Genomic DNA, 57671 nt, shown 5'->3' on the forward strand with positions numbered 1-57671 from the left:
AAACATTAACAGAAGACTTAAAAGAATCAGCATAAAAGCTTAATTTAATTATATGAAATAGCCATGCACGAACCGTTCACAAACGCTAATGAATATAACATGGCTATCCCGATAAATCGGGATGACATTTAAAAAACAAATTATCTACATATGAATAAGAATAGTAATATATACACATTTGGTTTTTCTGCTGCATTGGTTATTGTTGTAGGATTACTTCTTGCCTCTGCTGCAATTGGTTTAAAACCATTCCAGTCTGCGAATGTAAGGATTGAGAAAATGCAGGATATTATTGGCTCTGTTGGAATTTCAGCTACCCCTGCACAGGCGGAAGAAAAATTTAACTCAATTATTAAGGAGCAACTGGTATTAACAAGTGAGGGTAAAGTGGTGGATGGTGCAGAGTATACAGCCTTTGATATAGATTTATCAAAAGAAATTAAAAAGCCACATGAAAAAAGACAATATCCCTTATTTATAGCAAATTTGGATGATAAGAAGTTTTTCATTGTTCCAATGCGTGGAAAAGGATTGTGGGGACCTATTTGGGGTTATATTGCTCTTGATGCATCTATGAATGTTTTCAATGTATATGGAGCAAAATTCGACCATAAATCAGAAACACCTGGACTTGGTGCTGAAATAAACACTACTGAATTTCAAAAACAGTTTGTTGATAAACTGATATTTGATGAAGGTGGAAATTATAAGCCAATTAAAGCAATTAAAGGTGGTGTTGCTGCTGGAGATATGCATGCTGTTGATGCAATTTCCGGAGGAACAATTACCAGCAATGGAGTGAATGAAATGATAAAAAGAACCCTTGAAATTTATGTTCCCTTTTTTAAAGAATACACAACCACTGGATTAGAAACAATCCCTGCTGAACAAGTGGAGGATGCAGAAACCATATCTCCAGATGCTGCAGGAGGGGTTTCTGCAGAGGAGGGTGCTGAGAGTGAAACAGAAGAATTAAAAAAAGATTCAAAATAGTAAATCGTATTTATATGAGTACTGAAACAACAACTGTAGTAAAAGTGGAGAAAAAAAGCGAACCTTTATTTTCTCCTAAAAACAAAAAATTAATGTCAGATCCATTAAACGATAGTAATCCAATTACTGTCCAGGTTTTAGGAATTTGTTCTGCCCTTGCAATTACTGTACAGGTAAAACAAGCCCTGGTAATGGCTGTATCTGTTCTTGTTGTACTTATTTGTGCAAACGTTATTATCTCTGTAATGAGAAATATTATTCCTGATAGGGTTCGTATTATTGTTCAACTTGTTGTTGTGGCATCCCTTGTTATATTGGTAGATCAGGTATTAAAGGCTTTTGTTTATGATGTAAGTAAAGCGCTTTCTGTTTTTGTTGGGTTGATAATCACTAACTGTATTATTATGGGAAGATTAGAAGCATTTGCTCTTGCTAACAAACCCTGGCCCTCATTATTAGATGGAATAGGAAATGGCGTAGGTTATGGAGCAATATTAATTATTGTTGCTTTTTTCAGAGAGTTATTAGGTTCAGGTGATATTTTTGGTTATCAAATTATACCCTCTTCATTTTATGAAGCAGGTTACTTCAATAATGGATTTATGATTCTGCCGCCTATGGCTCTTATAACTGTTGGTATTATAATTTGGGTGCAAAGGAGTAAAAACACTAAACTGATTGAGTCTCATTAATTCGTAATTATTTTTTTTATGGAACATATAAATATTTTCGTCAAGTCCATTTTTATTGACAATATGATCTTCGCATACTTCTTGGGTATGTGTTCTTATCTCGCTGTTTCAAAAACTGTTAAAACAGGTGTAGGCCTTGGTGTTGCTGTGATTTTTGTTCTAGGTGTTACCGTTCCGGTTAATTACCTGCTTGAAAATTATATACTTCGTGAAGGAGCTCTTGCCTGGATGGGTCCTGAGTTTGCCGCTATTGATTTGAGTTTTTTGAGTTTTATTATGTTTATTGCAGTAATTGCCTCAATAGTACAGCTTGTTGAGATGGCAGTAGAGAAATTTGCACCTGCTCTTTATGGTGCACTTGGAATCTTTCTTCCCCTTATTGCTGTAAATTGTTCGATTTTAGGTGGAGCATTATTTATGCAGGAAAGAGATTATGCAGGCCTTTCACAGGCTACTGTTTTTGGATTGGGCTCTGGAGTTGGTTGGTTTTTGGCTATTGTAGCTATTGCTGCAATTAGAGAAAAAATACGTTATTCCAATGTGCCTCCTGCTTTAAGGGGATTGGGCATTACCTTTATCATTACAGGTTTGATGGGTATTGCATTTATGAGTTTTATGGGTATTGAATTATAATAATAAATTGCTATGATGATTTTAGCTGTTGAAACAATAACATTGATTGCCAGTGTTTCGGTATTTTTAATATTCGTATTACTATTGGTCTCTGTAATCCTTTTTGCAAAGTCTAAACTTTCGCCTTCAGGGCCAGTACGACTTACAATAAATGGACAGGAACCCATAGTTGTGGATGGAGGATCAACCATATTGACCACTTTGGGAAATCATAAAATTTTTCTTCCATCAGCCTGTGGTGGCGGTGGTACTTGTGCTATGTGTAAATGCCAGGTTTTAGAAGGTGGAGGAGAAATTCTCCCTACAGAGGAGCCTTATTTCTCACGAAAAGAAATAGCAAACAACTGGAGACTTGGTTGCCAGGTAAAGGTAAAGCAAGACATGATAATTAAAATTCCAGAGGAAATATTTGGGATAAAAAAGTGGGAATGCGAAGTTGTTTCCAATGATAACGTTGCAACGTATATAAAAGAATTTGTTGTTAAATTACCTGAAGGAGAATTCCTTGAATTTGAATCTGGTGGTTACATTCAGCTTGATGTTCCAGCTTTGGTTGTTGATTTCAAAACAGAGTTATATAATATTCCGGATAAATTCCGTGACGATTACGATAAATTCAATATTTGGGGGCTTACCATGAAAAATCCTGAACCTATTTTTAGGGCTTATTCAATGGCAAACCACCCTGCTGAAGGAAATATTGTAATGCTTAATATTAGACTTGCTACTCCTCCCTGGGATAGAAAAGCAAATAAATTTATGGACGTAAATCCTGGTATTTGTTCTTCTTATGTTTTCTCCAGAAAACCTGGTGACAAAGTTGTGGTTTCTGGTCCTTATGGTGAATTCCATATCAAGCATACTAAAAAGGAGATGATATATATTGGAGGTGGTGCAGGTATGGCTCCTTTAAGATCTCATTTGTTTCATCTTTTCCATACAGAAAAATGTACCGACAGAAAAATTTCATACTGGTATGGTGGTCGGTCATTGAGAGAGGTTTTTTATACTGAACATTTTAGGTCAATTGAAAAAGATTTTTCAAATTTCACTTATAACATTGCACTTTCAGAACCACTACCTGAAGATAATTGGACAGGGTATGTTGGATTTATTCATATGGTTCTTTTGGAAAATTACCTTAAAGAGCATCCTGAACCTGAAGAAATTGAATATTATCTTTGTGGTCCTCCAATGATGAACGCGGCTGTTTTTAAAATGCTGGATGATCTTGGTGTTCCCCCTGAAAATATCGCATTTGATGATTTTGGTGGTTAACAGAATACTCCAAGAGTAATTAACTTGTTTTTTTCATACTAAATCCTGAATTCTTGTAGTTAGAATTCAGGATTTAGCTTTTTATTTATCCGCTATTATATAAAAATGATATCAATTGTAAATTATTCAAATTCAATATTTAGATCCATAGGTTTTCTCATCCTGCTTGTTGGCTTCTTATTTAATTCATGTAATAATGCCGCTGAGAGTAAAAAAATCATTCAGGGCCATGCACAAGGCACTACGTATAGCATTTCTTATTATTCTAAAGATAAAGTGATTTTAAAGGCTGAAATTGATTCTTTGCTTGACAACTTTGATCTTTCCCTTTCAACATATGTACCCCATTCTATTGTATCTCGGATAAATAACAACGATTCCACAGTAATTGTTGATAATTACTTTACAATTGTTTTTGAAAAATCTATGGAGTTGGCAGAACTTAGTCACGGTTATTTTGATGTAACTATAGCTCCTGTTGTAAATGCCTGGGGCTTTGGATTTAATTCTAAGTCAGAGGTGGATAGTTCAACAATAGCTCAACTCCTTAATATTGTTGGTTATAAGAAGGTGAAACTTGAAGATAAGCATGTAATTAAAGAGAATATAAATACAATGTTGGATTTTAATGCCATAGCCCAGGGATATTCTGTAGATGTGCTTGCCCAATATTTTCAACTAAAAGGCATTAAAGATTTTTTAATTGAAATAGGAGGTGAAACAAGAGCTTCTGGTTATAAACCGAATACCGAATCCTGGAAAGTTGGAATTGACAAACCCTTAGAAAATCCAGAACAAAGGCAATTAACTGCTCGTGTAAAGCTCAATGATAAAGCTTTGGCTACATCAGGAAATTACCGTAAATTTTATGAAGAAAATGGAAATAAGTTTTCACATACAATTAACCCTCATACGGGGTTTCCGGCCAGGAATAACCTCTTAAGTGCAACAGTTATTGCTGCTGATTGTATGAGTGCAGATGCATTCGCCACTCTTTTTATGGTAATTGGGATGGAAAGAAGTCTCGAGTTTATTAAAAACCATGAGGAATTATACCTTGAAGTATACTTTATATATGATGACAATGGTAAGATGAAAAGTTATTTTTCAGAAGGACTTTTGGAATCCCTTGAGGAATTTAATTGATCAGGGGCTTTACATTGTTCCTCTGGCCTTGCTCCACATATTCCACAACTGGCACCCTCTTTTTGAACCAATGGATTATTGCTGCTGCATGTTCCTGCAAATTTCCCATCTTTTTTCACCAGGATTTTTATTGCTATACCTGCAAATGCAAGTGCCAAAAGGGCTATGGCTATTAGGATTAATTGCATAATTATTGTTAAAAAAAGGAATTTATAAACTTGTTAAAAGCTCTATGTTATTGTATAATATTTAAACGTAAATGTAGGCATTAGTAATGCTTACTCCATTTATTATTTACCAAAGAAGCTCAATAAAAGGAAATTAATTGAGGTTTTTAAGTGTTCCCTTTCCAGTTATATTCAACTTTGTAATGTCTGGTTTTCCTAGGTAATAAACATCTCCTGAACCGATTATATTTACACCCAATTCTTTTTCCACATTAACATAAATATTACCAGTTGTATTACTATGCAAATAGGTATAACCTGTAACTAAGTTTTCGCACTGCATAAAGCAGTTTCCTGTACTGTATATCTCACTAACTGCCGCTTTTCCAGATAAATTAATTCCTCCAGAACCATATATTTGGGTATATAAATATCCTGCATCGATTTCAAGATTAATATCTCCAATTCCTGAATTAACCATTCTTACTCTTTCTAATACCAAGGTGTTTAAACTGAAAATATCCCCAGAGCCGGCTAAATTTAAATGCTTTAAATCAGAAATAGAAACAATTACATTTACAGGAGGTTTATAGCTTCTCATGAAATTACACCTGTTGTTGTTGCGAATAATCAGTTTGTTGTTTTCAATTGACGTTTCAACAAGTGGGACAAGGTTTTTACCTGCTTCAACAACAATCGAGCTTACTGAATCATATTTAAGGTAAAGTGTAATATTGTTGTGGACTAAAATAGAATCAAAATCATTTACAGCTCTATGTTCTGTAATAATTTCTCCGGTACTTTTAACACAGTCATTCATGTTCTCCTTTTTGCAGGAAAAAAGAATTAAACTAAATGAGAAAAGAATATAATAAAAAGTTTTCATCGTTTTAAGGTATAACCTATTCCGTATTCAAAGTGGTCTGCAATTCCAAAATGAGTTTTAAGTGTAATATTGGCAATTAATCGATTATTAAATTTATACTTAAAACCCAGTCGGTGGTAAATTATACCTGAACGTACATCCACGTTATTCAAGTATAATCCTTGATTAATAAATAGTGATAACTTGTTAATGTTTAAGGTATAAGATAAATTAATGCCTGGTTGAAGAATAGCTGATTTCTTTTGAATAAAAATACTATCATATACGAGTTTGTCAAATAGCGAAGTGTTGTAAACCAAATCAAAACCTGTTCCCAGTGCAGATTTTCTACTTATGGCCTTGTCGAAAAGAATACGCATTGAATAAACTGAATATTTTTCGCCCTCCGCTTCAAGTGCTTTTATGCCCATTGTCCCGATTACTGAAATGTCCAAAGTCTTACTGTGTGGCAACAAGGGGCTTTTGACAGCTGTTTTTTTATCATCACCAATAAGCATTGATAATCCTGTGTTAAGAGTGACTATGTTAACCCCCAGATTGGGCATTTTATAGGCTCCATTAGAAAAATGAGTAAAGGCAAGGCCATTTTCTATGCTTATTTTCCTTGTTAATCGGATCCTGTTAAGTAATACAAAATTTACAGCCCCATTTAAATGGGAACTTACAGCTAAGTTTTTATGGTTTGTTAATACATCGAATGTAGTGGGAAAATAACCTAGTCCTGCCCCAATTCTAAGCCACATGGTACAGGCTTCGCTTTTGTTTAATTTAAAGTTAAGGTTAGGAATAATAGAATATACATTGCCTAATTGCTTTTTATTGGCAAGGTTTGCATACACGAATGCAATTCCCATTTCAGGAAAATTGTATAGTTGTTGCCATGGTTTTTCTCCAAATGTTGCTTTGCTTAAAGAGAACTCCAACATATAAGGATGGCCCTTTACCAAATGGCTCATGTTTTCCCTGTGAACCATAATAAAACCATAATGGCCTCTGAAATCAGCACGAAATACCGAACTGTTTTCCTGGGCAATTATGTTTTGAGACATAATTATTAGTGAAAAGAATAAAAGAGTAGTAAACCTTTGTATCATTTGTTTGGCAGACTTTTTAGCAAAATTATTAAAAAAGACAATATATAGCCCAACTTATCAGGCTATTACCGGAATAAAAATCTAATTTTGAAAAAAAATCATTTTTGAGCGCTTATTCAGAAAAAACTACGAAAAACATTAACCACCAAAGAACACTTTTAATTGTTCTTTCTGGATGGTTCTTGTTAAACCTTTTACAGGCCTATTTCACTGGCCTTATCCATGATGAGGCATATTACTGGGTGTATACAAAGCATTTGAATTGGGGTTATTTTGACCACCCACCGGGGGTTGCCTTATTCATTAAGGCCGGATACGCCTTATTGGGAGGTGAATTAGGCTTAAGATTAATGGTTGTAATTTCCAATACACTGGCCATTTGGATTATGTGGGAGCTGATTAAAAATTACACGAACAATATTAAATTATTCTTTCTTGTTGTTTTCTCAATTATTCTTGTTCATGTTGGAGGTTTTATTGCTGTTCCGGATACTGCTTTAATATTTTTCACAGCCGTGTTTTTTTATTTCTATCGTAAATATTTAAATGAAGATAATTTAAAATACACACTGATTTTAGCTGTAATAGTTGCTTGTATGCTTTACAGCAAATACCATGGAATTTTGGTTGTTTTTTTTACCCTTATTTCAAATCTTCAGCTTTTAAAAAGGAAAAGTTTCTGGGCAATTTCAATACTTGCCTTACTCTTGTTTTTTCCACATATTTATTGGCAATATCTAAATGGATTCCCTTCCTTAAAATATCATTTAGCGGGAAGATCCAAAGAAGCATATAACATTGAATTCACTCTTGCCTACCTTGGCGGACAACTATTAATTGCAGGGCCTTTGGCTGGAGTGTTTCTTTTTTATGCCTGTTGGAAGCAAAAGCCGGAAGATTTACTATTAAAAGGCCTTAAATATACATTCTGGGGAATTGTGTTGTTTTTTTTATTTTCAAGTTTTAAAGGTAGAGTAGAAGCAAACTGGACAGCAGCGGCTTTTATTCCCATGATTGTTCTTTCCACTGTTTACGCCTCAGAGAATTCAAGGTTAAGGAATATTTTAAAAAAAATAGCTATTCCGGGAATTTTACTGATTTTTCTGTTTAGGATTTCTTTTGCTTTTAATTTTGTTCCTGATTTGTTTTTCATTCAAACAGAAGTTCATCACTGGGATACTTGGGCCAGACAAATTAAGAAAAAAGCCAAAGGAGCACCTGTTGTTTTTATGAATTCTTACCAAAAAGCTTCTAAATATAGTTTTTATACTGGTGATGAATCCTATTCATTGAATAATGTATACTACAGAAAAAATCAATATAATTTATGGAATGAAAAGGAAAGGTATTTTCAAGGAAAAAAGGTAATGTTCCTGCCAAGTTACCCCACTTCATATTCAAAAGAATTGGAAACAGTTTTGGGTACATATTATTATACTTTTATTGATAATTACCATTCCTTCGATTATATACATTGTGAGGTTGAAGAAAAGAAAATTCAAATGAATGCAGGAGATACTGTTATTTTAAAAGTAAGAATTACTAACACATCTGATTTCGTTGCTGATTTTAAGCCCCAGGATGATTTTTATGTTTTTTTAAGCCATACTATTGAACAAGGAAATAAAGTGTTGTACACCCAAACAGGTGATGTATTAAAGGAAAACCAACTCAAACCAGGAGATAGCTTTTATCAGCAAATTATATTCATAGCCCCTTTAGAAGTGGGTAAATATGATTTGATGATTTCCTTAAATTATCAAAATATTCTACCTACGCTAAATGGTGATTATATTAAATTAGAAGTGAAATAAAGACATCTTTAAACAATAAACAGAAAGTAAAAAATTGCTTTTAATGATTACAAAAGACATGAAAGAAAAACTGGAAGCATTCGCAAGATTGCTCAATATAATGGATGAATTAAGGGAAAAATGCCCTTGGGATAAAAAGCAAACAATGGAAAGCCTGCGCCATTTAACTATTGAGGAAACTTATGAACTGGCTGATGCGATTTTGAAAAATGAAAAACAAGAGGTTAAAAAAGAACTTGGCGATATTTTGCTTCATATAGTTTTTTATGCACGCATAGCTTCAGAAACAAAGGAATTTGATATTGCTGATGTAATAAACTCTTTGTGTGAAAAACTAATAGTAAGGCATCCACATATTTATGGTAATGTTGAAGCATTAACAGAGGAACAGGTAAAGGAAAACTGGGAAAAGATCAAACTAAAAGAGGGTGCTAAGTCAGTACTAGCGGGAGTTCCCGTGTCTTTACCTGCACTGATAAAGGCATCAAGGATCCAGGATAAAGCAAAAGCAGTTGGGTTTGAATGGGAAAATAAAGACCAGGTATGGCAAAAAGTGGAAGAAGAAATTCAAGAATTTAAAGCTGAATTAAATTCAGGAGATAAGGCAAAAGCGGAGGAGGAATTTGGTGATCTTTTGTTTTCACTTGTCAATTACGCTCGCTTTATTGATATTAATGCTGAGGATGCCCTTGAAAGAACAAATTTGAAATTTATAAAACGATTTAATTATATTGAAGAGCAGGCCAAAAATACAAACCAGAAATTAGAGGAGATGACACTTGAAGAAATGGATAACTTATGGAATGAAGCAAAATTGATTTAAAACGGAAGAAGGAGTTGTTTTTTTGTATTGATGTAAATTTAATAAAGCTGTTTTTAGAATACATAATTAAAACGCTCAATTAAAATTTAATTAAAAACTACTTGTAATTTTGTATGTTCAACTTTAAACTTTAACAAAAATGGCAGTAACCACAGTAACCGACAAAGAATTTACTGAAATTCTTGAGCAAAACTCAAAAGTAATTGTTAAATATTTTGCAGACTGGTGTGGATCCTGCAAATTATTTTCTCCGAAATTTAAGCGGCTGTCCGAAGATGAGCGTTTTAAAGGAATTACTTTTGTAAACGTAAATGCAGAAGAAAATGAACAAGCACGTAAATTTTCTAATGTAGATAGTTTGCCTTTTTTTGCCATTGTAAAAGATGGGAAATTAGTTGAAGGATCAGCAACTTCTAAAGAAGAAAATGTGATTGAAATGTTGGAGAAGCTTTTATGAGAATAGACTTTTAATACCATTTACTTTGTAAACAATCAGCCAGGTACCTAATCAAAAACAAAAAAAAAATGAAACCAGCAGTTATTAAAAAATTAACAGAGGAACAAAGTTTAGATACTCTAATCAAGGCTGAAGAAGATATGCTGGAAGAGAAATTGCCCCTGATTGAAATAGAAGGTGATGACGAGGGTGAAAGATTAACCCATGTTATGGCTGCGATATGGATTTTAAAGGATATGGAAAAAAACAAAACCGATTATAGAACTTCCCTTAGAAATTATATGGGTAAGGTGAGAAAATCCATTAGTTAAGTTAATACTGACTCAAATTCAATGCATAAAAAAGGCTGAATCATAGTGGATTCAGCCTTTTTATTTAATATATTCTAAAACAAAATGACCGGTAATTAGCCCAATCTTCTTGTTACCTTGTTTGATAACTATTGTAACACCAATTTATGGATAGTTAATTCATCCCCGGTATTCAATTTCAAAAAGTAAACACCTCTTGCCAAATTATTCAAATTGATTTGTTTAATATAATGGTTAGGGGTGTTTTTATCTATTGCATTGTATACTTGCTTTCCATTTAAATCAACAATACTAATTAACAATTGTTCAAAGGTGGCGTTGCTTATTGCAATGTTGAACATGCCAATTGTTGGATTTGGATAAATTACAAATGCAGCTTTGGTACTTTCCTTTATATCTGTGCAGATATCAACTATAATTTGTTCAGTAACTGAGTTTGAACAAAGATTGGAGCCTGTAACTGTATAAGTAATGCCATATGTTCCGCCTCCTACTGCTGTTGGATCAAACATTCCCCCTGAAACACCAGGGCCAGAATAAACACCACCGGAAGGAGAACCACCGGTTAAAGCAAAGGAAGTTCCATTATCACACACAGGTGAAGTAAAGGCATCAAAACTAACAGTAGGCAGATCATCAATAGTCACCTCAATAGAAGCATTGCTAGCACAACCTGTATTAGGTTCAGTTACCATTACTGAATAAGTTCCATTGGTGGTTACCAGCAGTGTTTGATCTGTTGTAAGATCATTCCAAACATAACCCATTCCAGGATTTTCGGCATCCAATAAAACAGTTCCACCGCATTGAGTGATATCTGAACCAAGATTGATAACCGGATTTGGGTTTATCATTACTTCTACAGTATCTGCATTACTGCATTCTGTAGCAGGATCAGTTACTGTAACTGAATAAGATCCACTTAAAGATACAGTTAACGTTTGATTTGTTGTTAAATCATTCCATTCATAATCCATTCCTGGGTTTTCTGCATCAATTAAAATTGTGCCACCACATTGAATAATATCAGCACCAAGGTAAACAACAGGGATAGGGTTTACAATTACATCAATAGTATCTGAACTACTGCATCCAGTATTAGGGTTTGTAACTGTAACAGAATAAATCCCACTGGTGGATGCTGTGAGGGTTTGATTTGTTGTTAAATCATTCCATTCAAAATCCATTGATGTGTTCCCTGCATCTAATATTTCAGTTCCACAGGCAATAACATCAGCACCCAAATTTACAACAGGAGAGGTATTTACATCAATAGAAACATTATTTGTTGCAGTACAGCCATTACCATCCGTAATAATTAAAGAATACATTTCAGAAACTGCAGGATAAGCTATAGGATTTGCAATTGTTGAACTAGATAATGTATTTGTTGGTGTCCAGGCATATTGAATTGTACTTGAAACACCTCCAGTTATAGATAAATTATAATCTTCAAATTCACCGTAGCCAGTATTACTACATGATGCAGTAACACCTACAGCGGAGCTATATTGGCAAGCAACTCTCATACGAGTTATTCCATTAAGTGCAGTGGTTGGGATTGTTATACTACCTGTTGCACTATTTGGTGCTGTGAATGTTGTAGTTGTATTAAAAACACTTTCCGCGGCTTCAAAAACACCATTTTGATTAAAATCAATCCAGACCCTGAATTGTTGTCCAAATGCGCCGCCTGGGCTAATTGAAATTGGATATTGGGTTGTTCCATTAGCTATTGCATTGGCTGTTAAAGAACTATAGTACGTATAGCTATTAGCTGCATCTCCACTAAAGTTATTTGTAATACCTGCAAATGAAACATTATCAATATAATCACCAGTAGCTCCTGTAAAAGCCACTGTTGGAAAGCAATAAGTAGCTGAAGGCAATATTGCTACAATTTGAGCACTATCTCCTTCACAAATAATAGCGGGAGTTGAGGTAATTGAAGTAATTACAGGTGAGTTAGAAACATTAACCAGAACAGTATCAGTTGATGTGCATCCATTTAATCCTAATCCTGTAACAACATAGGTTGATGTAACAGAAGGAGAAGCCTCAACAACATCACCAGTGGTTGCTGAAAGCCCTTGGGCAGGTGACCAGGTATATGAATCTGCCCCAGAAGCAATTATTTCAACAGGACTTCCAGGGATACAATAGGTAACAGATGAAGGAGTAACTGTAACTGCAATAGGATTTATGGTCAATGTAACCTGATCTATCACTACTGAAGAGCAATTGTCAGTTAAAGTAAGTGTGTAAACACCTGCTTGAGCCATAGTAACCATATTTAAAATAGGATTTTGATCATTCGAAACAAATCCGTTTGGGCCTGTCCATGCATAAGTATATGGTAAACCACCTCCTAAAGCAGTTGAAATCAACGCAACAGTTGTACCCTCACACACCGTATCATTTGGTGAGATGTTAACCGATAAGGTTAAGGGATCCACATTCAGGGTAATTGTCTCAGCGGAAGTGCAGCTGGAATATTCAGCAGTAACAGTATATGTTGTTGCTGCTGTTACATTTTCTGCAAGAGGATTAGCTATATTGGTTGCCGATAAAAATGTTGCCGGAGACCAATTAAGATTCACATTTGGGGTTTGAGCAAAAACTATGTTTGGCCTTTGTGAAAATGTACCTGTAATTGCTATATTGGAACAAACACCGGGAGCATCTGCTCTAAAATGCAAGGTTGAAACAAAAGGTGTTGCAGATTGGGTTACACTTGCATTTTCAATATAAGCAGTGTTGTTAAAGCATGTTTCTACTATTATATTTGATGTGCCATCCCATACAAATTGGGTTGAAAAAACATGAGTATTAAGACCCATTACTGGAATGTAACTAGGTGAATTATATACAGTTGTTCCAAGAGTTGCCCATGAAGTCATTGCTGTTAGTGAAGTATGACCCATTTTTATCTCGTAATTTGTTAGTGGGGCACCAGCATTTGGGTTTGTAACTAATAAAGCCATTGATTTAATTGGACCTGCAACCATGCCTGAAGCAGTTAATTCAGATGCCAAAATAAGCATTTGGTGACGGGCTCCATACCAATAATTGCCATATGGTGCAGGATAGGTTGTTGTACTATTTGTTAAAACACCAGTTCCAATTTTGAATGTTTCTGAAATATTTACTTGTAGCTGAGAATTACCACCTGGACATATATCAGAAGGAGAGGCAGTTACTGAAGTAATTTCAGGAGGATTAGAAACACTAACAAGAACTGTATCAACAGCAATACAACCGTTTAATGCCAGACCTGAAACAATATAGTATGTTGATCCAGAAGGAGAGGCTTGAACAATATCACCTGAAGTTGACGAAAGCCCAGTACTTGGCGACCATGTATAAGTATCAGCACCCGTTGCGTTTAATTGAACTGCGCTTCCCCCTGTACAATATGTAACTGCTGAAGGTGTAACCGTAACTGATGAAGGGTTTATTGTTAAGGTCACCTGATCTGTAATTACTGTTGTGCAATTATCGGTTAAAGTAAGGGAATAAACACCTGCTGATGACATGGCAACTGAATTTAAAACAGGGTTTTGATCAGTAGAAGTAAATCCATTTGGCCCAGTCCAAGCGAAAGAATATGGACTTCCTCCGCCCACGGGTATTGAATTTAAGGTAACATTCGTGCCTTCACAAACAGTGTTATCCGGAGAAATGCTAACAGATAAGGATAAAGTACTAATATTTATTGAAACGGTTTCATTAGCAGTACAACCTGAATTGTCAGCAGTAACAGTATATGTAGTTGCAACTGTTACATTTTCTGCAAGAGGATCGTCTAAATCAGTTGCTGATAAAAATGTTGCTGGAGACCAAGTGAAATCAACACCAGCTTTTTGAGTAAAAAACAAGTTTGGTCGCTGTGAAAAAGTCCCGGTACTTGAAGAGCTAGAACATATATTTGATGCATCAGCCCTATAGTGTATTGTTGAAACAAAAGGTGTAGTAGATTGAGAAACACTTGCATTGCTGCTGTAATTAGTATTGTTGAAACAAGTTTCAACAATAACATTTGACACCCCATCCCAAACAAATGGAGTAGAGAAAACATGGGTATTAAGGCCTAAAACGGGACTGTAAGCAAGTGATGAATATACAGTTGTTCCCACAGTTTCCCAGCCAGTCATAGCTGAAATTGCAGAATTACCCATTTTAATGCTATAATTAGCAAGAGGGGCACCCCCGTTTAAATTAGTTACATTTAATGCCATTGATTTTATCGGACCTGCTACAAGGCCTGAAGCAGTTAATTCAGAGGCTAAAATAAGCATTTGATGTCGAGCTCCATACCAAAAGTTACCATAAGGCGCAGGATAGGTTGTGGATGAATTAGTAATAGTACCTGTTCCAATTTGGAAGGAAAAATCAGCAATATTTACCTGTAGCTGCGAATTATCACCTGGGCATATGTCAGATGGAGAAGCAGTTACAGATGTAATACTTGGAGTTATTGCAGTAGTAACAATTGCATTAGCTGAACTTGAACATCCATTTACACTTAACCCAGTTACCGTATATTGTGTAGATGCGATAGGAGATGCATTCACACTATTTCCGGTAGTAGTGGATAGTCCATTAGCTGGTGACCATATATATGTACTAGCACCTGAGGCTTCTAATGATATTGGGGTTCCCTGAAGGCAAAAAGTGCTTGTGGTTGGTGTAACCGTAATTATTGGTAATGGATTTACTGTTACTACTGCTTCATTGGATAAGTCAGTTAAAGGCCCATTACTACATGTAGTTTCCATTACAAAATAATAAGTTCCAGTTGTTAAAATACCGGATGTGAAATTTGTTGTGGTTTCACCTGAACCGCCTAATGCATTTGAGTATGGTCCTCCCTGAGTTGAGGAAACTTTCCATTGATATGAAATTCCGATTTCAGCTGTAGCACCCATGGAGCTTAATGCACGGGTTTGTCCATCACAAATATTATATGTGCCTGGAGTAATTGTACCTCCATCTGCAGTTGAACATGAGCTTAAGATATATTCATCAGCCCCAATATTTGGAGTACTCATATTTCTTGCTTCCCCGTCTATATCTGTTGAAATCCAGGTTATGCCTGACATACTAGCTAATCCAAATAAATTTAAACTTAAAGTATGTAAATCATTTTCATTATTTATAAATTCAGGATTTGAAGAAATTGAATTTGCATCAATAGCTGTTGCAGGGGTGGTAATAGCCATATCCCAATCAGAAATAGTTGCACGGTCAGAAGCATTTGTTAATGCAGTAAAACCATTTGTTGGATTTGCTATGTAATAATCATTATTGTCAACCACAGATGTAGATGATCCCATGGCTGCAGTAGCTGTTGAGTAAATACAATAATGTTTTGCTATTCCTGCCTGAGCATTTGTATAGTTTGCAAATATATTGCTCCTTACATTGTTAGTAGTGGTTGATCCTCCTAAAGCAAAACAAACATTAGATGCAGTTAAAGATTGACTTCCATTAATACTTATTGAATTAAAATTAATATCATAAGTGCTTGTTGCATCCCCTGTTCCCACAAGCATGCCTGTTAATATTCTGGTTGCAGTAGCTGCTCCAGTGTACGCTGAGGAAATATCACTGATAAAGTTATTGTATATTTTCAAATTATGTGTACCTGTGGTGCTAAGGGATAGATCCATCCCTCTTTGCATATTAGTAGAGGTTGTTGAAGTATTTCTTATTCCATAAACCTTGTTGTTGTTAACATGAGAAACGCCTTGTCCTGCATTAACAAAAATGCCACGCTTTAAACCAGTAGAGGTTAAATTTCTTACTGTATTATTACTTATTGTTGCATTATTTTGGTTAAGAAATTGAATTCCATAGGCATCAATAGCTCCTGTACCTATACTTCCATTTGGTGTTCCACTATAACTAGCCCCGATTAAAGATTTTTGCACAATGTTTGACAAGCCAGGAAAAGCAGCCGCACCAGAGGTAATTAAAATACCTCCAAGTCCGCAATTCTCAATATATACGCTATCGATTAAATTGTTGTTGTTTGCTCCTGAAGCTGAGGTAGGAGTAAATCCACCACCCGTAGTTGATGAGGAAACAAGTATTCCAATTGCTACATTTCTTGTAATATTTAAAGAAACAGAACAATTCTTGATAATATTGTTAGATGAACCATCCGTTGCGCTGGCGTTTCTTAATAGATAACCATATTCCATTTGGGTAGTATTGTTGATATTTGAGGAATGATCCTTAACATCTATTCCATCAAAAGTAAAGTAATCTCCTCCCATTAGGGAAATACCTGCATCAGTAACACCTACTCCTGTTAATCCCCTTATAACTGGATTGTCTCCAAGGCCTGATTTTTGAAATGTTATGGTATTTAAAGCTGTACCACTAGCTGTAACAACAGGAGGTAATTCATCGAAAACTTGCCCTGCAGTTACATTAAAAACAAGTGCATTGTTTATTCCACAGACGTAAGCAGAATTTAACCAGTTAATAGCAGAAGTAAATGAGTTAAAGTTATTGCCGGATGTAGGCAGTGTATTATCTATAGTAAAGGTGCCAATTGTTGGGGAAAATGAAGTAGCTGATGTTAATGAAATGTTATCAATGGCAGCCGAAGGGTTAGTTCCAATTGATCCATCATTTTTCCATGTGAAAATTAATCTTAATGTATTTGGTCCTGCACAATTTCCTGCAAGGGATGAGGGAATAATAATGGTTTTAGACTGAACTGTTGCTGAATTCCATGCTCTTCCGATTTCAATTGCAGGAGCATTCAAAACATTTAAACCAAGACTTACACTAGATGCTGTTGGGATGTACGAAATAGGAGCTAAGGAAACAATTACTCCATCCCAAAAGGTTGATTCACCTAATCCCTGCCAATCAAAAACAAGTTTAATTGCAGTTTCTCCTGTAGGAAATGTAACATCTCTGTAGAAATGAACTACGGATATAGAATTATTAGTATAGGCATGAGTAACCCCATTATTATCGCTAATAAATGCACTACTATTTGGAAATGAAGCAGGAGCAGTTCCTATATGCCATTTATTTGTTAACGATCCATTTGCAACTGTCCATCCATTGTCAGTAAAAGTGGGGCCATTTGAAAACCCTCCATCTCCAGAAGCATCAATTAAAACGGTTTGTGCATTTAACGATAAAATCATTAATAAACACGTTGAAAATAGCGTCAATAGAGCTTTAGCGGTGTAATTTTTTTTCATATATTCTGGTTTTTGATTATTTCTGAATGATCAAATATAATTTTTTTTTCTTCAATTTCGTGCTAAAAGTTATTAACTAAGAGATTAATTATGAATATTATGCACTGAAAAATTCGATTAAGGCCAAATAAAAAAGGCTGAATCTATGATTCAGCCTTTTTTATTTAAGTTTAAAAGTTTTTATTAATTTGTTGCCAAATAGTTTTTTACCCCAGCTTGATTTGCTTTCATTCCAGCTTCGCCTGCTCTCCATTTTGCAGGACAAACCTCACCTTTGTCTTCATGGAATAACATTGCATCTAAAGTCCTTAACGCCTCCTCAACATTTCTTCCGATAGGGAAATTATTTACTAATTGATGCTGAACTACACCATTTTTATCCATAATGAATAATCCTCTATAGGCAATCATTGGACCAGTTGCAGCTAATTTTCCTTCATCATCATATTCATACTCTCCGGCAAGAACACCATAATTGGTTGCTATAGTTTTGGTTGTATCAGCAACTATGGGATAAGTAACCCCGTGAATACCACCCATTGCTTTTGGAACCTGCAACCAACCCCAGTGAGAAGTTTCTGTGTCTGTTGAGCAAGCTACAACTGCTGCTCCTCTTTTTTCAAATTCAGGCAACATTTCCTGGAAAGCATGTAATTCGGTAGGGCAAACAAAAGTAAAATCTTTTGGATAAAAAAAGAATACTACTGGTTTTTTTCCTGTAAATTGATCTAATGAAAAATCTGCAACGATTTCTTCTCCGTTTATAACAGCTTGCGCTTTAAATGATGGAGCTTTTCTTCCAACTAAAATTGACATGTTTTTGATTTTTTAAGTTTAAATTCATTTTCGACACAAAAATAAAAAAAATAAGCTCATATCGAAAGATTACAGGTTTAAAAACGTGTTTTACTGCATTATATTTCAAGCCAATTCCGATTAATCAATCTTTATTCAACTAAAAAAAGGTGTTAAATTTTTTTTGCAAACAAAATAAGCCTTGGGGAATTTAATGTATTAAATTCATTCATTTGATAATTTCCTTTTAATGCAATTAATTCCAATCCTGCCAAATCAAAATACCCTTTGAAATCATCAACTGTCAATAATCTCACTTTTTCAATATAACAATGGGAAAGGCCTTTTTCAGTAAAATTTATCTCTTTAACAATAGAATTATCAACAATGCTTTTTTTAATTTTAAAATCAATTCCGGAAACTGATTTGAATTCCTGGGCAACCAGTTCGTTTTTAATTTTATTCATATTGAAAAAATCAATCACTAAAACACCATCTTTTTTTAATGCTGTAGCCGCATGTTTAATTGAATTAGCATGTTCTTTATCCGTATTAAAATAACCGAAACTGGAAAAGAGATTCAACACATAATCAAAATAATTTGCTCTGAAAGGCCTACGCATATCATGTTTGTAGAAGTGAAGATTTTCGTTTTCAAACTTCTGGGCATAATTTATACTTTCCTCTGAAAGATCAACTCCAGTTACATCATATCCCTCCTGGTATAATTGTAAAGAATGCCTTCCTTTTCCACAAGCTAAATCCAGGATTTTTGATTGAGCAGGTATGTTTAAATATTTTTTTAAATTAGCAATAAAATCAGCTGCCTCAGTTTCATCTCGGTGCTTATATAAAATATGATAATAAGGAGAATTAAACCAGTCCTTATACCATTGGGGATTATCAACCATTGATTTTACATTTTTTACAAAGGTAAAATTAAAAAACTTTTAGGCCTTAATTTAGATTGCTTGTATAATGCATTAAAATCTTCGAGAATTAATAGTGTTGTTTTTTTTGTGTAATGATTTGAATAAAGCGGCTGTAATTGTATTAGAATGTTAACAAAAGAAAAGAAAAAGCATGAGGTCATTTTTGATTTATCAGTGATTTTATTTCAAATAAAAGGTATCAAGTATTTTTTTAAATTTACAACGTCATTATTTTTATAAAAAATCATTACGTGCAAGGGAAAGTTAATTTAGTTTTTCTGTTTTTTTTAATGGTCAAATCCCTGTGGGGACAAAATATTAATTTTAAACACCTTACTCCTGATCAAGGTCTTTCAGTAAATGAGGTTAACTGCATAGCTCAGGATTCCAAAGGATTTATGTGGTTTGGCACTAAAAACGGTCTTGACAGGTATGATGGAAATAAAATAGTTTCGTATAAAAATTATCCTGATAATCCCAATACTATTTCTGATAATGATATTTTATATCTATTTGTTGACAATGAGGGGGACATGTGGGTTGGTACTGGAGATGGAGGCCTCAATTTTTATGAAAGTAATAGGAATAGTTTTAAAACCTACCGTTGGACATTAAACTGTTCAAATTGCATAAGCAACAACACAATTAGATCAATTACCCAAGGAAAGGACGGATTGATTTGGATAGGAACCGATGAAGGATTAAATTCCTTGAATAAGAAAACCGGAAAAATCAATACTTACAAAATTGATAAGAATAGTAATGATGCCTTTGCTGATAATCAAATATATTCCTTATGCGAGGATAAGGAGGGTGTCTTGTGGATTGGAACAGTAAAAACAGGATTAATTGCTTTCGATAAAAGAACTGGAAAGTTTAACAGCAACTTCCCAAAAGGAGATTTTAATAAGAGAATTAGATGTATTTATGAAGATTCTCGAAATAATTTATGGATTGGAAGTGATGGGGGAGGATTAAGCCTTTTTGACAGGAATACAGGAGAATTTAAAACTTTTAAATCAAGTGACAAGGAAGGTTCAATTAGTAACAATAGAATTTTTTCAATTCTCGAGGATAAAAAAGGTAAACTTTGGGTAGGATCTCTTGGGGGAGGAGTGAATGTATTTGATTACCAAAGTGAAAAGTTCCAGTCCTTTTATTTTGATTCCAATGACAGATATAGCCTTTCAAGTAATCATGTAAGATATGTTTTTGAGGATAAAGCAGAATCAATATGGATTGCAACAAATACATCAGGAGTATGCGTTTATCACTTAACATCCAATCAGTTCGGACTGCTCAAAAAAGAATCAAAAGGTATTAATTCATTAAAATATACTCCTTTTGGCATTATTGAAGATTATAAAGGTTTGCTTTGGATTGGAACTCTAGGGGGAGGCCTTGCCACACTTGACAGAAGCAATTTTACCTATACTTACTATTCTTCAGAAGAAAATAAAAATCATGAAAATATTCTAACTTTATTTGAAGATAAAGATAGCCTGATTTGGATTGGAAGCTGGGGTGGTGGCCTCAATTATTTTGATCCAAAGACTAAAAAATTTAGTAAACCATTCACAGCTTCAACTCATTCCATAAATAATAATACAGTAACAACTATAACTCAGGATGAGGATGGAATTATATGGATTGGAACGCTAAATGGTTTAAGCGCCTACAATAAAAAAACAGCGCAGTTCAGCAATTATACAATGAACGATGGCCTTTCATCAAATTCTATATTTGCACTTTCGTATGATGCTCCAAGAAATACATTATGGATAGGTTCAAATGGAGGAGGATTGAATTCTCTGAATACAAAAACAGGTAAAATTGAATTTTTTCGTAAAACAGCAGAAAATCCAGAAGGCATAAGCAATAACAACATCAATTGTATTTATGATGATAATGTGGGGAACCTATGGATTGGAACAAAAAAAGGATTAAATAAATTTGAAAAAAAGACTAAAACTTTTAAAAAATATTACGATTACAATGGCCTTGCAAATGATTACATCTATGGGATTTTACCCGGCCAGGACGGAGATCTGTGGATAAGTACAAACAAAGGTTTATCCAGGTTTTTACATTTGGAGAAAGAAGGAAATTTATTTAAGAATTATTATGCAATGGATGGATTGCAGGATAATGAATTTAATCAGGGAGCTTATTTTAAAAGTTATTCAGGTGAATTGTTTTTTGGTGGTGTAAATGGACTGAATTGTTTTTATCCCTCAAAAATAATTCAAAATAAACATGTGCCTCCTATTGTTTTAACATCATTTAAAAAATTCGGGAAAGAGGTTGAATTAGATTCTAATATTATCAATAAAAGTAGGATCACGCTTTCTTTTAAAGATAATTTTTTGGAATTTGAATTCTGTGCACTTGATTTTGTTTTGCCTTCAAAAAACTTATACTCCTACAGGCTGGAAGGCTTTGATGATGAATGGACAACGGTTAGCACAAAGAATTATGCAGTTTTTACAAATTTACAAGGAGGCGATTATGTGTTGCGGGTAAAAGGTTCAAACAATGATGGACTTTGGAACGAGCAAACCCTGGCTTTGCAAATTATTGTTCGTCCCCCGTTTTATAAAACAAATTGGTTTTATACACTCTGTGTATTGTGTAGTTTGATTTCAGTATTCTCCTATACAAGATACAGGACCAGCAGAATAAAAAAGGAAAAGAAAAAACTTGAATTAAAAGTACGAGAAAGAACCACAGAATTAGCTCAAAAAAACAAAGATATTACAAGTAGCATTCAATATGCTCAAAGAATCCAGGAGGCCATTCTGCCAAAAATTAAAGTAATTCTTGATTCTTTTCCCAACTCCTTTATTTTATATAAGCCTAAGGATATTGTAAGCGGTGATTTTTACTGGTTTTCAGAAAAAAACAATTTAAAAATCATAGCAGTTGTGGATTGTACAGGGCATGGGGTACCCGGAGCTTTTATGAGTATGATAGGCCACAATTTATTGAACCAAATTGTGGTTGAAAAAGGCATAACTTCCCCAGGTGAAATATTAGCCGAACTGGATGCCGGAATACAATCTGCATTAAAGCAAAGTTCCTTGGAGTCAGATACAAGAGACGGTATGGATGTGTCCTTATGTGCCATAGATCTTGAAAAAGGGGAAATAAATTATTCTGGTGCTTTTCGCCCTTTATATATTGTTCGGAAAAATAAAATTATTATTTACAACGGAAACAGGTTCCCTGTTGGTGGTTCCCAGGGTTACAACAAAATGTTTGAAAGTAATTGCATCAATTTTCAAAAAGATGACATTATATATCTTTTTTCAGATGGTTTTGCCGATCAATTTGGTGGAGAAAAATTAAAAAAATTCATGGTGAAAAATTTTCAAAAACTATTGCTTGAAATCAATGAATTACCCATGAGCGCCCAACATGATTTTTTAGATAAAGCAATTCAAAACTGGATGGGGTTACAGGATCAAGTTGATGATATATTAATCGTTGGAATTAAATTCTAAATTGATTTTAATCCTATTGATATAATCTGTAAATTTGTTTTAAAATTATAGGAATTAGACCAGATGATAAAGTACCCTTTTTTTTTCAACCTAACTTTAATAATTCTCGCATTAATGATTGTTTCCTGTGAAAAGGAGAAAACAGACACAGAGGTTGAAACTGCTAAGGATCATGCGGTTGTTGAAATGAATTTCATTAGTATTTTTTCAACAATTCATTCATTAGGTATTCAAGAGAATGGATTTAAAAAAACCGAAGCAATAAAAAATATTTGTGCCAGTATTGAATCCTTTGGCGATACTTTGAATTTCCCAAACAGTGGTCCCATTAGAGTGGATATTGATTATGGTAATTCTGGTTGTACAGGTTCTGATTCAAGGCCTATTCGGGGGAAATTAATGGTTACATTCAATGATAAGTGGTCCAAGCAAGGCGCCATTACAAATGTGGAATTGGAGCAATATTTTGTTAACGGAATAAATCTGAATGCAGCGATAATAATTACGAATACAGGAAATAATACATATAGATTTTCTGTAACAAATGCAAAATGTACAGCTTCCACCTGGTCAGTAAAATACAATTCGAGCCTTGAAATTAAACAATCAGAAGGTGCGGGTACAAAATCAATTATATCAGATGATGTATTTGAAATAACAGGTAGTGCAGACGGTATAAGTAGAATTAATAAAACATATGTTTCCAATATTGCATTTCCTGTTATTCTAAGGAGTTCTTGCAAATGGTTGGAAAGTGGAATTTGTGAAATTACACCCCAGGATGCAGGTAAAAGAAGCTTAAATTATGGTCATGGAAATTGTGATAATGAGGCTGTAATTTCAATTAATGGAGATATTTATCAGATTGAGCTAAAATAAAAGCAGTTTGAATAAAACATTTAACATTTTTTTTTATTCAAAAAATGTAAAATGTTGTTGCAATGTTCATACAAATTTTTAAATTTGCTATTATTAAAGCTGTTTTAACTGAATGATTTTTTTTTTTATCATTAACATCGAGGCTTTATAGCTAATTAGAACTATTCAAAATGTTAGATATTTTTGATTTTTATGAAAAAATGGAACGGAATAATATTCTGTTATCATTTAAAGGGCATATCACATCAGAGCTTCTTACTTCCATTTTGCAAATAATGGAATCAAAAATGGATCATCTTCAGGAAGAACCAAAAGTTAAGAAAAAAGTTTATAATGTTCTTGTAGAGTGTTTACAGAACTTATATCATCACCTTGATGTTAAAACAACAGATGTTGGCAATTGCGAAATTCCAAGATCTGCTATTTTTATGATAGGTAAAATTGACAACCAATATACTATCATTACAGGAAATTACATTCAAAATAAGAATGTTGAATTTCTTAAGAAAAGAATTGATGAAATCAATCTTATGTCAAAAGATGAACTTAAAACTTTTTATAAATTGATCTTGAATAATGGCGAAATGTCTGACAAAGGTGGAGGAGGATTGGGTATGATTGACATTGCAAGGAAATCAGGAGAGAAGCTTAATTATGACTTTGTACCCATTGATGATATCACACACTTCTTTAGTTTAAATGTAAAAATTTCTCAACAAATATAAATAAATCACACTTATGGAATCAATTTCAATAGAAGGAACAGCAAAAACACCAACCATAAAATTTGAACACAACAATGGCTTTTTGGAAATTAAAGGAAGGTCAATACCTGAGAATTCAATTGAATTTTACAAGCCTTTAATTGACTGGCTTGAAAAATATTCAACAAGTCCGAAATCAGATACCAATGTGAATATTCAATTGGAATATTTTAATACAAGTTCTTCAAAATGTATTTTGGATGTTTTTAAAAAGTTAGAATCTATCCACAATAAGGGAAGTCAAATTGTTATTAACTGGTATTATGAGGAGGATGATGAGGATATGTTAGAGGCTGGTGAAGATTACCAGGCAATCATTAATATTCCATTTAAAATGATTCAATTGGAAGAAGAATAGTATTTATTTATATTTCATTTTAAAAAAGAGGGTTATTCTTAAAGAGTAACCCTCTTTTTTTTGGGTGTTTTTTTTAATCAAATATACTTGGATTATTGTAATTGATACTTGTAAAATATATTTTTCCTTTTATCTGTTTTCAAAAAGTACAAATGTGAGTTATTTAGGTTTAACTAATTTACAGAATAGCTTTACTATTTGAACTCGTTTAATGATATAAGCTTGGGTGATTGTATTTAATAGAATAGATTTACTTTTGAATTCGCGCTACCTTTTAAGAAGATGTAATATGACTTTTTCAGGAAAGGATGCTGTTGAAAATTTGGGGTTTAGAAATTAGGCTTTTGAAAAATTAATGAGGCGAATTATAGTAGATATAATTTCAAATAATTCCTATTCGTTTATCTTCCTTTTCCTCTGCCAGCCAAAGAGGCAACATATTCAATCCCTTTGATTGTTTTTCTGAAAACATCAAAATAAAGAGTGATGGCCAAGATAAAGGACATAACCCAAATCACTAAAACATTCATCCAAAACGTATCAATATATTTCCCAAAGATCTTTTTACGCGGAGCAAAAAAATGGGCTCTTATGTTTCCAGATTTTACAGGATCAAGGTAAACAGGATCTGAGCGTTGAATTAATTCGTCATTTTTTTCCAATATTTTATTGATTTCCGCCCTGTTTGTAACAAGATCAGATAGATTGTCATTCTTGTAATTGTTTTGCAAGTTGATGTATTCTTCTTTGGTTTCAGCCGTAGAAGTCATTTTCATTATAACCCTGTCTTTTTGTTCTTCGGCATGGTTGTATGATTTCATGTAATGGCTGTTCAGCTTATCCGTATAGCTTCTCAAGGTATTTACAACAGTAGGATTGCCAAATTCGGATAGCTTAATTTTAGACAGATCAAATTCAATTTCTGGCGATAATTTTTGCTCCAGTATAAATTCATTTTTCAATAAATTTATATCGCGTGTTACTTGTTCCGCCTTTTCTGGAACATCGAAATTGTTTTCTACAAAGTCAATTTTACTTTTAATTTTAGATATCCAGAATATTTTTTTGAATTCAGCATTTTTTGCATTTTTATCAAATGCATAAAATTCTTTTTCAAAGTTGTTATCCTTGAACTGAGTTACTGCCAAGGCCTCGAAGGCCCAACGGGAAACCATTACTTCGCCTGTTAGAGGTACGGTATTGACTGCAGCTATGTAGGGGTTTAATTTTTCGAATTTTACAATTACCCCGCTTAATAACAATTGAGGAATAAGTAAAAATGGAATCAGGATGTAAATTGTAACTGCAGAATTAAATGCCGATGAAATATTTAATCCAAGCATATTGGCAAAGCAAGCTGTTGAAAATAAAATTAACCAATACTCAAATGTCATTCCTCTTAGCTCTAAAATAAAATTGGCAATTAAAATAAATGTAAGCGTTTGAATGGAGGAAAGTAAAAACATAATTCCAATTTTGGAAAACAGGTAACTTCCTTTACTTAAATTCAAAAAAGACTCTCTTTTAAGTATTTTGCGGTCTCTAATTATTTCTTCGGCACTCACAGTTAATCCTATGAATAACGCAACCACCACACTCATGAATAAATATGCAGGGATGTTTTCATTTTCTCTGAAAATATATCCACGAATATTAGAAATATCACTGTTGTAATATTTTACAAGAAAAGCAAGAATAATTGCAAGTACTGGGGCTTCCAACATGTTAATAAGCATGTATTGCTTATTTGTAAACTTTGAAAGAACATCTCTTGTGACAAAAACAGTGAACTGTTTAATTTTACTTGGTACTTTAAAACTTATTTCAGGAAGTTCAAAATGGTCTTCATTTTGGTTGTTTTGTAATTTACTTCCTGTATAAAAAGCGTTCCATTCCTTAGGGGATATTTTTCTACTTCTGGTTAAATCCCCATATTCATCCACTACTTTGGATTCAATGATATTGAAAATTTGTTCAGGGTTAACATTTCCACAGGTGTTACATTCACTTTCATTACTGTTAACATGATTAACAATCTTCTTAAAATATATAATTGCGTCAACTGGGTTGCCATAATAAATTGTGTAGCCACCCAAATCAAGAATCAACAATTTGTCGAACATTTTAAATATTTCAGAAGAGGGCTGGTGAATAACCACAAAAATAAGCTTTCCTTTTAAGGCCAATTCCTTTAAAAGGTCCATTATATTTTCAGAATCCCTGGAAGATAGTCCAGATGTAGGTTCATCTACAAATAAAACGGAAGGTTCCCTTATTAATTCAAGGGCAATGTTTACTCTTTTTCTCTGCCCACCGCTAATAGTTTTTTCAAGGGGGCTTCCAACTTTAAGATTTCGGGTTTCATACAATCCCAAATTATTTAATACATCAAGAACCTTTTTTGAAATTTGCCTGTCATCTAAATGATCGAAGCATAATTTGGCATTGTAATATAGATTTTGATATACTGTAAGTTCTTCGATCAGAAGGTCATCCTGGGAAACATACCCTATTACTCCCTGTATTTTATCTTTTTGCAGGTGAATGTCAAATCCATTTATGGTAACAGAACCGGAGGAGGGCCTATCGTTTCCATTAAGCACATTTAATAAAGTAGATTTTCCTGCACCGCTTCCACCCATTATTCCAATGAGTTTACCCGATTCTTCATACAAATCCAGATGTTGTAACCCTATGGATCCATTTGCAAACCGATATTCTATTGCATTTACATTGAAAGTCAATTTTGCAACTGTGGTGTCACTCATAAAACAGCTGATAATATCGCTGTAGTATATTGGTTGTACCTTTGAACTACGTATTGATGAACCTTGTGTTAATATATGTACTTTTTCCCTTAACAGAGGCTGGCCGTTCAGGTATAATTCTGAAGTTCCATAATAGCGCAAAGCATACATATTAACACTGGAGATGTGAAGAATACGTAATTGTCCGGTTAAAAATTCAGAATAATAATGCTTGCAGTTTTCAAGCTGGTTAGTTTTGTTGTTATCAATAATAAGAACATTAGCAGAATCAGTAACATCATCCACTTTGTTTTGCACAAAAGTCATGCATCTTACATATTCCTGTTCATCAATGTTAAATGTATCGGCAACAGTGGAAACAAATTCAATTTCCTGTTCGGTAATTTCGCCTGCATTTATAAGTTCAATAAGACGAATAAGAACAACAATTTTTTGTTTTTGGGTTAATTCACTGTTGATTTGAGTACAGATTTTTAAAATCTTTACTGAATTAACAGAAGTCCTTTTGCGAGCACCTTCTTTTTTAGAGGTTGTGTTGTGATGGGCGTCAATGAATTCATCAAATAAATTTAGATATTCATCAACAAGTTCTAAGCTTAGTTGTTGCTTTAAAAAAGAAAGTACAACTTCACGTCCGGTATTTGAAACACCATCAACCTTTGCAACAATTGCAAAGAGTTGCATAAGAGCCTTTAATATTCTTTCACTCATTTTTGAAATATAAGGTTTGCTCTTGCTTTAAACTATTATTATTGTTTAAAACCTATGAGCAAAACAGCGCAACCAGAGGTATTGCCTGAAACCAATTCTGCTTCAATTATACATTCAATGGTAGAATTTATTTTAAAATCCCAATAAGAAGAAGTTTTATAATCAGAATTTTTAAAAAGAAGGTTTCGTTGCTTGTCATATACTGAAAATATTAAATTTCCATCTGTTAACCCACTGCATGCAGAGAAACGATAGGTTGTTCCTCCAAATAAAGTAGCATGAAATTCAGCAACTTCTTTTTCAAGCAACAATGAACGATAGGATTGTCCATCGGAGATAAATTTACCTCCCAGGTGTTTGGAACACAATGTGGCAATTGTGTCGCATTGTGCCCAGGCACTGTTACTGACCAAAGCGAAACTCAAAAGTGCGATTGAAACGTGTAATAATATCCTATTTCTCATAATAATGTGATTATCTTGCTTTAAATCTATTAATTTAATATCAGCTTATAATTTTAGATCTTAATTTTTTGACGCTACTTGCAATGGTTTTAAATTGCTCATCAGAAATTTTCACTTCAGTTCTGCTGTTTATGGTAGTGGTTTTAGTTGCAACATCAGTTGTTGGCTTTTCATAAATATACACATATTCAACTGCATCAAAATCTTCAGCAAGATCAATTAAAAGATCAGTAATTTCTTTAAATTCTTCTTTTTGATAATAAGGGCTTAATAATTTTATTACGTTTTCTAAGGATGATTTTTGCTCACCAATTCTTTTTATTAATTCAGGATCGTTTTTTTGTTCAGCCGCCTGAATTGCAAAATGTAAGCTTTCAACAAACCCACCCACTAAAATTAAGACACCGATATCGTTTCTTTCCTGGTTCTTTAAGTAAGAGTCACTTGCCCTGTAGGCATCAGAAACAAGAATCAATATGGAATCCTGGTTACCCATGTTTTTTTCAAATCGTTCTAACAATGTTTTGTCAAAGGCTCCCATAACTCCTAAATCCTCAGCAATACCTTTTATATATTTCAAGTAAAGTAATGCATCCTGAGTTTGATCATATATAGTAACATAACCCATGTCAGCACCATAAACCCCAAGATTAATAGCTTTTTGAAATTTTGTTGGATAAGCCTCTGAACCTTTTGGAGGATTTAGCATTTCTTTATTGTAATTGGAACCAAGTTCCTTAATCAATAAAGCAGTTTGAATAGGGGATGGGATAGAAAAAATTTCACCGTTTATAGTTAACAATGTAGAATTTGAATGATCAACTTGCTGAATTTCTTCAACTTGTTCTTGCGAATCGTTTGTTTCTTTTCCACCACAACTCACCAGAAAAATGGAAAGTAAAAAAACGGAAAAAATAAAATCAATAATTTTTACTGGTTTAATAATATTAGCCATAAATGTTGTGTATTGAATTATGCTGCAAGTAATAAAAAAAATATCACATCTCAAAAAAAAATCTGCGATTAACAAATAATATCCTTTGATGAGCTACTATTTCCCTCAGATTAGCATTATGGAGGTGAGCCGATAAAAAAATGAAAAAGTATTAATCAAGGGCTTCAAGTGCTTTCTCCACATGGAACTCGCCATGAAAAGCATCTCTGTATATTTTAATTACAATTCCTTGCTTGTTAATAATGAATGTTTCTCTGCCTGGTATAAGGCCAAGAACCTTGGAAATACCGTATGTGTTTTTAACAATACCATTTGGATCGCTAAGAATGCGAAAAGGCAAATTGTGTTTTTCTGAAAATTGCTGATGACTCTCAATAGAATCTGAACTAATTCCAATAACATCAGCGCCAATATTAATAAAGTCCTGGTATTTATCCCTGAAACAACAAACTTCTTTGGTGCAGGTTTTTGTTTCATCCTTAGGGTAAAAGAACAGCACTACAGGTTTCTTGTTAAAACAATCACTTAGCTTAAATCTGTTGAGGTTTTGATCGAAAAGTATAAAGTCCGGAGCTTTATCCCCGGGTTTAATTTTATCCATATGAAATTTTTTCAGCTTTAATTTTTATTTGTTTAAAGCTTTATTAAAAACTTAAGTTTATATATAATTATTATGTTATTTCAGGTATTTAAAGTCATGGTTGTTTTTAATGGCCTTAAGGGAGTTTAAAATCAGTCTTATCACATTATCCACATCATCCTTATGAACCATTTCAACCGTTGTATGCATGTATCTTAAAGGAAGTGAAATAAGTGCGGATGCAACTCCACCCATTGAATAGGCAAATGCATCTGTATCCGTACCTGTTACTCTTGAAGCGGCCTGTCTTTGAAAAGGAATTTTAGATTTTTCTGCCGTTTCAACCAACAACTTCAAAAGATTATTTTGAACGGATGGGCCATAAGTTAAAACAGGACCTTTTCCAGAATGAATATCTCCATTTTGAATCTTGTTTATCATTGGAGTTTGTGTATCATGACAAACATCCGTTACAAGTGCTATATTGGGTTTGATAGTGTGAGTGATCATTTCTGCTCCGCGTAATCCAACTTCCTCCTGCACAGCATTAGTTATATATAAACCAAAGGGCAGTTTGATTTTTTCTTCTTTTAGAATTCGGGCTACCTCAGCAATCATAAATCCACCTATTCTATTGTCAAGGGCTCTTCCAACATAATACCTGTTGTTAAGAAAAATAAATTCATCCTCATAAGTAACAACACAGCCTACATGAATTCCCAGTTTTTCAACTTCATCTTTTGTTGTGCATCCACAATCAAGAAAAATATTTTTCAAAGCAGGAGATTCTTCCTTTGACTGATCTCTTGTATGTATTGCAGGCCAACCAAATACCGCTTTTATTATTCCTTTAGGCGTATGTATATTTACTCTTTTTGAAGGGGCTATCTGATGATCAGATCCTCCATTTTTTTTTAAATAGATAAATCCATCGCTTGTAATGTAATTGACAAACCATGATATTTCATCTGCATGGGCCTCAATTACCACTTTGAATGTAGCCTTTGGGTTAATAACCCCTACAGTTGTACCATAAGTATCAACAAAATAATCATCAATGTAAGGCTTAAGGTAATTTAGCCACATTTTTTGCCCTTCAGCTTCAAACCCTGTAGGAGATGGGTTGTTAATATACTGTTCTAAGAATTTAAGAGAGTTTTTATTTAACAGTGAGGTGGATTTTTTTGCCATAACTTATTTTTAAGGGCGTAAAAGTAAAAAAATATGGTAACAATGAATGCAAAATTAGTTTAAACATATATATATGGTTGATAAATTATAAATTTTTTGAATTTATTATTTATATTTGGCTCTATCATTAAATAAAAATTCAACTGATATTTTAAATTCATGAATAAAAAAAATTTTTTTTACCTGCTGTTTTTAATCAGTTTTAACCTGATTGCCCAGGATGACAATCCTGAAATAATTGTAATATCCGATACGGAATCAGAAACTAATCGAGAGGCAATGAAATTGTACAATGCCGGGATTAAAAATTTTCAATCAAAGAACTATGCAGACGCAGTTGGGAATTATTCAGGGGCAATAAACCTTGTGGATAGTTTTGTTAAAGCATATTATAACAGGGGAATGGCCAAATATGAACTGAAGGATTTTTCCGGTGCATCGGCTGATTTTACCAAAACAATTGAATTGACACCTGGCTCGGATATCGCTTTTTTTAGACGTGGAGAATGCTTTCTGGCACTCAAAAAGAAGCCTGAAGCAATGAGTGATTTTGATAGAGCAATTTCAATTAACCCCGGGGAGGCCAAATATTTCTACAACAGGGGGGTAGTAAATTTTGAAAATCAACAATACAAATTAGCCATTGAAGATTTTTCAAAAACAGTTATTTTAGATGATAATCATGCCTATGCATACAATGACAGAGGAAGTGCAAAAAGGAACATGGATGACTATGATGGTGCCATTTCAGACTACAATAAAGCGATAAAAATTAATCCCTCCCTTGCCTTTGTCTATAATAATTCGGGTTCTGCAAAAAAGCGAAAAGGTGATTTCCAAGGGGCTATTGGCGAGTACAACCAGGCAATTAGAATGAAAAGTGATTACTACATTGCCATTAATAACAGGGGCAGTGCGAAATTTGAAATGGGTGATTTCCAAGGTGCAATAAATGATTTTACTGAAGCACTTAAAATAAATCCAAAATATGCTTTTGCTTTTAATAACAGGGCAACCGCTAAATATAAAATGAAAGATTATAAAGGCGCTGTTGAGGATTGCAATAAAGCAATTGGCCTTGATCCTAATTATGGATATGCATTTTTAAATAGGGGTATTGCCAAAGAAATGCTACGTGACCCTGAAGGTGCATGCAGTGATTGGCAAAAAGCATCCACTTTGGGTGTAACCAATGCCGGAAGTTATACAAAGGATTGCAAATAAAATTATTCATTTTGAATCTGCCCAATGTTCATAGGATTCTAAAAAATATAAAACAGATGAAATTAAATAAATTACTTGTTATAGCTGTCGTTTTTCTACAAACCATATTTGCTTACGGGCAAAATGTAGAGTTTTCTAAAGACAATTTTAAAGATCAGAAAGATGGTCTTAAAAAGGCATTAAATGAAATTAGTGAAGGGGATAAATATTTTAGTGAAGGACCATCCCGGTATAAAATAGCAATTGACAATTATCTTGCTGCTCAAAAATTCAATCCCAACAATGCCGTTTTGAATTATAAAATCGGAAAATGTTTGTTGCACACCATTGACAAAACGGATGCTATTCCCTATCTTGAAAAAGCCTATAAATTAGTGCCTGATATTGCTGAGGATGTTCGCTATTTACTTGGCAAGGCTTATCATTTGAACATGGAATTTGATGTTGCCACAACACATTATAAGGCTTATAAAGACAGGTTGACAAAAAACCAGCAGGAAGAGTTGTTGATTGTCAATAGAAATTTAAATGAATGTATAAATGGTAAGGATTTAGTTGCAAATCCTACCAGAGTTTTTCTTGATAACTTAGGTAAAACGGTAAACAGTAAATATCCTGATTATGGACCATTAATATCTGCAGATGAATCTGTACTTATTTTTACCTCTCGCAGGGATAATACAACAGGTTTAGGAATTGATCCTTACATTATGGAATATTTTGAAGATATTTATATTTCATACAATAACAATGGTAAATGGAGTACAGCTGTTAATATGGGAAAACCTATTAATACAGAAGAACATGATGCAACTGTGGGGCTTTCGGCAGATGGACAAAAAATGCTTGTTTATAAAGATGATAAAGGTGACGGAAATATTTATGAATGTGAACTTAAAGGGGATAATTGGTCCAAACCACAAAAATTATCCAAAAACATAAATTCTGCGCACCATGAATCATCTGCATGCTTTTCTCCAAATGGAAAAGCCTTGTATTTTGTAAGCAACAATCCTGATGTTAGTATTGGTGGAAGGGATATTTTCGTTAGTTATGCAGATGAAAAAGGCAAATGGGGAAAATCCGTTAATCTTGGACCAACCATCAATACAAAATTAAACGAGGAAAGTGTTTTTATGCATCCTGATGGTAAGAGTTTGTACTTTAGTTCGCAGGGCCATAAAAGCATGGGCGGGTATGATATTTTTAAATCTGTAATTGATGAGGGTGGAAAATGGTCAACTCCAGTTAATGTAGGGTATCCGATAAATACACCGGATGATGATGTGTTTTTTGTATTGTCAGCAAGCGGAAAGCATGGCTATTATTCTTCATTCAGACCTGATGGAGAGGGTGAGAAGGACATTTACATGATAACATTTTTAGGTCCTGAAAAGCAATTGGTTTTAAATACCGAAGATAACCTTTTAGCCAGTGTTGCCGAACCTGTGAGAGAAAGAGTAATTGAGGAAGCAGTGGTTGTTGAAGCTGCAAAAATTACTTTGCTTAAAGGTGTTATAAGTGATGCGATGACACAAATTCCTTTGGAAGCAGATATTGAGTTAATTGATAATGATAAAAATATTGTATTGGCAAATTTCAAGTCCAATAATAAATCCGGAAAGTATTTGCTCTCTTTGCCTTCGGGTAAAAATTATGGAATTGCCGTAAAAGTGCAGGGATATTTGTTTCATTCCGAAAACTTTAATATTCCTGCAATTGCTGATTACCAGGAAATAACCAAGGACATTCAAATGAAAAATGTAGCAGTTGGAAGCAAAATAGTATTGAAAAACATATTTTTCGATTTTGGTAAATTTACACTAAGGCCAGAATCAACCAATGAGTTGGAAAGACTAATTAAGTTACTCAATGATGTACCAACATTGAAAATCGAAATTTCCGGACATACTGATAACAGGGGTTCTGCTGAAATGAACCAGAAGCTTTCAGAGAACAGGGCAAAAACAGTTGTTGAATACCTTATAAACAAAGGGATTCCTACTTCCAGGCTTGAATTCAAGGGTTATGGACTGACTGAGCCGGTTGCAACCAATGAAACGGATGAAGGACGTCAGGAAAACAGAAGAACTGAGTTTAAGATTTTGAGTAAATAAACCATTCTTTCATACTTTTACTTGCTAAGAATTCCACATGATTAGAACTAAAAAAAAGTATAGCTGACTGCTATACTTTTTTTAGTTCTAATCTTACCTGTTAATTCAATATTTGTCTATTCTTATTTTAATCCTAATAATTTTATCCACCCTGCTGTAAAAAGACGAACTGCTGTGTTGTTTCTGAAAAAAGAATAATAATTTCATTGAAATTGGTATGTTTCAGCCAAAATAATAAATGATTATTTTTTCATCGCTTTATAATCTTTCCTTTTTTATGCGTGTTGTTATCTTTATTGAATTCATAAAAATAAATCCCGGCATTTAGAAAGGATAAATCAAGGTTGTTTTTACCTGGGTTTAATTTTGCAGAATATAATGATTTGCCATAAATATCTTTAATTATAAGACTTTCCTTATTTATACCTTCAAAATCAATAATTAATTCATCATAAAAAGGATTAGGGTATATAAGAAATTGTAGTGGAATATGTTCGTTTAAAGAAACCGAAGAAATCAAGGTAGAGGCAAAATAGTTCTGAATAATCTTGTTTGATGGATCGTATTTATTCAAATATTGAATCCTTGTGCTGGCAGTATCTTCATTGTTATCAGTATAAAAATACATAGTAAATGGTTGTGATGAATTGGCAGGGATTTGAAAACTGAAAGCATTTACCCAAGGCTGCAAGCATACATCAGCACACATGGCAGTTTCCCAACCTGAGGGGATATTGTTCTGAAGTCGTTTAATTTCAATCTCCGCAGCTGATGAACTATTGTTTGTAAGGGTACTATGTATTTCAATGACAGTTCCAGCTAATGCAGAAGCAAAGCTGTCAGTATCCAGGTTAAAAACAAAACTACCGCTAGCTGGAGAGGAATTGCAAGGAATTCCAAGCAAACTATCAATATCACATATCATATTATCAGGAGATTTGTGAAACCAGGCATGTTTTGTATAAACCACTCCATTCGGTTTTATTAGGTAAGCATTATTTGGGGCAGGCCCAAAATATTCCCACCAATTATTACAAGGACCATCTAAAAGAACAGTTGGCAAAATAGTCATATTTGAAAGCATAGTGTTGACCAATGTTTTTCTTTGCCCATAAGTTTTAGGCTGTTCATACAACACGCCCTGCTGTTGATTCTGAGAAGTAACCCAGACAGAACCACTATAAGGGCTTGGGCCGTTGATAGGGTGGGCTTCAACAACATTAACAATAAATATCTTAATGTCATTTGGGTAAGTGTTGTAAATGTAATTTAAAACAGGCATTTTATCTCGGTAAACAGGACAAGTATAATTTCCAGCAACCAGCAATATTGGTTTGCCTTCAGCAAGTTCAGCCTGAATATGAACAGGATTGCCTGCAGGGGTATAAAAAGTAAAATCAGCAATTGTATCTCCAGATTGTAAGCCGCTTGTTTGATAATTCCCTGTATAAACAGGAATCATACAAATAGAATCAGAATCAAGAGGTAGGGAAGCAATTCCAATAGTTGGTTTTAAAAATATGGATTGGCCAAAAACCGAAATTATATTTATATTCAATAACAAAATAAAAATATACTTGCTTTGGGATAGGGATATAATTTGTTTTTTTGTCATAGGGTATAACCTTGTTATATTCATTCCAGTTTGTGAGGGCTATTTCAGAATATTTTCAAAAATATAGTAATCAAATATAATAAAAACAAATTAAATTGGTCAATTAACAGATGCTGACCTAATTATTAAATAAAAGCCAACAGAAAGTGCTTGCTATATTAATTTCACCTTGCTTTTAATTTTCTTTTTTGATAGTTTTTCCTAGAGTTTCTTGGTGCTTTCTTCCAGCACTTGTTTTTCTACTAATGTTCTTCCAATGATTTTATCCAAGCTGCAAATAAATAATTCGAATGAAATCAAAATGATGGATATTATAAGGTGTTGAGGGAACAAATCCCTTATTTTAGAACTACCATTTTTTTTGTTTCAGCCAGAGTTCCAGCATTAAAATGGTAATAATATATTCCATTAGGTAGTGATGTTCCTTCAAATACTATTTCATGTTTTCCTGGTGCTTGTGTTTTGTTTTCCAGGAGGGCAATTTCATGGCCTAAAAAATCAAGTATTTTTAATGAAACTGTTTGGGAAGTAGTAAGATGATAACTTATTGTAGTAATAGAACTGAATGGATTAGGAACATTTTGTTCTAATGTGAATAATGACTCAGGAGTTTTATTTATACCAACATCATTGACCTTTGTACTAAAAGAAAACACCTGAGAGGCCTCACTTAAATAACCTCCATTGTTGGCTGTAACCCTCCAAAAATAAGTGGTTGTATCTTCCAGATTGGTAATGAAAACATTGGTGGTTCTGCCATTTTTTGTAAAAAAGATGTCGGTAAAATCTTCATCACGCGCAACCTCTACTTTATACAGCAAGGCAGTGGCAACTGAACTCCAGGATAAGGATTGATTGTAGGCAATATTAAATGTATTGTTAGCAGGAAAAGTGAGTGTGGGAGCTTCAGGCCGGGTAGAATCATTTCCAATATAAGTAATAAACATTTCAATTTTTTCATTGGGATTATTGTTGGCATCACGCGGAGATGCAACAATATTATCCACTACGCTCATTCCCTCGTAAGCTTTTCCATAAACAGAATAGTTTCCATTAAGGTTGGTGGCCGAGGCTACACAAATAAAAAACTGAGAAGTTGCACTGTTAATATCCGAACTTCTGGCAGCAGATAATATGCCTCTTGTATGTGATACTTCGCTAAATTCAGCATCAACTTTAGGCTGGGATGGGTTTCCATATCCCCATGTGTTTTTTGGTCCGCTCCTTGAGTTTGGATCTCCACCCTGAATCATGAAACCCGGAATAACCCTGTGAAAAGCAGTGGAATCATAAAACTGGGAAGCAACCAAACCACTAAAATTTGCAACATGCATGGGGGCAATTGTAGGAAATAATTCAATTTTAATTTCACCAATTGAAACTCCTGAACGTTTTGCCTCTAATAAGAATTGAGGCTTTTGGGCCTTAACCGTTATTGTTGTTAAAAGAATTAATAAACTTAAGTAAATATTTTTTTGCATAAAAAAAGTATTGGTGGTTTGTGTGGTTGTTTTCAAATTCAGGTAATTTATTTTTTGTACTGTAATTACCATTTGAATAATGTGAAAAAATTCATATTTGAACCAAATATACAGTTTTTAGGGAATAGTTTGACATAGGGTTAATTCTTTAGTTATTAAAATACAAACACAAATATGCAATGCATATTTGTGTTTTTTATCCAAGTAATTTAACAAAACAAGTAGAAACCGCATGCAAGTTTAGTGCTTTTTATTACTTTAGTGCTTGCAGAAAAGGTAGGTGCTTTTAAACGTGCATATAGCCCCACGTTAGTGTTAATAGCCCTAAAATAGACATAGTATTAATACATACATATGAAAAAGAATAAAAAAAAATGGTCTCTTTTGCTGGTTTTTGTCTTGGTTATGACCCAAGTATTGGGTTTAACCGGAAAAGTAGCTGCTCAAAAATATGCAGACAAGGCCTATTATCTTGTAGATAGCTTAAACCTGGAAAATCTGACAAGATCAGAGCGACAGTTAGTGGACAGCTGTCTGAAAGTTTACCACTCATCCAAAGATGACACCAGTAAAGTAAATGCAATAAACGGTATAGTAGAGGAAAGTGAAGATGAAAATGTGTGGCCAAAGTACAATCAGTGGGTATTTTCCTTTGTTCAAGAGAAACTTGCCACCCACCCATCCTCCCTGATAACCAAATCCCTTAAAATTTCCATGGCTGGCGCATTAAACAACATCGGGTTTCTTCATGACAACCAAGGCGATATACCTCTGGCATTGGATTACTACTACAAATCCCTTAAAATACAAGAAGAAATCGGTGACAAAAGTGGAATGGCCAACTCTTACAATAACATCGGGGCTATTTATAAAGAACAGGGTGATATACGTCTGGCACTGGATTACTACCACAAATCCCTTAAAATACAAGAAGAAATCGGTGACAAAAAAGGAATGGCCTACTCTTACAACAACATCGGGCTTGTTCATTACAACCAGGGCGATATAACTCTGGCACTGGATTACTTCCACAAATCCCTTAAAATAAGGGAAGTAATTGGTGACAAAAGTGGAATGGCTAACTCTTACAACAACATCGGGGGTATTCATAAAGACCAAGGCAGCCTGTCCCGCCAACAATGCAATTGTGAAGATGATGGCGGGAATATCCCTCTGGCACTGGATTACTTCCACAAATCCCTTAAAATAAGGGAAGAAATTAGTGACAAAAAGGGAATGGCCGGCTCTTTGGCAAACATCGGCAGCTTAGTGCTGTTAGAGGGCACGGCTTTGGGTATGAGTGAGGTTTTAGTGTTGTCAGCAGCCAGAAAAAATGGAGAGCGGGGCTTGACAATCGCCCAGGAGATAGGTTTTCCTGCGGTGATAAAGCTTAACGCAGCCCTTTTGAGCAAGGTGGCCATAAAAGAGGGTAACTACAAAGAAGCCTTTGAAATGCGCAACCTGGAGATCCAGATGCTTGATAGCATTACCGGCAAAGAAGCCATTGAAGCCACTGTAAAGCAACAGGCCAGATACGAATATGAAAAAGCACAGGCAATAAAAGACATAGAACATGAAAAGCAAATGGCACTTTCTGCCGAACGGGAAGAAAAACAAAAAATCCTCAGCTATTCGGCTGCCGGGGCCTCGGTGCTGCTTATCGCCTTTTTGCTGTTTGTATTTAACCGCCTGAAAGTTACCCGCAGGCAGAAAGATAAAATTGATACCCAGAAACAGGAAATCGAAAAAACACACGAACAATTATCTCTACATCACAAGGAAATACAAGATTCCATTAAATACGCCAAACGCATTCAGGAGGCCATCCTGCCTTCTATGTCCGCCATGCATGGGGCATTGAAAAACGGCTTTGTGCTGTACAAACCCAAAGATGTAGTAGCCGGAGACTTTTACTGGCTTGAAAATGTCGGGGGTCAAACTTTCTTTGCAGCTGCTGATTGTACAGGACATGGCGTTCCCGGTGCAATGGTAAGCGTGGTGTGTTCAAATGCACTGAGTAAAGCATTGCTTGAAGAAGGCATAACAAACACCGGTAAACTACTGGACAGAACACGGGAAATTGTCATTGACCGATTGGCAAAAAGCGGTGAAGAAGTAAAGGACGGCATGGATATTTCTCTTTGCGCCCTTGATTTTACCAAAAACACCCTGCAGTGGTCAGGGGCAAACAACCCGCTGTGGATACTGCGTAGCGGGGATATCATAGAATACAAACACGATAAACAACCAATCGGTATCCATGACAATGCCACAGCATTTACCAGCCATGATATTGAACTTCAGAAAAACGATACACTTTACATTTTCACAGACGGCTATCATGACCAGTTTGGAGGAGAAAATGGAAAGAAATTCCGGACAAAACAGTTAAGAGAAAAGTTGTTAGCTATGCAGGGTATAAACATGGAGGAGCAGAAAACGATTTTAAACCGGGAATTTGATACTTGGAAAGGCGACCTTGAACAGGTGGATGATGTTTGCGTGATTGGAGTGCATGTGTGTTAATAATTGCAAATTCACTGACAGAACATGAAAAGCTAGTGCTCAAAGTCAACTTTTGATAGGGGGTACTAATGATACTTACGCAAAGGAAAAGCCATGTTTAAGAAATAAAAAAATCATCTTTTCTGTACGAGTTTTTCAAGGGCATCCAGATGCTCATTGAATGCTTTTTTTCCTGTTTTAGTTGCTTTATAAGTTGTATTTGGTTTTTTACCGATAAATGATTTTTCCACTAAAATATATTCTGCTTTTTCAAGGGCAGAGATGTGGCTGGCGAGGTTACCGTCACTAACATCCAGCATTTCCTTCAGGGTATTGAAATCAATTTTAGTGTTAACCATAAGTACAGACATTATTCCAAGCCTGATCCGGTTTTCAAAAGCCTTGTTAAGATTGTGAATAAAGCTTTTCATTTTATTATTGAACTATTTAAAAAACTATTTGAAAATTTCATTTGTACTATTTTTTAGACAATACCTTAAAGTTCTTTTGTTGCTATTCTTGTTTTGACTCATATTTAAAATACATAGCAGTGCCATAAACAATATGCAAAACTCCAAAACCAGATGCCCAGAACAAAAGGCCATAACCAATATAGAAGGAAGAAATAAGTCCAAGGATTATTTGGCATATTCCCAAATACCTAATATCATCCAGGGTGTATTTGCTTCCATTCAATAAAGCCAGGCCATAAAAAACCAGAGTGGCAGGAGCAACCAGCCCGATTATTCCATGATAAAGCAATGCCATGCAAAATAATCCACCTGCAATCAATGGAATGGATATATTGATTAATAATTTTCGAGCTGTTTTGTCCCATATTTTCAAACCCTGTTTTTTGGCTTTTCGCGTTGTGAAGAAAACCCCTGCACCTATAGATGCTACAAGAACACACAGGGCAATAAGTACGATTTTATAAATTAATGAGCTATAGTCCTCTGAATTACTTAGGACATCATAATAATGCCTGTTGTATTTCATTCCAAGTAAGTAATAAGCAAAAGCAGCACCTAACAAGGCAAATACCCCTGCGAAAACCCCTGATAATCCGCTTAGGGAAATAAATCTAGAGGATCGTTCCATTAAAGATCGTATTTCAGAAATGTCTTTTAAATAATTTTCTTTTTGCTCCATAAAAGCACTTTGAATTGCAAAGTAAATACAAAATATTTAATTGTGCAAATTTTATTGTTTTTGTTTTTTGAAACATTGTTTATACTTTTTATAAAACCCGAAATAGGATTGTTTTCAGATTTTTCCAAGCCAAAATCCAGTAAATCCTCTTAAAGGTATAATTATGGTTTAGTTGAAAGACAACTTTTATTAGGTTTAAAAATGAAACACTGGATAAAGGTGTAAATAGAAAGCATGCAAGCTTTTATTATTTTTCCAGATCCAGGGAAAGCAATAATGATTTGCAATACAGATTAATTCATTTTTAGCTTATTAAAATGTTAAAAGGCCCTTTTCTCAAATCGCTTGTTTCTTGAACAAGGATTGCAGTTGATCAAAACATATTTTAATTCCTTGTTCAAATCCCATTTCTACCATTTTTTTTAAGTCTTCTTCAGACTCATAAAAGGTTTTAAATTCTACTTTTGTACCTGCAGAAATTTCAGAAAATTCCGCGGTGCCTTTTGAAGCAGGAAGATCAGAAAGCACATTTCCTTTTTCATCACTAAAGACATCTTCAAAAGCATATTTTTTTAAGTAATCAATGTCCTCATAATTCATTCTTCCCCAATGTTTTTCATTCTCAGGACCTACCATTGCATATAACCAGTAACCACCAACTGAAAAATCCATATATTTAGTTTCAGCATGCCAAGGTGCTGGTGCCCACCACTGGTTGAGGATTTTGCTGTCTGTGAATGCCTGCCAAACATCTTTAAGGGGTGCATTAAACTCCCTTGCTACAAGAATTGATTTATTATTGAAATCTTTAGTAACCTGTGTTTCATTGATCCCGTTCATGTTTTTTATTTTTTCAATTATTAATTTATTACCATTGCCTGGAATTAAAATCTCAACTATAAGTAAACAGACATGATATTTAGTTTCTTAAAAAATTCCTCATTAATTGCTTTTTTTTCCAAAACTGTTCTTATTCTGATCTTGTGCAAATGTTTGGCCATTTTTACTTGTAAAATTTATGACTCATTTCCTTATATTTTAGTTTGAATCCTGTTTTATTGTTGTTCTCAAAACAAGACTATTTAGTGAAAGCACTCAAGCATATTAATTTTTCTATAACTTTGACGTTCAGTTAACAGCTAAAAACAACAGCACAAAACACCCTCAGCACTTAGAATAAATAATTTAAATGGAAAATACATCAATACCAAAACAAGACGCAGTTATAGAAGCTAATAGCGGTGATTGTTCTTTATACTCTGCGTATTTTGTAACCCTTTGTTTGCAGGACAGAATGCTGCTTTTCGGTGAAGTGGTAAAAGGAAAAATGCAATTATCTGAAATAGGCTCTTATGCATTAAGGTATTGGGAAGAAATAGCAATACGTAATCCCTACATTACATTAGATGCCTTTGTGGTAATGCCCAACCATATACATGGAATTTTAGTGATTAATAAACAAGGGAATCAAAAAGAAATAATGTCAAGCATTGTAGGTTCCTATAAAGCGGTAGTTGAGAAATCTGCCAAAGAAGTATTTCGCAAATTTGCATGGCAATCAAAAATTCACGCCCAATTGATTAAAGACAAAACCACGCATACCACAATTGCTGATTATATTGCAAACAATCCATCCAAATGGAGGCATGATAAATTTTATAAATCTTAATTCCTTGACCCTATTTGATGGGCATAGTTTTTTGTTAGAACACCAAAAAATCAGCTGTTTTTAATTTGCATTAGCAAGCCATTATCAAACTGAATTTGCTGAAACAAAAAGCCTTTAAATCTCCTGATTTAAAGGCTTTTTGTTTTCAATTTGATATTTTTTCAAACCTCTTTGGTGATTCCGCTGGGTATGAACCATTCTACGGCAAATGGGAGTAAAGACATCCAAAGGCCAGCCCTTATTGCAATTTAATTTTTAGGCTGTAATCATTATTGGATAATATGAAAACATAGGCCATTTCTTCTTATCTGTGGCATTTATGACTAGCTTAAATTTTAGTGGTAAACAAAAAAATAAATGATTAAATTTAGTTTAAAAATCCAAATGGAATTTAATCTAAAGAAAAAACTCATACAGCTATATTATAACATTATTCAAAGTTTAACCTTTGTTCCTCTAACCATCCTAATTGGATACTTTATTTTAGTCATAATTCTTATTAAATTACATGATACTGAAATAGGGCTTGAATCAGCAAGGGCATTTCCCTGGATACAAGTTAAAAGTGTTGCTTTGGCTTCAGAAATAATAACTACACTTTTAACCGGAATGATTTCCCTTACTGTTTTTAGTTTTTCTGTTGTAATGATCATCCTGTCACAAGCAGCTCAAAATTTTATTCCTAAAATCCTATATAAATTAAAGGAAGACAAGTTTATGCATATTGTACTGGGATGTTACATTGGAACAATAACTTATTATATTGTATTGCTGGTAAATTTTGGCATGGAAGGAGAGGAAACTATTGTTCCCTATATTGCATTTATTGTAGGGGTCTTACTTTCCATTATTAATATTTTTCTGTTTGTTTACTTTATTCACAGAACCTCCCTTTCTATTCACGCGCGAAGAATAACAGAAAGATTATTTAACAATACCAAAGAAAAATTGAAGGAAGAAAAAAATAAATACAAAGAAGATGAAGAAACTATAAGGTTAAATACTACAATTCAATGGAAGAATTACAATTCTAATTCATCAGGATATTTACAATCAGTAGATGATGGACTAGTGAAATTTCTTGCTAAACGAGATTTGATTTTAAAAATACACCCTGTTTTTGGTGAATACATAGTTGAAAAAATGTTGTTATTGGGATTAAACAAGGAAGTTGATAAAGAAACATTAAAAGAGATTGAATCAGGCTTGATTTTTTATAGTGAAGAAAGGGTTGAAGAAAATTCAAAATATGGATTCAGACAAATCAGCGAAATTGCAGTTAAGGCATTAAGCCCTGGAATAAATAATCCTGGTACAGCTATTTTTTGTATAGAATACCTCACTGAACTTTATGCTATTTTGATAAAACAAAACAACAGTATTTACAAACGGGATAAATCGGGATTGGTAAGAATTATAGCCAAAGATGAAAGTTTTGAAGATATCTTGTTTTTGAGTTTTAGTTCTATAAAAAATTATGGAAAAAAAGATATAATGATAATGGAAAAATTAGTAAAACTGCTTGCCAAAATATCCCCCCACGATATTGATAAAAAGCACCAGGAGTATTTAAACCATTTACTTGTTTCGGTTTTTGATTCAGTTAAGGAAAATATAAACGATAAAATTGATTTGAAAAAATTTTATCAAACCACTGAAATTATTTGCGGCAGGGATGATTATTTTAAAGAAGCGATTATGGGTTATAGTTTTACTTCACTGCTGATATAAAAAAGTAAGGCTTGGTTTATTCTGCATTTTGTATTGCTCTGACTTAACTTCTTCAATTTTGAATTCATTTTTATTTAAATAAATCAGTCCATCCTAAATTTTTTATATATTTTAGTATCCATTAATTAGGGATAATAAGTGGGAATTTTACTTTTATAAAAACACCAAGAACAATGAAGTTTAAATTTTTTTTAAGCCTGCTCTTACTTTTGTTTATTAATATTTGTTTGATTAATGGGCAGTCAGAACCAACTTTTAGTGGTGAAATAACAGGAAAAACAATTGATGCCAAAGGCAATTTATATACAACAGGATATTTTTCAGGCATTGTCAGGTTCGGGCACTTGACTTTAAGAAGTACAGGAGGGGAAGATATTTTTATCGCAAAATATGATCCATCAGGAAGGGCTTTATGGGTAAGTAAGGCAGGAGGGGATGGAAATGATGCTTCAAGAGCAATTTGTTTAGATAAGGATGGTAATACTTATATTACAGGGGAGATATCAGGAAAAACAAATTTCGGGAGGTTTGTAGTAACTTCGGGAGGAAGTGTGGGAGCTTTTGTTGCCAAATTTAACCCTTCTGGAGATTTATTATGGATACAAGTTAGCAAAAATAAAGGAAGTAGTTGGGGAAGTGCTTTACAAGTAGATGGCGAAAAAAATGTATATGCCACAGGGGCTTTTGAAAATGAGATTGCTTTTGAAAATTCCCCACTTAATAGCAATGGTAATTTAGATGGTTATTTTTTAAAGATTTCTCCCTCAGGTAAAGTGGTATGGGCAAATAAACTAGGAAATAAGGGCGAGGACAGAGCCTATTCCATTTCATATAATAATGGCAATATTTTTATTGCAGGACAAGAAGAAAACAATGGTGTAATTAATGCTTATTTGTCAAAGTATTCCTCTTCTGCTGCTTTGCAATGGTCGCTAAAAGCGGAAAGTACTTCCCCTTCTTTAGGAAAGTTAGTTGTAAGCGATGTAAATGGGAATTCGTTTTTTATCGGATCATTTTATGGTGAATTAAAAATTGGTAATAATACCTTGAAAAATTCGGGTGCTTCTGATATCTTTTTGTCAAAAATTAATTCACAAGGAAAAGTAGAGTGGGTGAAGCATTTGGCTGGGGCCGGATATGAAATAGCCCTGTCTTCTGCAATAGATAAAGACGCAAATATTTATATTACAGGATCCTATACAGACAGTATTTCTATTAATGGAAATTCTATTTATTCCAATGGAGGAGAAGATGCCTTTTATACTAAAATAAGTCCTGAAGGGAAATGCCTTTGGTTGAAGAATATTGGAAATCGAAAAAATGATGTGGGAACAAGCATCCTAACTGATAATTTTTTAAATTGCTACCTTGCAGGTAGATACACGTTGTCAGCGCATTTTGATAAACAAACATTAACAGCAAAAGCTGGAAATGCTGTTTACATGGCAAAACTTAATTCCAAGGGTAGTTTTGAATGGGTAATAAATGCATTTGAACCAGATCCAAATTTTGATTTTAATGCAAACGCTGATTATGTGGATTTATATGCAAAGCTAATGTATGGTAAAGATTCAAAAAACTCATTAATAAATCAGATAGTGAAATTGGAGGATAACAAGGGTGAGGTATTAATGGTAACGCAAACCGATGATTATGGAGATTTTTCATTTAAGAATGTTAATGCCAAAGAAAAATTCAATATCGTTTTAGAAAAAAACGTGAATTTGCCCTCTGATGCACCTCTATTTATAGCAACCCAAACAGGCGTTTTATTAAAAGAATTAAGTAGAGATAAAAACAACAACTTCTCTTATGAAATTCTTCCGGCAGAAGTGAAAATTTTAACCATTATCCCGGAGGATAATGCCGAAATAAAAATAAAAAATTTCAAAAAATCCTCAGAAAATGAAGTTTCTTTTACTGAAAACATTCTTTATGAATCAGGACAATCAGAATTAGATATGGAAGCAAAGAAAATGCTGAATAAACTTTTTGCCACTTTAAAACAAAACCCTACTTATAAACTTGAAATTTATTCCCACACCGATTCAAGAGGAGATAATGAATCCAATTTAAAATTATCTGAGAAAAGAGCTGGTCAGGTTAAGGATTATCTTGTTAAAAAAGGACTGGAAACCCAAAGAATTATTTCAAAAGGATTTGGAGAAAGTCAATTGTTAAATCGTTGTAAAGATGATGTTGATTGTTCTGAACTAGAACATCAGTATAACCGAAGAACCGAATTTAAAATTAAGAAAGTTTAAATTTTTTATAAAAAAAAACTAACCGTATTTTCTGGTATAAAGTTTTCTCCTTGAATTCGTGGATATGTTCTACTTTATGCTGTTCCGGAACATGTGCTCTACCAATACCGTTTTGCTTAATAAGTTTAAAAGATACTATTCATGTTTTTTTTTCAATGCTTTTCAATATCATTAGCTTTCAAAGCAATGTACTTTGCACCCTTTTTACTAAGTGATAATTTTTTAGGAGTTTAGAATCTTTTTTTAACTCACTCATTACAGCGTTTAACTTGTTTTGATATTGTGGTTTTTGTTGCTCTTTTATTTGACTAATATAGTATAGCGCTCTTATTACCAAATCGTTTTCTAAAATACCTACTTCTTCTTTTGTGATTTTTTTATAGCGGTTATAAGTATTAATTGCCCCCTGGTAATCTTTGGCCATTATATAAGCCATAATAAGAGCAACAAATAACCCGTCATATAATTTTTTAAATGATTTTTGCTGGTATTCGTGCAGTATTTTTTCAATTAATTTAATGGCTTTTGTTTGCTGTCCTGCGAGAATTAAAAAAAGAGCATAAATATTGCACAAATTTATGTGCTTTAAATATCCCTCCTTCTCCCAATCCACATTATTTAATAGTGAATTGCAAAGTTCCGAAGTTTCAGAAATTTTTGCAATTACCGGATCAGTTATTTTATTGAAATAATAATTGGTAAGTAAATAGCTGCCCTGTATGCTGATTGCTATAAACAAAGCAGCATTTATATTGGCATCTGTAGAGGTAGTAGTCCCCCATTTTGATATAATTTTTGAGCATGCTGCATTCACCTCTTTTTCATCCATCTCCAGGCGGGTATATTTTAATAGCATATAATCCAGGCTCAATATTTTATCTTTGTATTTTGTTATTAACAGATAAGGGTGTTTTTCTAATTCCCTTGCTGTTGATTTAATTAATTCGAGGGTTGATTTTTCATAAAATTCCTTGTGATTAAAACAACTTAGCACATTTAAATAAGATTGTTTGGCTATGAGTTGAACTGATTGGGATTTATTTGTAAAAAAAGACTTAAAATAGACAAGTTCATTTGGTTTTATTTTTTTTTGTATGGAGGAATTTATAGCATGTTTAACCAGTTCATCTTGTTTTTGAATAAGTGTAAGCAGTGTATTGTAATTAGTAACATGGTCATAAAAACAGGTTTTGGAAAAGGTTTTTGAATGCGTGGGAAAATGTTGATTTACCAAATCATGAAGTTTGACCAAAAAACCGTAATCTTCAATTTTTTCTCCAACTTCTATTACAATCTTTATTTTATTGATTACCTCCTGCCTCTTGTTTTCAAACAATAAATTGTCGATTTGCGTTAGAGAATCATAAAGAAAATTTGGAAAATGCTGGATTAAATACGCACTTAATTTAAAGGTATGATGTGCTAGTTGATTGAGCCTTTTTAAAGTATCTTCATTTTTATTACCATATATTTTGCTGGCATAAAAAAGGGAGGAATCGTCCTTGTTTTTTCTTATGGTTTTTATCAATTTAAGGGGAAGCGAATGGTTCTTGTTTTTTAAGAATTCCTCAAAAAAATCCAATTGAGCAGAAGAAGTACTGGAAACTACTTTTTGAATGATGTAATTCATTTTCCCATCTTGTTTTGATAAAAGTACGAGAATTTTTATTAACAAAAAGTTAGTTTACTTTTACCCTCAGAAAATAACAAATTCATTTTAATTATGAAAAAGATTTTACTAAAAAACCGGGCAAATAAATTTTTATTGGTTGTACTGGCAATAAATTCGATATTTTTTGCAGGCGATCTTTTTGCGCAAAATGCCATAGGTCATAAACAAATTACATTTCAGGATCCTTCAAGGGCAAACAGAAATATACAAACAGAAATATATTACCCTGCAACTGTTGCAGGAGATAATGTAGCCATGGCTGCAGGGGAATACCCCGTAATTGTTTTCGGACATGGTTTTGTAATGGCCTGGGACGCTTACCAAAACCTATGGCAGCAATTTGTGCCAAGGGGATACATCATGTTGTTTCCAAGAACAGAAGGAAATATTTTTGGCACAAACCACCAGGAATTTGGCTGGGATCTTAAATTTTTAGTTACCAGAATGCAAAGCGAAAATAATATATCAAGTTCGATTTTTTACAATCATGTGGCACAGGAAACAGCCCTTATGGGACATTCGATGGGCGGAGGAGCTGCGTTTTTAGCGGCCGATTCATTGTGCCAGAACGGGAATATTAATTTAAAAACAATTATAGGATTGGCTCCGGCAGAATCAAGTACCAATGGGGTTTCCTCAATTAAATCTGCCAAAAGCATAACTGTTCCTGCTGTTATTATGTCAGGAAGCCAGGATGGAGTAACACCGCCCATACAACACCATATACCTATGTATGACAGTTTAGCATCTGATTGTAAGACCTTCATAAATATTTTGGGTGGAGCGCACTGTTATTTTGCAAACACTAATACCAATTGCGATTTTGGGGAAGGCACCTCATCCAGCGGTATTTCCATTACTAGAGCCAATCAGCATGCGGTTACTTTTGATTTTATAAATCTTTGGCTTGATTACACATTAAAAGGAGATTGCATTGCCTTTGATGTGTTTAATGATTCTTTAAATTCATCCATTAGAATTTCAAATAACCAGGAATGTGTAATGAATCCTGTTCCCGGAATTTATCAAAACGGAAATGATCTGTTTTCTAACCAAACGGGGCTGAGCTATCAATGGTTTTTAGAAGGAAATCCCATATCCAACAGTAATTCAATATCAATTACTTTTACACAAAATGGAAATTATACAGTAGCTGTTTTTTATGCTAATGGTTGCAGTGAACTTTCAATTCCGTTCTCTGTTACTTCGGTTGGCATAAGTGAAAACGGCTTGGACAATTTCAGTGTGTATCCAAATCCATCCAAAGGTTTAATCGCAATTAAAGGAACCAGCCTAAGCGGGAAGCAAGTAACTATTTTTAATGCATCAGGACAAAACATGCAGGATTTTAGTATAGAAAATGATTTTACTTTAAATCTTTCCAATTTAAATAATGGGATCTATGTTTTGAAAATTAATGAATTTACCCAACGCATTTTATTGATTAAATAATATTGTTGTCCGGTCAAATTCAAAAAAGAATCCTCATTTCACTTTTTCATTCGGATTGACTTTCTTATCAGTATGTTAAAATGAAAAAAAATGGGTTGGTAGCCCGCTGGGAGACCAACCCAATGCTATTAAATATTCAAGCCGAAAAGGTTATTTTATCCGCTCAAAAAAGAAGGAAATTCAGTAATTATAGCTGTTAAGGACTTTGGTATTGGTATTCCACCCGATAAAATCTTCCAGGATTTCGATTGTTTTTTTAGGGTTGAGGAATCTTCTTTTCACTTTCAGGGACTTGGCATAGGCCTGCATATAGCAAAGGAAATTGTTGAAAGGCACGGTGGGACTATAATGGTTCACAGTGAGGTTGGTTCCGGTTCGGTTTTTAGTTTTTCTTTGCCAATTTTAAAGTATTGATAGCTGGTAGTATAGGTTTTAACTAAAACATTCCAAAAATAACCAAATCAATTCCCCCTTTATCAATAGCAATATTAGGCGCGATGGGCTGGGTGAAAATCTAGCGTTATGTGAAGGAGTTCATAAGCGTTGAAAAGATGCGAAAATACCCTTAGCCGGGCTTGTTTTCACCCGTTTTTTGCTTACTTTTAAAAAAATAAGAATACATTTAAAAAAACAACATTCAATAAATTACACACAAAAAGAAATTGGAAAAAACAAGTTGATTATTTGAAAAGAACTATGTTTGTTAAGATATATACAAGTTAACCAATAGCCTAGCGGTGCGTGCAGCAAAATCTTCCCAAATAAATTTCAACAATCTTTGCCCATTCTTTGTGATTTTTTAAATTTTCCCTCCCCTTTTTTTTAATTTTTTAATGCCATTGCACACAAGTGCCACATTTGTTTTTTCCTTCCCACAAAGGCAGACACACTTAAAAAACAAAAGAGGCGCTTTTCCCCGCGCAGATTTCTGCATTTTTTATTCCGTTTTGCCCCTAACTTTTATTAGTTAGAGTAAATATTATATTATGTTTGTGTAATAATATTTTTTATTTCAATTTATGTTGTAAATATTAAAATTTAATATTAGTTGATTTAACATTATTCTTATGAAATATAATATTGAAATAATATATTCTAAGTTTCTGCCCTCAAGGTTTGAAGATGATGATGACTTAACAAAAGCAAGTGATGATTTTAAATACTTTCCAATTGAAATACCAGTCAATGTCGATAATTATGGTCAAATTTATATTAACCTAAATTATTATCTAAAAGCAGATTTTAAATTTCCATTAATTACGAAAGAGTGTAAGTGTTTTAACAAAAACAATCATTTATATTTAAAATATTCCTTTATTATAGAAACAGAATTGAATGAACATGATTTCTCAAACCTTATTTGGTTAATAGCAAAAAAAGTTTCAGAATTTTCAATAGCCCTTCAGATTGCTTTGCCTGGCTTTGTACACTTTTCAAAAGGCTATGTTTTTTCTAATGGAAAATTTCTTTTTAAAAAGGATCCTTTGTTTTCAATTTGTCAAGAAATGCTTCCAGTAATTTCTGAAATCGGCTGGCCTAAATTAACGTCTATTGAGCCTTTAATTGTATGGCGATGGATTGAAAAGAATTTTAATGGTCTTGATAATTTCAGTACAAATAATACACAGCGTGCAGTTTTTGCTTTCACAAATGTATTTGATAAAATCACTTCACATTTCCATATCGATTTAATATGGATAATGATTGCATTGGAGTCATTGTATACTAGAAACAATGTAGGAGTCAAAGAACAATTAATGGAGAAAATACCATTACTTCTTGGTGAGACAAAAGAATTTAAAAGTATTATTAACAAATTATATTCTTTTCGTTCTAATTTTTTACATGGAAATACTGATATTCCAAGTAAATTTAACTTTAACGAAGAGCATGATGAAAATATAAAATTCATGTTTAAATATTTTGATACAACTGCAATTTCTACAGCAATTTTGATTGCTACATTTCAATATATGGTTCTTAATAATAAAGAAGAATTAGTATTTAAGTTTAGTTTAGTGAAAAAATAATTAACTTTTGGCTGAAAGACATATTTAATTCCAATGGCCTTTTTTCTCATTTGAATTAAATAATTCGCTATGTTTACTCGGAATTATAATTGAAAATTATATAATGGGTAAAAAAGTTATAATTAAAAGAAATCCAGACTTCGAATGGTGCATGGTTGAATTAGGGCAATTAATTGTTCCAACTAAGCAAGAAAAATATAAACCTCTTATTGGTTATGAAGGAATAATGAAGGACACAGATAACATAGATGTTATATTAAAAGAGCTTTATGTAAGAAACCCTGATAAGGAAATTGTAAAAAGATTTGAAGAAAAATTTAGACAAAGTATTTCAAAAGATCTTGAAAAAAAATTCCCAATTAAAAAGCCAGAAACTGTAGAAATTATTTTAAATATTTACGTTGAAAAAAAACGATATTTTGATGTAGATGTTGATAATTTAGCTAAAACAATTCTAGATTGTTTTAGTGGAATATTAATTGAAGATGATAGCCAAGTAATTAGTTTGCTAGTTCAAAAAAGAATTGGCCAATTCAATATGTCAGGTATCTCTATTGGCTTAAGAAAGATTGATGATTTTAACAAAAGTTTGTTCGAAGACATAAAGCTATATTATTATGAAGAATTTGAAGATTAATTTATAATATTCTTATCAAATTATTAAGTCTTTAGTTAATTAAAAAAAGCTGCTATAAAGTCTTGAGCAGGAAATCAGCCCGCAGTCAAAAGCACATTTTCAATTCACACCAAACCCTTCGCTCAAACCAAAAATTGCAAATAAGCTTTCGCCTTTCCCTCCAAGAAAAAAATTAAAAAACCTACCCGCAAAAAAATTTAAAAAAACACCCAATCACACTAAGCTTTCAAAGTTCAGCACTCGAAGTTATTACTCATTTATGACAGACATTTCTAGAGCAACTTTTTACTCTCCATTAACAGAAGGCCATCGGTTAACATTGCATATCCGCAAGTGGCGGTCTTGGTGCTCTATTGCAAAGCCTTTAATTTCTATTAACTTTGCTGCTCGCGGTTTTTGGTTCGGTGCAATAATCGCCACCTGCGTATATGCAAATAACGTTATGCGGCAGCCTTTTCGAGCCGCTAGTCACAGAATGGATTGGTGGCCTTTCTTGCCTTTTTCATTTAGCAACTTCTCTGCAAACTTTCAACACCTGGAGATGCCATCGCTTCGTGCTATATCCTTTTTACCCCCGCGCAAAAAAAACAAAATTGCCATCGCAGAATAGCACTTTTGCTTTTTCCACTCACACTGGCTTACACACAGATCAAAATCAAAAAAGCTATTTTCCTACGCAAGTTCCTGCATTTGATTATGAAAAGTCAGTAAATTAAGAAATACTATATTTATGAAATTTTTAAGATTTCTGTTAGTGAAAAACATACTAATCATACTGATACTTCTGACAATTGGCTGTAATCAAACAGAAACTCCTTTTGAAACAGATAACATTCAATTTTGTAATGACTCATTGGTTGCAGAATATTTTTACCCAAATGACAATGAACCTACATATGACAAGAAAGCCATAAAAAGGCATTTTCTTCAAAACTATGAAACTCAAGAAAATCTGAAGAGTGAAAATGGATATTTAACAATTTCATTTATTGTAAACTGCAAAGGACATTTAGGAAAATATACTGTTGAACAAATGGGACTGGATTTTAAACCTTATGAATTTAATTTTGAAATTACTCGCCAACTTTTAGAACTAACCAAACAATTGGATAAGTGGGCAGTGTTCACTTCAGAAGGAATCGAATATGACCACCACAGATACTTGACATTTAAGATTGAAAATGGAGAAATAACAGAAATTACACCATGAAAGCCAACCTCTTAGTACTTGTAATTTTTGTTGTCGGTTGTAAACCACATGACAGAGAAGATCCTTTCTCTAAGCTTACCTTGAAAGAGCGAATTGAGCTTTCGAAAAGCTATTATGAAGAAGCCTCTCATTATGGACAAGGTGGAAAAAAGTATTTCGTTTATTTAGATAGTGCAATATTAGCTAATCCTGAAAATGGAATCGCATATAAAGAAAAATCTGTTTGGTATTTTAAGACTGGACAGCATTTAAAGGGAATGGAGCTGCTTAACAAAGCAGTAGAATTGGATTCCCTTGAATTAGGCTACAGAGGTTGGCTTAAACTTTATTGGTTACGAGACTTTACTGGTGCAATTGAAGATTTAACTGCATACGATAACTTGACTTCAACTACTGATTATCCAATGGGTGATAATTTGTATTTTACAAGGGGCTTAGCAAAAAAGCAATTAGGCGACTTTGAAAATGCACTTAATGACTTTAATAAATGCATTGAAATAGATGGAGCCAGGGGAGAAAATTTAATAAATCATTATGTTTTTCTTTACAAAGGAATAACCCTTTTTCAAATGAATAGAACAGAAGAAGCTTTGTTCAGTTTTAATAAAGTTTTGGAATCCTATGCCAAATGCCCAGAAGCTCTTTATTATAAAGGTATGGTATTAGAATATTTAGGACAGAAACTGGAGGCCAGAGAGAATTTTTTAGAATCATACAAATATGGACAAAGTGATTATCTACAAAGGGATCCATATATTGAATTATTTGACCAACTTTATCTTTCAGACATCGAAGAAAAACTTAGAGATTGAATAGATGAAATGCCGCATTCCACCCACGATTCCACCACATTTCCAATTCACACTGACTCCCCTCAAAAGCCAAAAATTGTAAATAAGGTTCCACCTTTCCCACAAGAAGAATTTTGTTTTTTTCTCCCCTCATAAAAAGGATATAACACCCTCACACACCGCCCAACTGTTGCTATCCATTGACGTTGTGCTGTTCGCAACTAATCGTGACTTCCTAGACATTGGGTAATGCCATCGCATAACATAAAGCTAAAAATAGTAACTTTGAGTCATTATAAATTTATCCATTTGTTGCGTTAGACCCTTGAATTCACCAAATTGACCATATGAGAACATTAGTATCGATCTTTTTTTTTCTAACTTTTTCGGTTTCGGCATATTCAGAAACAACACTTCAGGAATCCAAAAAAATTGCGACTTTTTGTAAATTATGGGGCTTTCTTAAATACTATCACCCAACAGTTGCAAAAGGAAAAATTGAATGGGACAAAGAATTTACTGACCGAATTAAAGTAGTTAACTCCTTAAAATCAAAACAAGAAATTAATAGTTATTATTCGGAATGGATTAATAGTTTAGGCAAAGTAAAGTATTGCAAAAAGTGTAAAAACGACATTCCTGACAGTCTAAAGTTTAATCTTGATTTAGCTTGGTTAAGCGATTCAAGCATATTTACAAATACTTTAATTAATCAACTACAATTTATTCACCAAAACAGAAATCGAAGGAAGAACTACTACGTTCAACAATACGCGTTTGTTGGAAATACAAAATATATGAACGAAAAACCTTACAATGACTCCATTTTTCCTTCAGCTGAATTACGTTTACTAGGACTTTCACGTTATTGGAATATTATCAATTATTTTTTTCCATATAAGTACAGAATTGGTCAAAACTGGGATAGTGTTCTTGTTGACATGGTTCCAAAGTTCAAAGATTCCCATGATACCATTTCCTTTCATTTAGCAATGCTCGAGTTGATAGCAAATATAAATGACAGTCACGCTGGTTTTGTAACTAAATATACAAACCAATACTTTGGCTTTAAATGGCCACCATTCAAATGTAAAATCATTGACAACAAAGCAATAGTCATAGGTTTTTATAATGATTCACTATGCAAAAAAAATGACATCTTGTTTGGCGATGTGTTTTTAAAAGTAGGCAATTTGACTATTGAAGATATTATCAAGGAAAAGTCAAAATATATTGGAGCATCAAATGAAGCTACAAAACTTCGTAATAGTTACTATGCTATTTTTAATGGGAAGTCAGATTCCGTTAATGCGACCTTGGAAAGGAATGGAGTTATTGTAGAAAAAACAATATACAGGTACCACTTCAAAGATTTTAAATATAAATGGACCGATGACAATAAAAAAGACACTTGCGAAATTTTGGATGGAAATATCGGGTATATAAACTTAGGACTTCTGCAAACAAAGCAAACTCAGAGGTATTTGAACAAACTAAAGGATACTAAGGCAATAATTTTTGATGTAAGAAATTATCCGAACGGAACGATGTATCGTATTGCTAATTTCATAAATGCAGACAAAAGACCATTTGCCAAATTCACGAATCCGGACATTTCATACCCTGGAGTTTATCATTACACTAAACCATATTATTGCGGTAGGAAGAATAAGACACCGTACAGAGGTAAAGTAATTTTACTATTCAATGAAGAATCACAAAGCCACGCTGAATTTACTTTAATGGCCTTACAAACAGCTCCGAATGTAATAAGCATCGGAAGTCAGACAGCGGGCGCGGACGGAAACGTATCACTTATTACCCTTCCCGGAAATTACAAAACTTATATGACTGGTATCGGGGTGTATTATCCAGACGGCAGGGAAACTCAAAGAATTGGAATAGTACCAGACATTGAAGTAAAACCGACAATAGAAGGGCTTAAATTAGGCAAGGACGAGGTGTTAGAAAAAGCCATTGAAATAATCAATGAGAAAAAAAACGGCTTATAACACTGCATACCCTCCAGTGGGGTGCTTGGTGCATTTTGAAAAGTCATTGCTTACTATTACCTTTCGGACATATCAATAATTCCGGGGATTGGACAACTTCTGACCCAGATATTAGAGAAAAGTATCAAAATGAAGAAATTGAGTAACTTAATCAATTTGGACTTAGAGCAGAAAAATTAGACTTAAAAGATTATTTTGATAAAGAACTTCTATTGAAAAATAAACTTGAAGAGTTAAGTGGTATTTGGGTGAGTGGTGAAATACTTTTGTATTAAGACAAGCAATGAAGTTGAGCGGAATTGACATTATTTTTAATGAATTAAAGAATCGCAAAGGATTTTTATATGGAGGTTATTGTGCTGGAATTTGTGTGCTTTGCGATTCCTTAAAATACATCAAATTTGTGGACAATCCTTATGACTTTCCTTATAATAATTTGAAAGAAGTAATTTGGAAAGGGTTAAATGTATTTAAAAAAATGGATGTTTAAGGCTTAAGGGATGGAGAAGTAATTAAAATTGAGGATGAATAAAAAACTTCCCTCAACATTGATAGCCACAAGTGGCGGGCTTGGTACTATTTAAAAAGTCATTGCTTTCTATTGCCTTAGGAGCTTGGCTGACAGGAGCGGGTGCAATAAACGTCACAAGCGGCTATGCAAAACAGGACAAATACTACAAATTAAC

44 protein-coding genes are annotated in these 57671 nt (G+C 33.6%); 27 read left to right on the forward strand and 17 right to left on the reverse strand.

The window, feature by feature from the left end; all coding sequences use genetic code 11:
• Positions 1-150 precede the first annotated feature (150 nt).
• The 5 genes from nqrC to H0V01_10120 all read left to right on the forward strand — a co-directional run bounded on the left by nqrC (position 151) and on the right by H0V01_10120 (position 4742).
• Positions 151-993 carry an NADH:ubiquinone reductase (Na(+)-transporting) subunit C gene (nqrC, locus tag H0V01_10100; protein MBA2583721.1) on the forward strand — a complete coding sequence of 281 codons (843 nt, stop codon included), beginning with the start codon at positions 151-153 and terminating at the stop codon, positions 991-993.
• Positions 994-1007: 14 nt separating this feature from the next.
• A complete protein-coding gene (locus H0V01_10105) occupies positions 1008-1685 on the forward strand; it encodes an NADH:ubiquinone reductase (Na(+)-transporting) subunit D (GenBank protein ID MBA2583722.1) in 678 nt (225 codons plus the stop codon).
• 18 nt (positions 1686-1703) lie between these two features.
• A complete protein-coding gene (nqrE, locus tag H0V01_10110) occupies positions 1704-2318 on the forward strand; it encodes an NADH:ubiquinone reductase (Na(+)-transporting) subunit E (GenBank protein MBA2583723.1) in 615 nt (204 codons plus the stop codon).
• Positions 2319-2333: 15 nt separating this feature from the next.
• A complete protein-coding gene (locus H0V01_10115; GenBank protein ID MBA2583724.1) occupies positions 2334-3596 on the forward strand; it encodes an NADH:ubiquinone reductase (Na(+)-transporting) subunit F in 1263 nt (420 codons plus the stop codon).
• Between the two features lie 105 nt (positions 3597-3701).
• Entirely contained in the window at positions 3702-4742 is a 1041-nt protein-coding gene (locus H0V01_10120) for an FAD:protein FMN transferase (GenBank protein MBA2583725.1), read from the forward strand.
• Here H0V01_10120 and H0V01_10125 read toward each other — a convergent pair.
• From H0V01_10125 to H0V01_10135, 3 genes are all read right to left on the reverse strand, one after another.
• Positions 4697-4930, reverse strand: a complete 234-nt coding sequence (locus H0V01_10125) for a membrane or secreted protein (GenBank protein MBA2583726.1) — start codon at positions 4928-4930, stop codon at positions 4697-4699. The genes H0V01_10120 and H0V01_10125 overlap by 46 nt on opposite strands.
• 133 nt (positions 4931-5063) lie before the next feature.
• Positions 5064-5795 (reverse strand): DUF2807 domain-containing protein, encoded by a 732-nt coding sequence (locus H0V01_10130; protein ID MBA2583727.1) that lies wholly within the window; start codon positions 5793-5795, stop codon positions 5064-5066.
• The gene (locus tag H0V01_10135; protein ID MBA2583728.1) at positions 5792-6889 is read right to left on the reverse strand and encodes an acyloxyacyl hydrolase; all 1098 of its coding nucleotides are present in this window, start codon (positions 6887-6889) and stop codon (positions 5792-5794) included. The genes H0V01_10130 and H0V01_10135 overlap by 4 nt, the downstream gene beginning before the upstream one ends.
• Before the next feature lie 104 nt (positions 6890-6993).
• Here H0V01_10135 and H0V01_10140 point away from each other — a divergent pair, with 104 nt between their 5' ends.
• From H0V01_10140 to H0V01_10155, 4 genes are all read left to right on the forward strand, one after another.
• The gene (locus H0V01_10140; protein MBA2583729.1) at positions 6994-8703 is read left to right on the forward strand and encodes a glycosyltransferase family 39 protein; all 1710 of its coding nucleotides are present in this window, start codon (positions 6994-6996) and stop codon (positions 8701-8703) included.
• Positions 8704-8746: 43 nt separating this feature from the next.
• Positions 8747-9526, forward strand: a complete 780-nt coding sequence (gene mazG, locus H0V01_10145) for a nucleoside triphosphate pyrophosphohydrolase (GenBank protein ID MBA2583730.1) — start codon at positions 8747-8749, stop codon at positions 9524-9526.
• 139 nt (positions 9527-9665) lie between these two features.
• Positions 9666-9983 (forward strand): thioredoxin family protein, encoded by a 318-nt coding sequence (locus H0V01_10150; protein MBA2583731.1) that lies wholly within the window; start codon positions 9666-9668, stop codon positions 9981-9983.
• Positions 9984-10051: 68 nt separating this feature from the next.
• On the forward strand, positions 10052-10294 hold the full coding sequence (locus tag H0V01_10155) for a hypothetical protein (protein ID MBA2583732.1): 243 nt from the start codon (positions 10052-10054) through the stop codon (positions 10292-10294).
• A 128-nt stretch (positions 10295-10422) separates the two neighbouring features.
• Here H0V01_10155 and H0V01_10160 read toward each other — a convergent pair whose 3' ends face one another.
• The 3 genes from H0V01_10160 to H0V01_10170 form a co-directional block, all read right to left on the reverse strand.
• On the reverse strand, positions 10423-17466 hold the full coding sequence (locus tag H0V01_10160; GenBank protein MBA2583733.1) for a T9SS type A sorting domain-containing protein: 7044 nt from the start codon (positions 17464-17466) through the stop codon (positions 10423-10425).
• Positions 17467-17706: 240 nt separating this feature from the next.
• Positions 17707-18339 carry a peroxiredoxin gene (locus H0V01_10165; protein MBA2583734.1) on the reverse strand — a complete coding sequence of 211 codons (633 nt, stop codon included), beginning with the start codon at positions 18337-18339 and terminating at the stop codon, positions 17707-17709.
• A 152-nt stretch (positions 18340-18491) separates the two neighbouring features.
• Positions 18492-19229 carry a methyltransferase domain-containing protein gene (locus H0V01_10170; GenBank protein ID MBA2583735.1) on the reverse strand — a complete coding sequence of 246 codons (738 nt, stop codon included), beginning with the start codon at positions 19227-19229 and terminating at the stop codon, positions 18492-18494.
• A 311-nt stretch (positions 19230-19540) separates the two neighbouring features.
• Here H0V01_10170 and H0V01_10175 point away from each other — a divergent pair, with 311 nt between their 5' ends.
• From H0V01_10175 to H0V01_10190, 4 genes are all read left to right on the forward strand, one after another.
• The gene (locus H0V01_10175; protein MBA2583736.1) at positions 19541-22753 is read left to right on the forward strand and encodes a SpoIIE family protein phosphatase; all 3213 of its coding nucleotides are present in this window, start codon (positions 19541-19543) and stop codon (positions 22751-22753) included.
• A 114-nt stretch (positions 22754-22867) separates the two neighbouring features.
• Positions 22868-23632, forward strand: a complete 765-nt coding sequence (locus H0V01_10180) for a hypothetical protein (GenBank protein MBA2583737.1) — start codon at positions 22868-22870, stop codon at positions 23630-23632.
• Between the two features lie 170 nt (positions 23633-23802).
• Complete coding sequence (locus tag H0V01_10185; GenBank protein ID MBA2583738.1) at positions 23803-24357, forward strand: hypothetical protein; 555 nt, start codon at positions 23803-23805, stop codon at positions 24355-24357.
• Positions 24358-24370: 13 nt separating this feature from the next.
• Positions 24371-24754 (forward strand): DUF1987 domain-containing protein, encoded by a 384-nt coding sequence (locus H0V01_10190; protein ID MBA2583739.1) that lies wholly within the window; start codon positions 24371-24373, stop codon positions 24752-24754.
• A gap of 401 nt (positions 24755-25155) precedes the next feature.
• On the opposite strand, the gene H0V01_10195 is transcribed toward H0V01_10190, so the two are convergent.
• The 5 genes from H0V01_10195 to H0V01_10215 form a co-directional block, all read right to left on the reverse strand.
• On the reverse strand, positions 25156-28233 hold the full coding sequence (locus H0V01_10195; GenBank protein MBA2583740.1) for an ATP-binding cassette domain-containing protein: 3078 nt from the start codon (positions 28231-28233) through the stop codon (positions 25156-25158).
• Between the two features lie 38 nt (positions 28234-28271).
• Positions 28272-28697, reverse strand: coding sequence for a hypothetical protein (locus tag H0V01_10200; GenBank protein ID MBA2583741.1), 426 nt, complete (start codon positions 28695-28697; stop codon positions 28272-28274).
• Positions 28698-28737: 40 nt separating this feature from the next.
• Positions 28738-29652 (reverse strand): hypothetical protein, encoded by a 915-nt coding sequence (locus H0V01_10205; protein ID MBA2583742.1) that lies wholly within the window; start codon positions 29650-29652, stop codon positions 28738-28740.
• Between the two features lie 151 nt (positions 29653-29803).
• Positions 29804-30253, reverse strand: coding sequence for a peroxiredoxin (locus H0V01_10210; protein ID MBA2583743.1), 450 nt, complete (start codon positions 30251-30253; stop codon positions 29804-29806).
• A 75-nt stretch (positions 30254-30328) separates the two neighbouring features.
• Positions 30329-31423, reverse strand: a complete 1095-nt coding sequence (locus H0V01_10215; protein ID MBA2583744.1) for a M42 family metallopeptidase — start codon at positions 31421-31423, stop codon at positions 30329-30331.
• A gap of 159 nt (positions 31424-31582) precedes the next feature.
• Between H0V01_10215 and H0V01_10220 the strand changes: the two genes are divergently transcribed.
• Together H0V01_10220 and H0V01_10225 are read left to right on the forward strand one after the other, a co-directional pair.
• Positions 31583-32647 (forward strand): tetratricopeptide repeat protein, encoded by a 1065-nt coding sequence (locus H0V01_10220; GenBank protein MBA2583745.1) that lies wholly within the window; start codon positions 31583-31585, stop codon positions 32645-32647.
• Between the two features lie 56 nt (positions 32648-32703).
• On the forward strand, positions 32704-34764 hold the full coding sequence (locus H0V01_10225; GenBank protein ID MBA2583746.1) for an OmpA family protein: 2061 nt from the start codon (positions 32704-32706) through the stop codon (positions 34762-34764).
• A 250-nt stretch (positions 34765-35014) separates the two neighbouring features.
• On the opposite strand, the gene H0V01_10230 is transcribed toward H0V01_10225, so the two are convergent.
• Together H0V01_10230 and H0V01_10235 are read right to left on the reverse strand one after the other, a co-directional pair.
• Entirely contained in the window at positions 35015-36379 is a 1365-nt protein-coding gene (locus H0V01_10230; protein MBA2583747.1) for a T9SS type A sorting domain-containing protein, read from the reverse strand.
• A 338-nt stretch (positions 36380-36717) separates the two neighbouring features.
• A complete protein-coding gene (locus H0V01_10235) occupies positions 36718-37932 on the reverse strand; it encodes a peptidylprolyl isomerase (protein ID MBA2583748.1) in 1215 nt (404 codons plus the stop codon).
• A 282-nt stretch (positions 37933-38214) separates the two neighbouring features.
• Between H0V01_10235 and H0V01_10240 the strand changes: the two genes are divergently transcribed.
• Positions 38215-40386, forward strand: coding sequence for a tetratricopeptide repeat protein (locus H0V01_10240; GenBank protein MBA2583749.1), 2172 nt, complete (start codon positions 38215-38217; stop codon positions 40384-40386).
• Between the two features lie 113 nt (positions 40387-40499).
• Here H0V01_10240 and H0V01_10245 read toward each other — a convergent pair whose 3' ends face one another.
• The 3 genes from H0V01_10245 to H0V01_10255 form a co-directional block, all read right to left on the reverse strand.
• Positions 40500-40796, reverse strand: coding sequence for a transcriptional regulator (locus H0V01_10245; protein ID MBA2583750.1), 297 nt, complete (start codon positions 40794-40796; stop codon positions 40500-40502).
• An 82-nt stretch (positions 40797-40878) separates the two neighbouring features.
• Positions 40879-41517: a hypothetical protein gene (locus H0V01_10250; protein MBA2583751.1), complete on the reverse strand. Its 639-nt coding sequence runs from the start codon at positions 41515-41517 to the stop codon at positions 40879-40881.
• Positions 41518-41853: 336 nt separating this feature from the next.
• Complete coding sequence (locus H0V01_10255; protein ID MBA2583752.1) at positions 41854-42357, reverse strand: SRPBCC domain-containing protein; 504 nt, start codon at positions 42355-42357, stop codon at positions 41854-41856.
• Positions 42358-42706: 349 nt separating this feature from the next.
• Between H0V01_10255 and H0V01_10260 the strand changes: the two genes are divergently transcribed.
• The 3 genes from H0V01_10260 to H0V01_10270 all read left to right on the forward strand — a co-directional run bounded on the left by H0V01_10260 (position 42707) and on the right by H0V01_10270 (position 47181).
• Positions 42707-43186, forward strand: coding sequence for a transposase (locus tag H0V01_10260; protein MBA2583753.1), 480 nt, complete (start codon positions 42707-42709; stop codon positions 43184-43186).
• Between the two features lie 384 nt (positions 43187-43570).
• The gene (locus H0V01_10265) at positions 43571-44917 is read left to right on the forward strand and encodes a DUF2254 domain-containing protein (GenBank protein MBA2583754.1); all 1347 of its coding nucleotides are present in this window, start codon (positions 43571-43573) and stop codon (positions 44915-44917) included.
• Between the two features lie 173 nt (positions 44918-45090).
• Positions 45091-47181: an OmpA family protein gene (locus H0V01_10270; GenBank protein MBA2583755.1), complete on the forward strand. Its 2091-nt coding sequence runs from the start codon at positions 45091-45093 to the stop codon at positions 47179-47181.
• Positions 47182-47359: 178 nt separating this feature from the next.
• On the opposite strand, the gene H0V01_10275 is transcribed toward H0V01_10270, so the two are convergent.
• Positions 47360-48811 carry a hypothetical protein gene (locus tag H0V01_10275; protein MBA2583756.1) on the reverse strand — a complete coding sequence of 484 codons (1452 nt, stop codon included), beginning with the start codon at positions 48809-48811 and terminating at the stop codon, positions 47360-47362.
• 93 nt (positions 48812-48904) lie between these two features.
• Between H0V01_10275 and H0V01_10280 the strand changes: the two genes are divergently transcribed.
• The 8 genes from H0V01_10280 (at position 48905) to H0V01_10315 (ending at position 57475) form a co-directional block, all read left to right on the forward strand.
• Positions 48905-50305 carry a T9SS type A sorting domain-containing protein gene (locus tag H0V01_10280; protein MBA2583757.1) on the forward strand — a complete coding sequence of 467 codons (1401 nt, stop codon included), beginning with the start codon at positions 48905-48907 and terminating at the stop codon, positions 50303-50305.
• A gap of 132 nt (positions 50306-50437) precedes the next feature.
• Entirely contained in the window at positions 50438-50719 is a 282-nt protein-coding gene (locus H0V01_10285; GenBank protein ID MBA2583758.1) for an ATP-binding protein, read from the forward strand.
• Between the two features lie 653 nt (positions 50720-51372).
• On the forward strand, positions 51373-52335 hold the full coding sequence (locus H0V01_10290; protein ID MBA2583759.1) for a hypothetical protein: 963 nt from the start codon (positions 51373-51375) through the stop codon (positions 52333-52335).
• A gap of 103 nt (positions 52336-52438) precedes the next feature.
• Positions 52439-52972, forward strand: coding sequence for a RusA family crossover junction endodeoxyribonuclease (locus H0V01_10295; protein ID MBA2583760.1), 534 nt, complete (start codon positions 52439-52441; stop codon positions 52970-52972).
• 754 nt (positions 52973-53726) lie between these two features.
• The gene (locus tag H0V01_10300; GenBank protein MBA2583761.1) at positions 53727-54182 is read left to right on the forward strand and encodes a hypothetical protein; all 456 of its coding nucleotides are present in this window, start codon (positions 53727-53729) and stop codon (positions 54180-54182) included.
• Positions 54179-54994: a hypothetical protein gene (locus tag H0V01_10305; GenBank protein ID MBA2583762.1), complete on the forward strand. Its 816-nt coding sequence runs from the start codon at positions 54179-54181 to the stop codon at positions 54992-54994. Before H0V01_10300 ends, H0V01_10305 begins: the two co-directional genes overlap by 4 nt.
• Positions 54995-55320: 326 nt before the next feature.
• Positions 55321-56985, forward strand: a complete 1665-nt coding sequence (locus tag H0V01_10310) for a hypothetical protein (protein MBA2583763.1) — start codon at positions 55321-55323, stop codon at positions 56983-56985.
• A gap of 283 nt (positions 56986-57268) precedes the next feature.
• The gene (locus H0V01_10315) at positions 57269-57475 is read left to right on the forward strand and encodes a hypothetical protein (protein MBA2583764.1); all 207 of its coding nucleotides are present in this window, start codon (positions 57269-57271) and stop codon (positions 57473-57475) included.
• The last annotated feature ends 196 nt before the right edge of the window (positions 57476-57671 follow it).

The organism is Bacteroidota bacterium, from assembly GCA_013696965.1.
In the GTDB taxonomy this organism is placed as follows: domain Bacteria; phylum Bacteroidota; class Bacteroidia; order JACCXN01; family JACCXN01; genus JACCXN01.

Bases quoted from the DNA above. Each gene is read 5' to 3' on its own strand.
- nqrC (MBA2583721.1), top strand. From the start codon at position 151: ATGAATAAGAATAGTAATATATACACATTTGGTTTTTCTGCTGCATTG.
- H0V01_10105 (MBA2583722.1), top strand. From the start codon at position 1,008: ATGAGTACTGAAACAACAACTGTAGTAAAAGTGGAGAAAAAAAGCGAA.
- nqrE (MBA2583723.1), top strand. From the start codon at position 1,704: ATGGAACATATAAATATTTTCGTCAAGTCCATTTTTATTGACAATATG.
- H0V01_10115 (MBA2583724.1), top strand. From the start codon at position 2,334: ATGATTTTAGCTGTTGAAACAATAACATTGATTGCCAGTGTTTCGGTA.
- H0V01_10120 (MBA2583725.1), top strand. From the start codon at position 3,702: ATGATATCAATTGTAAATTATTCAAATTCAATATTTAGATCCATAGGT.
- H0V01_10125 (MBA2583726.1), bottom strand. From the start codon at position 4,930: ATGCAATTAATCCTAATAGCCATAGCCCTTTTGGCACTTGCATTTGCA.
- H0V01_10130 (MBA2583727.1), bottom strand. From the start codon at position 5,795: ATGAAAACTTTTTATTATATTCTTTTCTCATTTAGTTTAATTCTTTTT.
- H0V01_10135 (MBA2583728.1), bottom strand. From the start codon at position 6,889: ATGATACAAAGGTTTACTACTCTTTTATTCTTTTCACTAATAATTATG.
- mazG (MBA2583730.1), top strand. From the start codon at position 8,747: ATGATTACAAAAGACATGAAAGAAAAACTGGAAGCATTCGCAAGATTG.
- H0V01_10150 (MBA2583731.1), top strand. From the start codon at position 9,666: ATGGCAGTAACCACAGTAACCGACAAAGAATTTACTGAAATTCTTGAG.
- H0V01_10155 (MBA2583732.1), top strand. From the start codon at position 10,052: ATGAAACCAGCAGTTATTAAAAAATTAACAGAGGAACAAAGTTTAGAT.
- H0V01_10160 (MBA2583733.1), bottom strand. From the start codon at position 17,466: ATGATTTTATCGTTAAATGCACAAACCGTTTTAATTGATGCTTCTGGA.
- H0V01_10165 (MBA2583734.1), bottom strand. From the start codon at position 18,339: ATGTCAATTTTAGTTGGAAGAAAAGCTCCATCATTTAAAGCGCAAGCT.
- H0V01_10170 (MBA2583735.1), bottom strand. From the start codon at position 19,229: ATGGTTGATAATCCCCAATGGTATAAGGACTGGTTTAATTCTCCTTAT.
- H0V01_10175 (MBA2583736.1), top strand. From the start codon at position 19,541: ATGGTCAAATCCCTGTGGGGACAAAATATTAATTTTAAACACCTTACT.
- H0V01_10180 (MBA2583737.1), top strand. From the start codon at position 22,868: ATGATTGTTTCCTGTGAAAAGGAGAAAACAGACACAGAGGTTGAAACT.
- H0V01_10185 (MBA2583738.1), top strand. From the start codon at position 23,803: ATGTTAGATATTTTTGATTTTTATGAAAAAATGGAACGGAATAATATT.
- H0V01_10190 (MBA2583739.1), top strand. From the start codon at position 24,371: ATGGAATCAATTTCAATAGAAGGAACAGCAAAAACACCAACCATAAAA.
- H0V01_10195 (MBA2583740.1), bottom strand. From the start codon at position 28,233: ATGAGTGAAAGAATATTAAAGGCTCTTATGCAACTCTTTGCAATTGTT.
- H0V01_10200 (MBA2583741.1), bottom strand. From the start codon at position 28,697: ATGAGAAATAGGATATTATTACACGTTTCAATCGCACTTTTGAGTTTC.
- H0V01_10205 (MBA2583742.1), bottom strand. From the start codon at position 29,652: ATGGCTAATATTATTAAACCAGTAAAAATTATTGATTTTATTTTTTCC.
- H0V01_10210 (MBA2583743.1), bottom strand. From the start codon at position 30,253: ATGGATAAAATTAAACCCGGGGATAAAGCTCCGGACTTTATACTTTTC.
- H0V01_10215 (MBA2583744.1), bottom strand. From the start codon at position 31,423: ATGGCAAAAAAATCCACCTCACTGTTAAATAAAAACTCTCTTAAATTC.
- H0V01_10220 (MBA2583745.1), top strand. From the start codon at position 31,583: ATGAATAAAAAAAATTTTTTTTACCTGCTGTTTTTAATCAGTTTTAAC.
- H0V01_10225 (MBA2583746.1), top strand. From the start codon at position 32,704: ATGAAATTAAATAAATTACTTGTTATAGCTGTCGTTTTTCTACAAACC.
- H0V01_10230 (MBA2583747.1), bottom strand. From the start codon at position 36,379: ATGACAAAAAAACAAATTATATCCCTATCCCAAAGCAAGTATATTTTT.
- H0V01_10235 (MBA2583748.1), bottom strand. From the start codon at position 37,932: ATGGTAATTACAGTACAAAAAATAAATTACCTGAATTTGAAAACAACC.
- H0V01_10240 (MBA2583749.1), top strand. From the start codon at position 38,215: ATGAAAAAGAATAAAAAAAAATGGTCTCTTTTGCTGGTTTTTGTCTTG.
- H0V01_10245 (MBA2583750.1), bottom strand. From the start codon at position 40,796: ATGAAAAGCTTTATTCACAATCTTAACAAGGCTTTTGAAAACCGGATC.
- H0V01_10250 (MBA2583751.1), bottom strand. From the start codon at position 41,517: ATGGAGCAAAAAGAAAATTATTTAAAAGACATTTCTGAAATACGATCT.
- H0V01_10255 (MBA2583752.1), bottom strand. From the start codon at position 42,357: ATGAACGGGATCAATGAAACACAGGTTACTAAAGATTTCAATAATAAA.
- H0V01_10260 (MBA2583753.1), top strand. From the start codon at position 42,707: ATGGAAAATACATCAATACCAAAACAAGACGCAGTTATAGAAGCTAAT.
- H0V01_10265 (MBA2583754.1), top strand. From the start codon at position 43,571: ATGGAATTTAATCTAAAGAAAAAACTCATACAGCTATATTATAACATT.
- H0V01_10270 (MBA2583755.1), top strand. From the start codon at position 45,091: ATGAAGTTTAAATTTTTTTTAAGCCTGCTCTTACTTTTGTTTATTAAT.
- H0V01_10275 (MBA2583756.1), bottom strand. From the start codon at position 48,811: ATGAATTACATCATTCAAAAAGTAGTTTCCAGTACTTCTTCTGCTCAA.
- H0V01_10280 (MBA2583757.1), top strand. From the start codon at position 48,905: ATGAAAAAGATTTTACTAAAAAACCGGGCAAATAAATTTTTATTGGTT.
- H0V01_10290 (MBA2583759.1), top strand. From the start codon at position 51,373: ATGAAATATAATATTGAAATAATATATTCTAAGTTTCTGCCCTCAAGG.
- H0V01_10295 (MBA2583760.1), top strand. From the start codon at position 52,439: ATGGGTAAAAAAGTTATAATTAAAAGAAATCCAGACTTCGAATGGTGC.
- H0V01_10305 (MBA2583762.1), top strand. From the start codon at position 54,179: ATGAAAGCCAACCTCTTAGTACTTGTAATTTTTGTTGTCGGTTGTAAA.
- H0V01_10310 (MBA2583763.1), top strand. From the start codon at position 55,321: ATGAGAACATTAGTATCGATCTTTTTTTTTCTAACTTTTTCGGTTTCG.
- H0V01_10315 (MBA2583764.1), top strand. From the start codon at position 57,269: ATGAAGTTGAGCGGAATTGACATTATTTTTAATGAATTAAAGAATCGC.